The 57,143-nt window shown below is 64.7% G+C and carries 46 protein-coding genes, 2 tRNA genes and 1 pseudogene (1 of these 49 running past the window's edge); 28 read left to right on the forward strand and 21 right to left on the reverse strand.

All coding sequences use genetic code 11. The features are described from left to right. From DCO45_RS20215 to DCO45_RS20250, 8 genes and pseudogenes are all read left to right on the forward strand, one after another. A pseudogene (locus DCO45_RS20215) lies at positions 1-154 on the forward strand (electron transfer flavoprotein subunit alpha/FixB family protein); the annotation flags it as partial. Positions 155-590: 436 nt separating this feature from the next. Next, entirely contained in the window at positions 591-1,520 is a 930-nt protein-coding gene (locus tag DCO45_RS20220) for a branched-chain amino acid ABC transporter permease (RefSeq protein ID WP_021027913.1), read from the forward strand. Positions 1,521-1,530: 10 nt separating this feature from the next. Continuing rightward, positions 1,531-2,607, forward strand: a complete 1,077-nt coding sequence (locus DCO45_RS20225) for an ABC transporter ATP-binding protein (protein WP_021027914.1) — start codon at positions 1,531-1,533, stop codon at positions 2,605-2,607. A gap of 15 nt (positions 2,608-2,622) precedes the next feature. Next, the gene (locus tag DCO45_RS20230) at positions 2,623-3,402 is read left to right on the forward strand and encodes an ABC transporter ATP-binding protein (RefSeq protein ID WP_116927503.1); all 780 of its coding nucleotides are present in this window, start codon (positions 2,623-2,625) and stop codon (positions 3,400-3,402) included. 2 nt (positions 3,403-3,404) lie between these two features. Beyond that, complete coding sequence (locus DCO45_RS20235; protein ID WP_116927504.1) at positions 3,405-4,136, forward strand: ABC transporter ATP-binding protein; 732 nt, start codon at positions 3,405-3,407, stop codon at positions 4,134-4,136. Positions 4,137-4,586: 450 nt separating this feature from the next. Continuing rightward, entirely contained in the window at positions 4,587-5,234 is a 648-nt protein-coding gene (locus DCO45_RS20240; protein WP_116927505.1) for a DUF47 domain-containing protein, read from the forward strand. 31 nt (positions 5,235-5,265) lie between these two features. Beyond that, positions 5,266-6,276: an inorganic phosphate transporter gene (locus DCO45_RS20245; RefSeq protein WP_116927506.1), complete on the forward strand. Its 1,011-nt coding sequence runs from the start codon at positions 5,266-5,268 to the stop codon at positions 6,274-6,276. A 72-nt stretch (positions 6,277-6,348) separates the two neighbouring features. Then, positions 6,349-7,284 carry an alpha/beta hydrolase gene (locus tag DCO45_RS20250; RefSeq protein WP_116927559.1) on the forward strand — a complete coding sequence of 312 codons (936 nt, stop codon included), beginning with the start codon at positions 6,349-6,351 and terminating at the stop codon, positions 7,282-7,284. A gap of 18 nt (positions 7,285-7,302) precedes the next feature. Here the strand turns inward: DCO45_RS20250 and DCO45_RS20255 are convergent, their stop codons facing one another. Together DCO45_RS20255 and DCO45_RS20260 are read right to left on the reverse strand one after the other, a co-directional pair. Then, positions 7,303-7,782 carry a TM2 domain-containing protein gene (locus DCO45_RS20255; protein ID WP_232539424.1) on the reverse strand — a complete coding sequence of 160 codons (480 nt, stop codon included), beginning with the start codon at positions 7,780-7,782 and terminating at the stop codon, positions 7,303-7,305. Positions 7,783-7,797: 15 nt separating this feature from the next. Next, the gene (locus DCO45_RS20260; protein WP_116927507.1) at positions 7,798-8,325 is read right to left on the reverse strand and encodes a GNAT family N-acetyltransferase; all 528 of its coding nucleotides are present in this window, start codon (positions 8,323-8,325) and stop codon (positions 7,798-7,800) included. A gap of 107 nt (positions 8,326-8,432) precedes the next feature. Between DCO45_RS20260 and rpsP the strand changes: the two genes are divergently transcribed. The 6 genes from rpsP (at position 8,433) to DCO45_RS20290 (ending at position 12,555) form a co-directional block, all read left to right on the forward strand. Beyond that, a complete protein-coding gene (gene rpsP, locus DCO45_RS20265) occupies positions 8,433-8,684 on the forward strand; it encodes a 30S ribosomal protein S16 (RefSeq protein ID WP_116927508.1) in 252 nt (83 codons plus the stop codon). A gap of 103 nt (positions 8,685-8,787) precedes the next feature. After that, positions 8,788-9,360 (forward strand): ribosome maturation factor RimM, encoded by a 573-nt coding sequence (rimM, locus tag DCO45_RS20270; RefSeq protein ID WP_116927509.1) that lies wholly within the window; start codon positions 8,788-8,790, stop codon positions 9,358-9,360. A 39-nt stretch (positions 9,361-9,399) separates the two neighbouring features. After that, positions 9,400-10,176, forward strand: coding sequence for a tRNA (guanosine(37)-N1)-methyltransferase TrmD (gene trmD / locus DCO45_RS20275; protein ID WP_116927510.1), 777 nt, complete (start codon positions 9,400-9,402; stop codon positions 10,174-10,176). A 133-nt stretch (positions 10,177-10,309) separates the two neighbouring features. Continuing rightward, positions 10,310-10,693 (forward strand): 50S ribosomal protein L19, encoded by a 384-nt coding sequence (rplS, locus tag DCO45_RS20280; RefSeq protein ID WP_027011119.1) that lies wholly within the window; start codon positions 10,310-10,312, stop codon positions 10,691-10,693. Between the two features lie 93 nt (positions 10,694-10,786). Beyond that, positions 10,787-11,530, forward strand: a complete 744-nt coding sequence (locus DCO45_RS20285; protein ID WP_116927511.1) for a CoA pyrophosphatase — start codon at positions 10,787-10,789, stop codon at positions 11,528-11,530. Positions 11,531-11,577: 47 nt separating this feature from the next. Then, positions 11,578-12,555 (forward strand): CobD/CbiB family protein, encoded by a 978-nt coding sequence (locus tag DCO45_RS20290; RefSeq protein WP_116927512.1) that lies wholly within the window; start codon positions 11,578-11,580, stop codon positions 12,553-12,555. 4 nt (positions 12,556-12,559) lie between these two features. Here DCO45_RS20290 and DCO45_RS20295 read toward each other — a convergent pair whose 3' ends face one another. Continuing rightward, positions 12,560-13,726 carry an MFS transporter gene (locus DCO45_RS20295; RefSeq protein ID WP_116927513.1) on the reverse strand — a complete coding sequence of 389 codons (1,167 nt, stop codon included), beginning with the start codon at positions 13,724-13,726 and terminating at the stop codon, positions 12,560-12,562. Positions 13,727-13,900: 174 nt separating this feature from the next. On the opposite strand from DCO45_RS20295, the gene DCO45_RS20300 reads away from it, so the two are divergent. Further along, on the forward strand, positions 13,901-14,866 hold the full coding sequence (locus tag DCO45_RS20300) for a LysR family transcriptional regulator (protein ID WP_116927514.1): 966 nt from the start codon (positions 13,901-13,903) through the stop codon (positions 14,864-14,866). Between the two features lie 17 nt (positions 14,867-14,883). Here the strand turns inward: DCO45_RS20300 and rsgA are convergent, their stop codons facing one another. From rsgA to DCO45_RS20315, 3 genes are read right to left on the reverse strand one after another with little or no spacing between them, the layout of a single operon-like run. Then, positions 14,884-15,867, reverse strand: coding sequence for a ribosome small subunit-dependent GTPase A (gene rsgA / locus DCO45_RS20305; protein ID WP_021027930.1), 984 nt, complete (start codon positions 15,865-15,867; stop codon positions 14,884-14,886). 5 nt (positions 15,868-15,872) lie between these two features. Then, entirely contained in the window at positions 15,873-16,217 is a 345-nt protein-coding gene (locus DCO45_RS20310; protein ID WP_021027931.1) for a 4a-hydroxytetrahydrobiopterin dehydratase, read from the reverse strand. Next, on the reverse strand, positions 16,210-17,523 hold the full coding sequence (locus DCO45_RS20315; protein ID WP_116927561.1) for a M48 family metallopeptidase: 1,314 nt from the start codon (positions 17,521-17,523) through the stop codon (positions 16,210-16,212). Before DCO45_RS20315 ends, DCO45_RS20310 begins: the two co-directional genes overlap by 8 nt. A gap of 36 nt (positions 17,524-17,559) precedes the next feature. On the opposite strand from DCO45_RS20315, the gene orn reads away from it, so the two are divergent. Continuing rightward, positions 17,560-18,174, forward strand: coding sequence for an oligoribonuclease (gene orn, locus DCO45_RS20320; RefSeq protein WP_116927515.1), 615 nt, complete (start codon positions 17,560-17,562; stop codon positions 18,172-18,174). Here orn and DCO45_RS20325 read toward each other — a convergent pair. Then, a complete protein-coding gene (locus tag DCO45_RS20325; protein ID WP_116927516.1) occupies positions 18,167-18,922 on the reverse strand; it encodes a hypothetical protein in 756 nt (251 codons plus the stop codon). The genes orn and DCO45_RS20325 overlap by 8 nt on opposite strands. A 376-nt stretch (positions 18,923-19,298) precedes the next feature. On the opposite strand from DCO45_RS20325, the gene DCO45_RS20330 reads away from it, so the two are divergent. After that, positions 19,299-21,371, forward strand: coding sequence for a DEAD/DEAH box helicase (locus DCO45_RS20330; protein ID WP_116927562.1), 2,073 nt, complete (start codon positions 19,299-19,301; stop codon positions 21,369-21,371). 111 nt (positions 21,372-21,482) lie between these two features. Here the strand turns inward: DCO45_RS20330 and DCO45_RS20335 are convergent, their stop codons facing one another. The 7 genes from DCO45_RS20335 to DCO45_RS20365 all read right to left on the reverse strand — a co-directional run bounded on the left by DCO45_RS20335 (position 21,483) and on the right by DCO45_RS20365 (position 26,715). After that, complete coding sequence (locus tag DCO45_RS20335; RefSeq protein WP_116927517.1) at positions 21,483-22,721, reverse strand: multidrug effflux MFS transporter; 1,239 nt, start codon at positions 22,719-22,721, stop codon at positions 21,483-21,485. Between the two features lie 172 nt (positions 22,722-22,893). After that, the gene (locus DCO45_RS20340) at positions 22,894-23,436 is read right to left on the reverse strand and encodes an ATP/GTP-binding protein (protein WP_243419432.1); all 543 of its coding nucleotides are present in this window, start codon (positions 23,434-23,436) and stop codon (positions 22,894-22,896) included. 20 nt (positions 23,437-23,456) lie between these two features. Further along, positions 23,457-24,356 (reverse strand): hypothetical protein, encoded by a 900-nt coding sequence (locus DCO45_RS20345; protein WP_116927518.1) that lies wholly within the window; start codon positions 24,354-24,356, stop codon positions 23,457-23,459. A 321-nt stretch (positions 24,357-24,677) separates the two neighbouring features. Continuing rightward, positions 24,678-25,166: a copper chaperone PCu(A)C gene (locus DCO45_RS20350; protein ID WP_116927519.1), complete on the reverse strand. Its 489-nt coding sequence runs from the start codon at positions 25,164-25,166 to the stop codon at positions 24,678-24,680. Positions 25,167-25,323: 157 nt separating this feature from the next. Continuing rightward, positions 25,324-25,399: transfer RNA gene (locus DCO45_RS20355), tRNA-Lys, on the reverse strand. Positions 25,400-25,466: 67 nt separating this feature from the next. Next, a tRNA-Lys gene (locus DCO45_RS20360) sits at positions 25,467-25,542 on the reverse strand. A 195-nt stretch (positions 25,543-25,737) separates the two neighbouring features. Continuing rightward, complete coding sequence (locus tag DCO45_RS20365) at positions 25,738-26,715, reverse strand: GMP reductase (RefSeq protein ID WP_021027940.1); 978 nt, start codon at positions 26,713-26,715, stop codon at positions 25,738-25,740. A 294-nt stretch (positions 26,716-27,009) separates the two neighbouring features. Between DCO45_RS20365 and DCO45_RS20370 the strand changes: the two genes are divergently transcribed. Next, positions 27,010-29,460, forward strand: a complete 2,451-nt coding sequence (locus DCO45_RS20370; protein ID WP_116927520.1) for a UvrD-helicase domain-containing protein — start codon at positions 27,010-27,012, stop codon at positions 29,458-29,460. Between the two features lie 296 nt (positions 29,461-29,756). After that, positions 29,757-30,890, forward strand: coding sequence for an FUSC family protein (locus DCO45_RS20375; RefSeq protein WP_243419433.1), 1,134 nt, complete (start codon positions 29,757-29,759; stop codon positions 30,888-30,890). A gap of 51 nt (positions 30,891-30,941) precedes the next feature. On the opposite strand, the gene DCO45_RS20380 is transcribed toward DCO45_RS20375, so the two are convergent. The 3 genes from DCO45_RS20380 to DCO45_RS20390 form a co-directional block, all read right to left on the reverse strand. Then, positions 30,942-31,739, reverse strand: a complete 798-nt coding sequence (locus tag DCO45_RS20380) for a BPSS1780 family membrane protein (RefSeq protein WP_116927521.1) — start codon at positions 31,737-31,739, stop codon at positions 30,942-30,944. 139 nt (positions 31,740-31,878) lie between these two features. Next, the gene (locus tag DCO45_RS20385; RefSeq protein WP_116927522.1) at positions 31,879-32,835 is read right to left on the reverse strand and encodes a homoserine kinase; all 957 of its coding nucleotides are present in this window, start codon (positions 32,833-32,835) and stop codon (positions 31,879-31,881) included. Positions 32,836-32,962: 127 nt separating this feature from the next. Continuing rightward, positions 32,963-33,328: a hypothetical protein gene (locus tag DCO45_RS20390; protein ID WP_116927523.1), complete on the reverse strand. Its 366-nt coding sequence runs from the start codon at positions 33,326-33,328 to the stop codon at positions 32,963-32,965. Positions 33,329-33,380: 52 nt separating this feature from the next. Here DCO45_RS20390 and polA point away from each other — a divergent pair, with 52 nt between their 5' ends. Continuing rightward, positions 33,381-36,185 carry a DNA polymerase I gene (gene polA, locus DCO45_RS20395; RefSeq protein ID WP_116927524.1) on the forward strand — a complete coding sequence of 935 codons (2,805 nt, stop codon included), beginning with the start codon at positions 33,381-33,383 and terminating at the stop codon, positions 36,183-36,185. A gap of 238 nt (positions 36,186-36,423) precedes the next feature. Next, positions 36,424-37,374, forward strand: a complete 951-nt coding sequence (locus DCO45_RS20400) for a ZIP family metal transporter (protein ID WP_116927525.1) — start codon at positions 36,424-36,426, stop codon at positions 37,372-37,374. Between the two features lie 18 nt (positions 37,375-37,392). Here the strand turns inward: DCO45_RS20400 and DCO45_RS20405 are convergent, their stop codons facing one another. Together DCO45_RS20405 and DCO45_RS20410 are read right to left on the reverse strand one after the other, a co-directional pair. Continuing rightward, on the reverse strand, positions 37,393-38,184 hold the full coding sequence (locus DCO45_RS20405) for a LytTR family DNA-binding domain-containing protein (RefSeq protein ID WP_116927526.1): 792 nt from the start codon (positions 38,182-38,184) through the stop codon (positions 37,393-37,395). A 64-nt stretch (positions 38,185-38,248) separates the two neighbouring features. Beyond that, complete coding sequence (locus DCO45_RS20410; protein ID WP_116927527.1) at positions 38,249-39,283, reverse strand: histidine kinase; 1,035 nt, start codon at positions 39,281-39,283, stop codon at positions 38,249-38,251. 122 nt (positions 39,284-39,405) lie between these two features. Here DCO45_RS20410 and argH point away from each other — a divergent pair, with 122 nt between their 5' ends. The 4 genes from argH to pbpC all read left to right on the forward strand — a co-directional run bounded on the left by argH (position 39,406) and on the right by pbpC (position 50,299). Further along, complete coding sequence (gene argH, locus DCO45_RS20415) at positions 39,406-40,863, forward strand: argininosuccinate lyase (RefSeq protein ID WP_116927565.1); 1,458 nt, start codon at positions 39,406-39,408, stop codon at positions 40,861-40,863. 41 nt (positions 40,864-40,904) lie between these two features. Next, the gene (locus DCO45_RS20420) at positions 40,905-41,891 is read left to right on the forward strand and encodes a Bug family tripartite tricarboxylate transporter substrate binding protein (protein ID WP_116927528.1); all 987 of its coding nucleotides are present in this window, start codon (positions 40,905-40,907) and stop codon (positions 41,889-41,891) included. Positions 41,892-42,065: 174 nt separating this feature from the next. After that, complete coding sequence (locus DCO45_RS20425; protein ID WP_243419434.1) at positions 42,066-48,035, forward strand: MG2 domain-containing protein; 5,970 nt, start codon at positions 42,066-42,068, stop codon at positions 48,033-48,035. Further along, a complete protein-coding gene (pbpC, locus tag DCO45_RS20430; protein ID WP_116927529.1) occupies positions 48,032-50,299 on the forward strand; it encodes a penicillin-binding protein 1C in 2,268 nt (755 codons plus the stop codon). The genes DCO45_RS20425 and pbpC overlap by 4 nt, the downstream gene beginning before the upstream one ends. Positions 50,300-50,348: 49 nt before the next feature. On the opposite strand, the gene DCO45_RS20435 is transcribed toward pbpC, so the two are convergent. Together DCO45_RS20435 and DCO45_RS20440 are read right to left on the reverse strand one after the other, a co-directional pair. Beyond that, on the reverse strand, positions 50,349-50,669 hold the full coding sequence (locus DCO45_RS20435) for a heavy metal-binding domain-containing protein (RefSeq protein WP_116927530.1): 321 nt from the start codon (positions 50,667-50,669) through the stop codon (positions 50,349-50,351). Between the two features lie 18 nt (positions 50,670-50,687). Further along, positions 50,688-51,962, reverse strand: coding sequence for a lytic murein transglycosylase (locus DCO45_RS20440; protein WP_243419435.1), 1,275 nt, complete (start codon positions 51,960-51,962; stop codon positions 50,688-50,690). Between the two features lie 197 nt (positions 51,963-52,159). Here DCO45_RS20440 and xdhA point away from each other — a divergent pair, with 197 nt between their 5' ends. The 3 genes from xdhA to DCO45_RS20455 all read left to right on the forward strand — a co-directional run. After that, the gene (gene xdhA, locus DCO45_RS20445; RefSeq protein WP_116927531.1) at positions 52,160-53,761 is read left to right on the forward strand and encodes a xanthine dehydrogenase small subunit; all 1,602 of its coding nucleotides are present in this window, start codon (positions 52,160-52,162) and stop codon (positions 53,759-53,761) included. A gap of 1 nt (position 53,762) precedes the next feature. After that, positions 53,763-56,186 (forward strand): xanthine dehydrogenase molybdopterin binding subunit, encoded by a 2,424-nt coding sequence (gene xdhB / locus DCO45_RS20450; RefSeq protein ID WP_116927532.1) that lies wholly within the window; start codon positions 53,763-53,765, stop codon positions 56,184-56,186. A 97-nt stretch (positions 56,187-56,283) separates the two neighbouring features. Continuing rightward, positions 56,284-57,143 carry the 5' portion of an NCS2 family permease gene (locus tag DCO45_RS20455; RefSeq protein WP_116927533.1) on the forward strand. The gene runs 442 nt beyond the window's last position, so 860 of the gene's 1,302 nt are visible here — the first part of the coding sequence; it begins with the start codon at positions 56,284-56,286; the stop codon falls past the right edge of the window.

Raw genomic sequence — 57,143 nt, forward strand, 5'->3', positions numbered from 1 at the left:
CTCGGGCGCGATCCAGCATCTGGCCGGCATGAAGGACTCCAAGGTGATCGTGGCGATCAACAAGGACGAAGAAGCGCCGATCTTCAGCGTGGCCGACTACGGCCTGGTGGCCGACCTGTTTGAGGCTGTGCCCGAGATGGCGGGCAAGCTCTAAACGCGGATCGACCTCTTCCTAGAACGCGGCCCAGGCCGCGTTTTTTTATGCCTGTTCGCCAGCCTGTGTATTTGGTTGTTTATGCAACTTAAAGCCGATATAGGTATTTACACCAGTGTCCCAGCCGCGAGACGCAGCCACTTATTTGATTATTGTGTTTGCGGCATCAATTGTAAAAAGTGTGTGGCGATTCGTTGAATCGATACCTAGTAAATTCCCTAGGTGGTCGCTGCGGTCTCACCTGTATTCATGCAGTTTGCGCATGGGTCACTAGGGAAAGCGCTAGCGGGCTAGTCGCCGAAAAACTGAGGGCGCGTCTATAGAATTGTTTCGATCCGCATAAAACTGTTATCGCGGTTAGAGGCGGCTGCATCGCGGGAGACCCCCGTTTCATGCAGTTTTCGCTGTTGTGGTTCCAAGCTGAAGGGTTGGTTGTATGGATATTTTGCTGCAGCAGATCATTAATGGTCTGGTATTGGGCAGCATGTACGCTTTGATAGCCTTGGGCTACACCATGGTGTACGGCATTATTCAATTGATTAACTTCGCGCACGGCGAAGTGCTGATGATCGGGGTGCTGACCAGCTGGAGCATCATCGGCGTGATGCAGGAGGCCATGCCGGGAACGCCGGGCTGGGTCATCTTGCTGATAGCGACGCTCATTGCCTGTGTGGTGGCGGCGGTGCTCAATTTCACCATCGAGAAGCTGGCCTACCGGCCGCTGCGCAACAGCCCGCGCCTGGCGCCGCTGATCACCGCGATCGGCATGTCTATCCTGCTGCAGACGCTGGCGATGATCATCTGGAAGCCCAACTACAAGCCCTATCCAACCTTGCTGCCGATGGAGCCCTTTGACCTGGCCGGTGCGGTGATCACGCCGACCCAGATCCTGGTGCTGGGCGTGACGGCCGTGGTGCTGGCGGTATTGATGTACCTGGTGAACTACACTCGCCTGGGCCGCGCGATGCGGGCCACGGCAGAGAACCCCCGCGTGGCGGCGCTGATGGGCATCAAGCCCGACATGGTGATCTCGGCCACCTTTGTGATCGGTGCGGTGCTGGCGGCGATCGCCGGCGTGCTCTGGGCCTCGAACTACGGCACGGCGCAGCACACCATGGGCTTTTTGCCTGGCCTCAAGGCCTTTATTGCGGCGGTGTTTGGCGGTATCGGCAACCTGGCCGGCGCCGTGGTGGGTGCGATGATCCTGGGCCTGGTCGAAGCCATTGGCGCGGGCTACATCGGCCAGCTCACCGGAGGCGTGCTGGGCAGCCAGTATGTCGATATCTTCTCGTTCATCGTGCTGATCATCGTGCTGACGCTGCGCCCCTCGGGTCTGCTGGGTGAGCGGGTGGCCGATCGGGCTTAAGGGGAACAGCATGAAGAACAACAAAGCACAGTTCATTGTGGGCGCGATTGCGCTGCTGGTATTGCCGCTGATCCTGCAGTCCTTTGGCAACGCCTGGGTGCGCATTGCCGACCTGGCACTGCTCTATGTCCTGCTGGCCCTGGGCCTGAACATCGTCGTGGGCTTTGCCGGCCTGCTGGACCTGGGCTATGTGGCCTTCTACGCGGTGGGCGCCTATATGCTGGGCCTGATGGCCTCGCCCCACCTGGCCGAGACCTTTGAAGGCTTCAAGGCCATGTTCCCCAATGGCCTGCACACCTCCATCTGGCTGGTGATACCGCTGGCCGCGTTGCTGGCGGCGATAGCGGGGATGATCTTGGGCTTTCCGGTGCTCAAGCTGCGCGGGGACTACCTGGCCATCGTGACCCTGGGTTTTGGCGAGATCATCCGCATCTTCATGCTGAACCTGGACCAGCCCGTCAACATCACCAATGGGCCCAAGGGCCTGGGCCAGATCGACTCGATCAAGATCTTTGGCTTTGACTTTGCCAAGCCGCTGGAGATCGGCAGCTACACGGTCTCGTCGGTCACCTTGTACTACTACCTGTTCCTGCTGCTGGTCGTGGCCAGTGTGGTGATCTGCTACCGCCTGCAGGACTCGCGCATCGGCCGCGCCTGGATGGCCATCCGCGAGGACGAGATTGCCGCCAAGGCCATGGGCATCAACACCCGCAACCTCAAGCTGATGGCCTTTGGCATGGGTGCCACGTTCGGTGGCGTGTCCGGCGCGATGTTTGCCGGCTTCCAGGGTTTTGTCTCGCCCGAGTCCTTCAGCCTGATGGAGTCGATCATGATCGTCGCCATGGTGGTGCTCGGCGGCCTGGGCCATATCCCCGGTGTGATTCTGGGTGCCGTGCTGCTGTCGGCGCTGCCTGAGGTGCTGCGCTATGTGGCCGGCCCGCTGCAGCAGATGACCGATGGCCGTCTGGATGCCTCCATCCTGCGCCAGCTCTTGATTGCGGTGGCGATGATCGTGGTGATGCTGCTGCGCCCACGCGGCCTGTGGCCGGCACCCGAGCATGGCAAGAGCGCGATCCAGAAAGACTGAGCAGGAGAGACGAGCATGACGAACACACAAGCTCCTACACTCAAGGTGGCAGGTATTTCCAAGCGCTTTGGCGGCTTGCAGGCCCTCTCGGATGTGGGTCTGACCATCGAGCGCGGCCAGGTCTATGGCCTGATCGGCCCCAACGGTGCGGGCAAGACCACGTTCTTCAATGTGATCACCGGCCTGTACACGCCCGACAGCGGCAGCTTTGAGCTCGCTGGCAAGCCCTACGAGCCCAAGGCCGTGCACCTGGTGGCCAAGGCCGGCATTGCGCGCACGTTCCAGAACATCCGTCTGTTCTCCGACATGACGGCGCTGGAGAACGTGATGGTGGGCCGCCATGTGCGCAGCCATTCGGGCCTCCTGGGCGCGATCTTTCGCACACCGGGCTTCAAGGCCGAGGAGCGGGCCATTGCCGAGCGTGCCCGCGAGCTGCTCGCCTATGTGGGCATTGAGCGCTATGCCGATTACAAGGCGCGCACCTTGTCTTACGGCGACCAGCGCCGCCTGGAGATTGCGCGCGCGCTGGCCACCGACCCGCAACTGATTGCGCTCGACGAGCCCGCCGCCGGCATGAATGCGACCGAGAAGGTGCAGCTGCGCGAGCTGATCGACCGCATCCGCAACGACAACCGCACGATCTTGCTGATCGAGCATGATGTGAAGCTGGTGATGGGACTGTGCGACCGGGTGACCGTGCTCGACTACGGCAAGCGGCTGGCCGAGGGGTCGCCCGCCGAGGTGCAGAAAGACGAAAAAGTGATTGAGGCCTATCTGGGCACCGGAGGACACTGAGCATGGTTGACAAGACATCCAACCCCGTACTGCTGAAGGTGCGAGGGCTGAAAGTGGCCTATGGGGGCATTCAGGCCGTCAAGGGCGTCGATTTCGAGGTGCATGAGGGCGAGCTGGTATCGCTGATCGGCTCCAACGGTGCGGGCAAGACCACGACGATGAAGGCGGTGACGGCCACGCAGGCCATCAATGACGGGCAGATCGAGTTTCTGGGCGAGAACCTCAAGGGCCGGGGCGCCTGGGACCTGGTGGCCAAGGGCCTGGTGATGGTGCCAGAAGGGCGGGGCGTCTTCACGCGCCAGACCATCACCGACAACCTGATGCTGGGCGCCTACCTGCGCAAGGACAAGGCCGGCATCCAGGCCGATATCGAGAAGATGTTTAACATCTTCCCGCGCCTGCGCGAACGCAAGGACCAGCTGGCGGGCACCATGTCCGGCGGCGAGCAGCAGATGCTGGCGATGGCGCGCGCGCTGATGGCGCAGCCCAAGCTGCTGCTGCTCGATGAGCCATCGATGGGCCTGTCGCCGATCATGGTGGACAAGATCTTCGAGGTGGTGCGCAATGTCTATGCGATGGGCGTGACCATCGTGCTGGTGGAACAGAACGCCAGCCGCGCGCTGGCCATTGCCGACCGGGGCTATGTAATGGAGTCGGGCATCATCACGATGACCGGCCCGGGCCAGCAGCTGCTGGCCGACCCCAAGGTGCGCGCCGCCTATCTGGGTGAATAGCGGCAGCGCGCATGCACTCCCCAAGCACTGCCCGGCAGTGCTTTTTTTATTGCTGCCGGTTGGCGCAGGCATTTGGCCATCGCCCCGCAAAAACACGGTGGGAGCCGATGGCGGCAAGCGCAAGGTAGCGCGCTTTGGGAGACAGCGCCAGCGCTGCCGTTCTCCCTCTGTACCAGGCGCGGCGGGCAGGGCGCGGGCTGCGCTGTTTTCGGCGTCGCGGCCTCAAATGCGACAAAGAAATGACAATTGCATTTAAAATTGGTGAATTTTGCAGTGCAGCAATGCGCCGTGAATGACAGATTTTGCGCACTGCAAACCGCTGACACCGCTGGCAATTCAAGGAGTTGCAGGGTGGCGGCAGGGCCAGGGAGCCGGGGCTGACAAGCCAGATTCCGGCCGGGTGTGCGCAGGTTTTTCCCTTTTTTGCATTGAAACCGAATAGGTGCACCCATGCTCTTTGGCAAACTCTTGCCGCGCGAAGGCAATTTCTTCGAACTGTTCAACCAGCACGCCGACCGCATCGTTGAAGCGGCCCACGCGTTCTCCCAACTGGTGGCCAATTACAACGACCCCCATCTGCGCGAAAAATACAACCAGGACGTGGACAATGCCGAGCGCGCTGCCGACCGCGTGACCCACGAGGTCAACCGCACCTTGCACAAGACCTTCATCACCCCCATCGACCGTGAACAGATCCACTCGCTGATCAACACCATGGACGATGTGGCCGACCTGATCCAGGACTCGGCCGAGACCATGGCGCTCTACGATGTGCGCCACATGACCGAAGAAATCACCCGCCTGACGGACCTGAGCGTCAAGTGCTGCGAGCGCGTGCGTGATGCCGTCAAGATGCTCGACCGCATTGCCGATCCCTCGACCACCGAAGCGGCCATCAAGACCTGCGAAGAGATCGACCGCCTCGAGAGCGATGCCGACCGCGTGATGCGCTCGGCGATGAGCAAGCTGTTCCGCCAGGAGCCCGATGTGCGCGAGGTGATCAAGCTCAAGGCCATCTACGAGCTGCTCGAGACCATCACCGACAAGTGCGAGGATGTGGCCAACCACATCGAAGGCATCATCCTGGAAAACTCCTGATCCGTTGCAGCAAGCAGGAGACTGAACTTCCATGGAACCGATGCAAACAGCCCTGTGGGTGATTGTCGTGCTGGTGGCGCTGGCCATCTTGTTCGACTTCATGAACGGGTTTCATGACGCGGCCAATTCGATTGCGACCGTTGTCTCTACTGGCGTGCTCAAGCCCACCCAAGCGGTGGTGTTTGCGGCATTTTTCAACTTTGTCGCGATCTTTGTCTTCCACCTGAGCGTGGCGGCGACCATCGGCAAAGGCATTGTTCACCCGGGCATTGTCGACACCCATGTGATCTTTGGCGCCCTCGTGGGCGCCATCGCCTGGAACCTGATCACCTGGTACTACGGCATCCCGTCGAGCTCCTCGCATGCGCTGATCGGCGGCATCGTGGGCGCGGTGATTGCGAAGGCGGGCTCGGGCGCGCTGGTCGCCAGCGGCATCTGGAAGACGGTGGCCTTCATCTTTGTCTCTCCGGTGCTGGGCTTTTTGCTCGGCTCGATCATGATGGTGATCGTGGCCTGGCTGTTCCGCCGCACCACGCCGGGCCGGGTCGACAAGTGGTTCCGCCGTCTGCAGCTGGTCTCTGCCGGTGCCTACAGCCTGGGCCACGGCGGCAATGATGCGCAAAAGACCATCGGCATCATCTGGCTGCTGCTGCTGTCCACCGGCTACGCATCGCCCAACGATGCCGATCCTCCTGCCTGGGCCATCATCTCGTGCTATGCGGCCATTGGACTGGGCACGATGTTTGGTGGCTGGCGCATTGTCAAGACCATGGGCCAGAAGATCACCAAGCTCAAGCCCGTCGGCGGCTTCTGCGCCGAAACCGGTGGCGCGATGACCTTGTTCATCGCCACTGCGCTGGGTATCCCCGTTTCGACCACGCACACCATCACCGGCGCCATCGTCGGCGTGGGCTCGACCCAGCGCATGAGCGCAGTGCGCTGGGGTGTGGCCGGCAATATCGTCTGGGCCTGGGTGCTGACCATCCCGGCCAGCGCCTTTGTGGCGGCCTTTGCCTACTGGGTGAGCCTGCAGCTCTATTGATGGTCGCAGTGCGATAGCCAAAAGGCGGCTGGCGGATATGATCTGCCAGCCGTTTTGATTTTTGGCCAAGGCATGACCGACCCCGCACTGACCCCTTCGATCTTTTCGCTGCATCCGCTGGCCTGGGTTGCGGCTGCACTGGCCGTATTGATGCTGGTGGTACTGGCGCTGGCCTGGTGGGCGGCAGGCTGGCTTTCGCAGCCCTACCGCCAGCAGATCGCTGAGCCCCCGGCGGCGCTGGGTGCCAACGCCGTCGAGATCGCCACGGCGCAAGGCATGGTGCGGGGCTGGTATGCAGCGGGCACGCCCGGGCAGGGTGCCGTGCTGCTGCTGCACGGTGTGCGCGCTGACCGGCGTGCGATGCTGCCCCGGGCGCTGGCGCTGCATGCGCGCGGCCATGGGGTGCTGCTGATCGATTTGCCGGCCCATGGCCAAAGCGATGGGGAGATACTGTCCTTCGGGCCCCGGGAGGGCCTGGGCATTGCCGCTGCGCTGGCCTGGTTGCAGGCGCAGCAGCCGACGGAGAGGGTGGCAGTGATCGGCGCATCGCTCGGCGGCGCCGGGCTATTGATGGCGGAGCTGGCGCGGCTGCCCGATGCGGTGGTGCTCGAAGCCGTGTTCCCGAGCATGGTGGCCGCCGTGGACAACCGGGTGCGTGCGGTGCTGGGCTCCTTGACCCCGTTGGCGCCGATTGCCACGCCGTTGTTGCTCTGGCAGATGCCGCTGCGCCTGGGCCTGGATCCCCACCAGCTGCGGCCTATCGACCGCCTGGCCGGTTGGACCCGGCCAGTGATGGTACTGGGCGGCACGCAAGACCGCTACACCCCGCCCGCTGAAACCCGGCAGATGGCGGAGGCCGCAAGCCAGGCGCAGCAGTCGCCGCAACCGCTATGGCTGGTGCCGGGCGCGGCGCATGTGGATCTGCACCAGTTTGCGCCGCAGGCCTATGAGGCGCAGGTGTTTGGCTTTCTCCGCACGCATCTGCAGGTGAATGAGCAATCGCGCTGACCTTGCACAGTTATCCCTTTACTGCGAAATCTTGCGCGCTTCCTCGATCTGGTACTGGAAGTAATGCTCAAAGCTGTAGGCCAGGCTGGCCATCAGGATCGTGGTGCCGATCAAGAGCGAGGCCACGATGCCGAAGATCGTCATCCAGCGGGTGCGGCCGGGCAGCGCGTCCTCGGGCAGGCCGGGGTTGTGGCGGGCGTTCCACTTCTCGGGCGCCATCAACCCGTAGACGATGGCCGTCAGTGCGCAGGCCGCAATGGTAAAGCCCAGCAGCGGCACCAGAACCCAGCTGACCTGGTCGTCAATGCCATGGCTGGCAATGCGCTCCATGCCATACAGGCCCAGCGCTGTGGGGATGGGCAGCATCCAGCCGACCATGTCACCCAGGCCATGCAGGTAGAAGCGGTGCAGGCCCAAAGGCCCGCCCAGAAAGGCCAGCCAGGTGGCGAGGGTCTTGCTCTTGCTGCGCGGCATCGCGTGGGTGATGGGGTGGCTCATAGGGTGGGGGGGTGTTTAGGTGGTGGGGGCGCTGTTGTCGCCATCGCCCAGGGTTTTTTCCATCATCACGATATCCAACCAGCGGCCAAATTTCCAGCCCACCGAGCGCATCACGCCCACCTGGGTAAAACCGGCTGCGCGGTGCACACCGACCGAGCCGGCGTTGTTGGAGTCCCCGATCACGGCGATGAGCTTGCGCACGCCAGCTGCCTCGCAGTGGTCGATCAAGGCGTTCATCAAGAGGCGCCCCAGGCCCCGGCCATGTTGCCCATCGGCCACATAGATCGAGTCCTCGGCCGAGAAGCGGTAGGCCGGCCGGGCCTTGAACCAGTTCGCATAGGCAAAGCCCAGGATCTGGCCGTCGGCGTCCTCGGCGACCAGGTAGGGCAGCTGGCGCGACAATACCTCGTCACGGCGCCGGGACATTTCTGCTTCGCTGGGGGCTTCGGTCTCGAAGCTGCCCGTGCCATGCAGCACATGGTGGGCATAAATGCGGGTGATGGCGGGGAGATCCTGAGGGATGCTGGCACGAACACTTGGCATGGTTGAAATAAGTTTGTATAATTTGCGGCTTTACTGCGTGTCGCTGGCCGGGTGGCTAGTTGCGTGTCTCAAACGTGGTAAGAAAACTAACCACCCGAAGGATTATTATGGTCGTTATTCGACTCTCCCGCGGCGGCTCGAAGGCCCGTCCGTTCTACAACATCGTCGTTGCTGACAAGCGCGTGCGCCGTGACGGCTCGTTCATCGAGCGCGTGGGTTTCTACAACCCACTGGCCAAGGAAGGCGTTGAAGGCCTGCGCGTTGCTCTGGACCGCGTGGCTTACTGGAAGAGCGTTGGTGCTCAGGCTTCCACCACCGTGGACCGTCTGGTCAAGCAAGCTGCTGCCAAGGCTGCTTAATTTGCCTCTCTCATCACGGGTGGTGCTTCGGTACCATTCGTGCATGCGGGCCGCTGCTGCGATGAGCACTGCGGCCCGTTTTTTATTGCCCTGTTGAACTGCCATGCCCGCTACCGAGTTGTTGTTAAGCCCTGCCACCTTGCCCGATGACGCCATTGAAGTGGCGCGCATTGCCGATGCCTGGGGCGTCAAGGGCTGGTTCAAGGTGATTGCCCTCAGCCCCGACCCGCAGGCGCTGCTCAAATCCAAGCTGTGGTTCATCCAGCCGCCCGAGAAGGGCGCACGCCACTTCCAGGGCGTTGCTCAGCTCGAGATGCGCCAAGCGCGTTTCCATGGCGATGGCATGGTGGGCTGGGCCCAGGGCGTGGACGACCGCGACCAGGCCGAAAAACTCAAAGGTGCGCGGGTGTTCATCTCGCGCGCCGATTTCCCCAAGACCGATGACGGCGAGTACTACTGGGTGGACCTGCTGGGTCTGGCCGTGGTCAACCGTGAAGGCGTGGCGCTGGGCACCGTGAGCGACCTGATGGCCTCGGGCCCCCAGACCGTGCTGGTGCTGAACTACGAAGAAGACGGCAAGACGCAGGAGCGCCTGATTCCGTTTGTCGGCGCCTTTGTCGACGAGGTCTCGCTGCCCACCAAGCGCATCACGGTCGACTGGCAGCCGGACTACTGATCGTGCCGGACACGCAGGCCGCCAGCGGGGAGAATTTCTATGCGCTTTGACATCATCACCTTGTTCCCCGAGCTGTTCGGCCCCTTTGTCGAGGTGGGCGTGACGCGCCGTGCCTACAGCAGCGGCCAGGTGGCGGTGCAGTGCTGGAACCCGCGCGATTACGCCCCAGGCAACTACCGCCGCGTCGATGACCGCCCCTTTGGCGGCGGCCCCGGCATGGTGATGATGGCCCAGCCGCTGGCCGACTGCCTGGCCGCCATCCGCGAAGCGCGTGCCGAGGCGCAGCCCGCGCCGCTGGTGCTGTTCTCGCCGATTGGCGAGCGTATCGACCATGCCCAGGTGCAGCGCTGGTCCGATTCGCAGGGTGCCATCTTGCTGTGCGGCCGCTACGAGGGCGTGGACCAGCGCTTTATTGACCGCCATGTCGATGTGCAGCTGAGCCTGGGCGATTTTGTGCTCTCGGGCGGCGAGATTGCCGCGATGGCCTTGCTTGACGCCGTGGCCCGCCTGCAACCCGGTGTGCTGCATGACGAGGGCAGCCACCAGTTCGACAGCTTCAACCCCGCGCTCGACGGTCTGTTGGATTGCCCCCACTACACCCGGCCCGAGGTCTGGGATGGCGAGCCAGTGCCCGCCGCCCTGCTGTCGGGCCACCATGCCAATATCGAGCGCTGGCGCCGCGAGCAAAGCCTGCGCAACACGGCCATCTACCGCCCTGAGCTGCTGGACCAGGCACGCAGCCGCAAGCAGCTCAGCCGCAAGGATGAGCAGCTGCTGGCCAGTGCCGATTTGGTAAATTTGGCAAAACCGCTATAATTGCCGGTTTTACGATCCTCTACACGGCCGCTTTTTTCAATGGTGAGAGAAGCAACACGCCGCAGATGCCCAGCACACCGTGCCGGGCGCGGCTGCCAAATTCATGGCGCGCGTATGATCGTTGGATGAAACCATGAACCTGATCCAGATTCTCGAGCAAGAAGAAATTGCTCGCCTGAACAAGACCATTCCTGAATTTGCCCCTGGCGACACCGTTATCGTGAGCGTGAACGTTGTTGAAGGTACGCGCAAGCGCGTGCAGGCTTACGAAGGCGTGGTGATTGCCAAGCGCAATCGCGGTCTGAACAGCGGCTTCACTGTGCGCAAGATCTCCAGCGGCGAAGGCGTGGAACGTACGTTCCAAACCTACAGCCCTATGATCGCCGGTATCGAAGTCAAGCGCCGCGGCGATGTGCGCCGTGCCAAGCTGTACTACCTGCGTGAACGCAGCGGCAAGTCGGCTCGTATCAAGGAAAAGCTGCCAGCACGCAAGGCAGCACCTGTGGCAGCTGCGTAATCACGCTGCGACAGAGCCCAGTGCTGAAAGCCGCTACAGTGCAAGCTGTGGCGGCTTTTTTACATGGGCCACCGTGCTTGCTGCCTGTTGTCTATGTCTAACGCCTCCTCCCTCTCGCCTTCATCACCGCCCGCCGCCGCTGCGCGGGTGTCGTCCATCATGGACCCGCGCCGCGCGCCGGTCGTGCAGATCGACTCGGCCCTGCCGGCGGTCGCTCCGCGCCTGTTGCGGGCCGATTCGCTGCGCCAGGCTTTTGTCGCCCATCCCCATGGCGGTGAGCCGGAAATCTTCCGCGAGCGCAGCTGGACGGACCGGCCCCCGGCCAAGGCCGCCGTGCTGGTAGCACTGGTGCAGCGCCAGGAGATGCATGTGCTGCTGACCCAGCGCAGCGCCGGCCTGACGAACCATTCGGGGCAGATTGCCTTTCCTGGCGGCCGCCAGGACCCGGAGGACCGTGATATCAACGACACCGCGCTGCGCGAGGCCTGGGAAGAGGTGGGACTGGCGCGCGAGCGGGTTGAAATCATTGGCCGCCTGCCCGAGTACGCGACCGGCTCGGGCTTTGAGGTGACGCCCATCGTCGGGCTGGTGCAGCCACCGCTTAGCCTGCAGGCCAACCCGGGCGAGGTGGACGAGGTGTTCGAGGTGCCGCTGTCCTTCTTGATGAACCCTGCGCACCACCGCTGGCAGCAGCTCGATACACCCGAGTTCAGCCGGCGCTGGCTGTCGATGCCCTATGACGATCCCGCATCGGGCCAGCAGCGCTTTATCTGGGGGGCAACGGCCAGCATGCTGCGCAATTTGTACCGGTTTTTGGCCTTTCCACCCGCTTCCTAGTTTGTAACGGCTTGTGTGATACATCACAGCCGGTATGATCACTGTCCATGAGTTTTTTCGCCACGCTGATGGCCCTGCTGCTGGAGCAGGCCAAATCCCTGTCTCGCGACAACCCGGTTTATGCCGGTGTGCGGGCCTGGGTGCAATGGCTCAGCCGCAACCTCGATGCCGGCGAGCAGCGCCACGGCTGGCTGGCCTGGAGCGTGGCGGTACTGCTGCCCACGGCCCTGGCCATGGGCATGCACTGGCTGCTGGTGGCCCTGGTGGGCTGGCCCCTAGCGATGGCCTGGCATGTGCTGGTGCTGTATGTGACCTTGGGCTTTCGCCAGTTCAGCCACCATTTCACGCGCATCCGCCATGCGCTGGAGTCCGGCGATGAGGACCAGGCGCGCCAGTACCTGGCCGACTGGCAGCAGGTCAACGCCGATGATCTGCCGCGCCGCGAGATCGTGCGCCATGTGATCGAGTACTCGGTGCTGGCCGCGCACCGCCATGTGTTTGGCGTGCTGGCCTGCTACTCCATCGGCTCGGCACTGGGCCTGGGGCCTGCCGGCGCGGTGTTTTTCCGCATGGCTGAATACGCCTCGCGCTTTGCGCGCCCATCGGTGCAGCCCGCGGTCATGGTGCAAGGCGCTTTCGAGACGGTTGCGGCCAAGGCCTGGACCATCGTGGACTGGCTGCCTTCCCGGCTCACGGCGCTGAGCTTTGCCGTGGTGGGCAATTTTGAAGAGGCCATCGACGGCTGGCGCTTTCAGACCCAGCATTTCCCCAATGACAACGATGGCGTGATCCTGGCCGCGACCGCCGGTGCCATCGACATCCGCCTGGGCGGGGTGGCCTTGCGCGCCCGCAGCGTCGATATCGATGCCGCCGCGCCCCTGCAGATCCAGGGCGATGGCGCCACCACCCCCGGCCGTGACCCGGAAGTGGCCCACCTGCGCAGCGTGGTGGGCCTGGTGTGGCGCTCCGTCGTGGTCTGGATGCTGCTCTTGGCGCTTCTCACCTTGGCGCGCCTGCTGGGGTAATAGCTCAGGCCGTCTGCAGTGCAGCGGCAGGGCTGCGGCGCTGGCCCATTGCCACCAGCACCAGGCCGATGGCCGACAGCGCTGCAGCGCCCCAGATGATCGACAGCAGGCCTGCGCCGGCAATCAGGCTGCCGCCCACCCAGGCACCCAGCGCATTGCCCAGATTGAAGGCCGCAATGTTCAGGCTGGAGGCCAGCGTCGCACCCTGGCTGCCCACGCCTTGCATCACCCGCATCTGCATGGGGGCGACGGTGGCAAAGGCGACAACACCCAGCACGGTCACATAGGCCATGGCCACGGCAGCCGAGATGCCAAAGGCCCAGCGGCCCGCCAACAACACGGCCACCAGGGCGCCCAGGGTGATCCATAGCGCGCGCACCACGCCCCGGTCGGCCAGCTTGCCGCCGGCAATATTGCCCACGGCCGAGCCGGCGCCAAACAGCAGCAGGCTCAGCGCCACGCCGGTGTTGCCCATCTGGGTGATCTGCGAGAGCAGCGGCTCCACATAGGTGTAGAGCGCAAACACACCACCAAAGCCGAAGACTGTCATGCCCAGGCCCAGCCACAGGGGCGTGCTCGCCAGGATGGACAGCTCATCGCGCAGCGCAACAGGCGCCGCCTGCTGGAGCTTGCTGGGCACAAAGGCGGCCAGAATGCCCAGCGCGACCACGCCGATCACGGCCACGGCGGCAAAGGCCATGCGCCAGCCAAAATGCTGGCCGATCCAGGTGCCGGCCGGCACGCCCAGCAAGGTGGCCAGCGTCAGGCCCGAGAACATCAGCGCAATGGCCGAGGCCTGCTTGTCCTTGGCGACCAGGCCGGTGGCCACGACGGCCCCCACGCCAAAGAAGGTGCCATGGGTGAGCGAGGTGAGCATGCGCGCGCCCATCAGCCAGCCATAGCTGGGGGCCATGGCCGCAGCGATGTTGCCCGCGATAAAGATCAGCATCAGGCCCAGCAGCAGCCATTTGCGCGGCCAGTGGCGCGTGGCCAGGGTGAGCACGGGCGCGCCGATGGCCACGCCAAAGGCGTAGCCGGAAATCAGGGTGCCGGCCGTGGGGATGCTGATGCCCAGGTCCTGGCTGACCTGGGTGAGCAGGCCCATGATGATGAATTCGGTGGTGCCGATGCCAAAGGCACCGGCGGCGAGTGCCAGCAATGAGACAGGCATGGGAGGATTCCTTGTGTGTTGGGGCGAAGGCCGGATGGCCGTCACTGAGGAATGCGATTGTGAAGCGCGGCCTGATTCTTGTGTAGCCGGAACAGTGGAAAGGTATTTGTTCCCAAACGGAATAAATAAAGGCAGAATTTGCCACCACCATCTGGCGCTATGACGCTTTTGACCATGCGCAACCCTGCTTTTCCCGCCAGCCCGACCTTCGAGACCAACCGCTCCGGCGAGCTGGAGGTGTTTGTGCAGGTGGCCGAACACGGCAGCTTCTCGGCAGCGGCCCGCCACCTGGGTGTGTCGCCGTCGGCCACCAGCAAGATCGTCGCGCGCATGGAGGCACGCCTGGGCGCGCAGCTGCTGCTGCGCAGCACGCGCCGCGTGCAGCTGACGCCCGAGGGCCGCCAGCTCTACGAGCGTGGCCAGCGCGTGCTGGCCGATCTGCAGGAGGCCGAAGCGGCTGCATCTTTGCGCAGCACGCCCAAGGGCGTCGTGCGCATCAACTCCAGCTCATCGACCGGGCAGGCCATCCTGGTGCCGCTGGTGGGCCGGCTGATGCAGCAGTACCCCGGCCTGGTGCTGGACCTGAGCTTTACCGACGAGGTGGTGGACCTGATGGAGGCACGGGCCGATATCGCGATCCGCTGGGGCAAGCTGCCCGCCTCGGACATGGTGGCCCGCCTCTTGGGCCATACCCGCCAGGTCATTGTGGCAGCACCCGCGTATCTGGATGCCCATGGTGTGCCCACGCACCCCGATATGCTGGGCGGCCATGTGCGCATTGGCTGGAACTACCAGCGCACGGTGCCGCACTGGCCGTTCCGGCTGGCGGGCCAGGATGTGGAGGTCGCCATTGGCGAGCTGCTGCGCGTCAACGATGGCGATGTGATGCGTAACCTGGCTGTCGAAGGCGTGGGCCTGGCGCGGCTGTCGCTGTTCCACGCCTGGCACGATATCGCTGCGGGCCGGTTGCAGGTGGTGCTGGAGGCCTTCAACACCGGTGTGCTGGAACCCATCCATGCGGTCTACCTCGGCAAGCCCGAGCGCCTGCCGTCGCGCACCCGGGCAGTGCTTGACTTTCTAAAGGCCCATGTGGACCTGGGCCATGCCGAGACCTTGCCCAAGCAGTGGTGCCGGGGCTGAGGTCTGTCGTAACAGGCTCAGTAAGCGCTCAGATTGAGCTCGTCAAACAGCTCGCTGTAGATGCGGTAGCGGTTGTCGCTGATCGGCAGCTCGGCATGGCCGTTTTGCACCGCATGGATGACGCCACAGCCGGGCTCGTGCAAATGCGTGCAGTTGTAGAACTTGCACTCCTTGGCATGGGCGCCGATGTCGGGCATGCAGGCGGCCAGTTGTGTGGGCGCGATGTGGTAGAGGCCAAACTCCTGGAAACCGGGCGAGTCGATCAGCGCGGTCTTGCGCGCCTCGTCCACCCAGTACAGGGTCGTGCTGGTGGTCGTGTGCTTGCCGGTGTTCAGCGCCTGCGAGATCTCGTTGGTCGCCACATTGGCGCCCGGTATCAGCAGGTTGATGAGCGTGCTCTTGCCCACGCCCGAGGGGCCGAGCACCAAGGTGGTCTTGCCTTCGAGCAGGCCGTAGATGGCATCACGGTCTTCCTCGTCGGCGCCTTCCAGCGCAAAGGGCAGCACCATGTAGTGCGGCGGGTCCTCGGCCTGGTCGCGCATCGTGCGGTAGGGCTCCAGCCGCTCCCAGGCGCGCAAAAAGGGCTCTTCCAGGTCCATCTTGTTGAGCGCAATGATGGGCGTGATGTGCGCCGCTTCTGCCGCAATCAGCGCGCGTGCCAGCTGCACCTCGCTGAAGACCGGCTCGGCCGCGATCAGGATCAGCAGCTGGTCCAGGTTGGCGGCAAAGGTCTTGGTGCGGATGTCGTCCTGGCGGTAGAAGACATTGCGCCGCTCCAGCACTTTCTCTATTGTGCCTTCCTCGCCCTGGCCGGGCGGCGGGGCCAGCCAGCGCACCTGGTCGCCGACCACGGCCTGGCTCTTCTTGCCCCGGGGGTGGCAGATGCGGCGCACGCCGTCCGGGGTTTCGACCACACAGTGGCGGCCATAGCTGGCCACGACCAGGCCCGTCTGCGTACCCGTCTGGCTGGGCGCGCTGGCGCGTCTTGCAGGTTTTGCCATGTCTCTCAGGCCAGCTGCAGCATGGCTTCGATGCGGCGCGCACATTCGAAGTCGGTGACCGACAGCCCATGCACATCATGGGTGTTGAAGCGCACCACGCAGCGGTTGTAGTGCACCGACAGGTCTGGATGGTGGTCCTGCGTATGGGCCACCAGCGCGACCCCATTCACAAAGGCCATGGTCTCGTAGTAGTTGGCAAAGCGGAAGGTCTTCTCGATGGCCACCTCGGCGCCATCACCGCTCAGCACCCAACCGGTCAGTGGGCTCAGCTGGGTCACCACCTCGGAGGCGGACAGCGCGCGGCGGCTTTGGGTGGACCAGTCTTGTTGGGGCAGGTGGGATTCAGTCATGGGCCAATTGTTGCATGTGGCGGATACGCTCTACGGCGGGCGGGTGCGAATAGTAATAGCGCACATAGACCGGGTCGGGCGTCAGGGTCGAGGCATTGTCCTCGTAGAGCTTGAGCAGGGCCGACTGCAAATCGGCCGCGCGCGTCTGCTGGACGGCATAGGCATCGGCCTCGAACTCGTGCTTGCGCGACGAGTGCGCCATCAGCGGCGAGACAAAGCTGCTGAACACCGGCACGGCCAGCATGAACAGCAGCAGCGCCAGTGCATCGTTGGGGCTGGCGCCGGGCACGCCCGGGATGTTCAGGTTGGGCGTCACGCCCAGGCCGGTGTAGAACCAGCCCTGCTGCGACAGCCAGCCCAGCAGCGCAAAGCCCAGCAAAGTCAGGCCAAACAGGCCCAGCATGCGCTTGAGGATGTGCCTGTGCTTGAAGTGGCCCAGCTCATGGGCGAGCACCGCTTCGACCTCGTCGCCATTGAGCTTGTGCAGCAAGGTATCGAAAAACACCACGCGCTTGCTGGCACCAAAGCCGGTGAAATAGGCATTGGCATGCGCACTGCGGCGGCTGCCATCCATCACAAACAGGCCCTTGGCCGCAAAGCCGCAGCGCTGCATCAGCGCCTGCACGCGGGCCTTGAGGCTCTCGTCCTCCAGTGGCTGAAACTTGTTGAACAGCGGCGCGATGAAAGCCGGGTAGATGACCATCAGCAGCAGGTTGAAGCCCACCCAGAAGGCCCAGGCCCAGAGCCACCACCACTGGCCGGCCGATCCCATCAGCCACAGGATGACGGCCAGCATGGGCAGGCCCACCAGCGCGCCCATGACCGTGCCTTTGACCAGGTCGGCCAGCCACAGGCCGGGCGTCATCTTGTTGAAGCCAAAACGCTGCTCCAGCACAAAGGTCTGGTAGTAGCTGGCCGGCAGATCGATGAGGCCGCTGATCAGCGCAAAGGCGGCGACCAGGGCCAGCTGCTGCCACATGCCGCCACCCAGCGCTTCCAGCAGACTGGCGTTGAGCAGATCCAGGCCCCCCAGCAGGGTCCAGCCCAGCAGCGCAGCCGTGCCGATGGCCAGCCCCAGCAGCCCAAAGCGGGTCTTGGCGATCGTGTAGTCAGCCGCCTTGTGGTGCGCTGCCAGGCTGATGCGGTCGGCAAAGAGGGCAGGGACCGCATCGCGGTGGGCGGCCACATGGCGCATCTGGCGGCTGGCCAGCCAGAGTTTGGTCAGCACACTGGCAGCCAGTGCGATCGCGAATAGCAGGGTGAACAGCAGCGATAGAGTCACAAGTGGGGGTGTTGGTTGGCGAATACCGGACAGTGTAGGGCATAGGCGACAATCGCCCCCATGCAAAACAAGAACACCCTGGATACGCCGCTGGCACCCGTGCCCGAGCTGGCCAAGTCCGATCTGAACCTGGTCTGGCTCGACTGTGAAATGACCGGTTTGAACCCGCAAGAGCACCGCGTGATCGAGATCGCGCTGGTGGTCACCAATGCCGATCTGAGCGTGCGCGTCGAAGGGCCGGTGATTGCGATCCACCAAAGCGATGAGGAGCTGGCCAAGATGGATGCCTGGAACCGCGGCACCCATGGCCGCAGCGGCCTGACAGAGCGGGTCAAGGCCTCGCAGATCGACGAGGCCGCTGCGCAGGCCGAGGTGCTGCGCTTCATGAAACGCTACGTGCCCAAGGCCAAGGTGCCCATGTGCGGCAACAGCATTGGCCAGGACCGCCGTTTTCTGGCGCGCTACATGCCCGATCTGGAGGCCTACTTCCACTACCGCAATGTCGATGTGAGCACGCTCAAGGAGCTGGCACGGCGCTGGCGCCCCGAGCTGGTCACCGGCTTCAAGAAGGCGCAAAAGCACACCGCGCTGGCCGATGTGCATGAGTCGATCGACGAATTACGGTACTACCGGACGCATTTTCTGCAGCTGGCGCCCGTAGCCGCGGCTACTTGATGTCGAAGCGGTTGACCTGGCTGGTCTCCGTCACCAAGGTGTCGGTTTTTCCGGCTTTGCGGGTGCTGGCGCTCTCCTTGAGCGTGAGCCCGCGATAAGGGCCCGCTGATGCCACCCAGGTGGTGGCCTGCGTCTCTCGGGTCTCGTCTGGTTTGCCTTCCTGGCTGACCGCAACCGTGCTGAGGAAGCGGCAGGCCTCCACCGTACCGAGCGCCGTGGTGATGGTTTCTCTGCCTTCGTAGGTTCGGGTCTCGGCCAGCGTGGTCACGGTCTTTGTTTCTCCGGCAGAGGTCGAGAGGCTATCCGTTTGTACGATGGTTTGGGAGGTGGTCTGGCCGGGCGCCATCGCCATCAGCGACTGGCGGGGCGGGGCCAGGCTTTGGCGGCTGGTGGCGCCAATATTGAAGGCGTTGTAGCCGTGGTAGAGCAGCGCACCGCCCTCGATGCTGTAGTGCAGGCTGGCGCGCCCGTTGTCTGGCGCGGGACTGATGTAAATATGGTTGATGCCGTTCTCTACCGCCTGGCTGGTCACCCACTGGTAGACAAGGTTGGTCGAGGCCGGCGCACCATTCAAGCGGCTGCTCTGGCTGGTGTAGATCTGCGTGTCCTGGCGGTAAAAGCCGGCGTTGAAGCAGTCGCTGGAGTCCTTGGCTGCTTCTGGACTGTCGCTGCCGCCGCCGCAAGCGGCCAGCAGGGCGGCGCTGAGAAAGCCAGTCATGGTGGTGCAGGTGCGTGAATAGCGGGTCATGCGGTCTCCTTTTATGATGTCGGGCCCATCCTAGGACAAGCATGTCCCCGGTCAACCCCCGTGACCCGGGTCCTTGCGTTTCCCCAAGGCTCTGCGCTGGCTCGTGGCGCATGGGACACAGAAGTCCTTCCATTGATGCGGGAAAACCCGAAATGTGCGATAATTTGCGCTTCCCCGCCAAACAGGCGGTTGATACGCACATCTCCCTTCATTCTCTGGGCGTCCAGGCCATGCGATTCGCAGCATGGCCGATTTGAACAAGCCCGCGGCAATTTGTACGGCCGTTACCGTTTGATGGTTGATGTATTTAAAACCATGAACGGTACGGAACTGCGTCGCGAAACGCGCAGGAGCCGACCTATTGCTATTGTTCAAAATGACGCAAGACCTCCATCTGCAGGGCGAAGCCGCGCCTGCGCAAAACACTGTTGACGCTACCCAAGATATCGTCAATACCTCTCCCCTGTCGGCCCTGGCCGAAGACGCTTTGCAAGAAGACAGCACCGCGCTGGTGGCTGAGGCCGAAGCCGAAGTGCTGCCTGAAGAGCCCAATGGCTTCGTCGAGCTGGGCCTGGCGCCCGAGCTGGTGCAGGCCGTCAAGGACCTGGGCTACACCCAACCGACCGCTGTGCAATTGCGCGCCATCCCGCTGGCGATGATCAACGACGGTGAAGCGTCGCAGCACTTTGCTGACCTGATGGTCTCCAGCCAGACCGGCTCGGGCAAGACCGCCGCCTTCCTGCTGCCGGTGCTGCACACCTTGATCCAGCAGCAAGGCCAGGCCGAAGCCGCTGAGCGCGCCGAGCACGAGCGTCTGGTGGCCGAAGCCCTGGCCCGTGGCGAACAAGCCCCCAAGCGCGCCAAGCGCAAGAACCCGCTGAGCCCGCGCAATTTCAAGGCTGCCCAACCGGGTGCCCTGATTCTGTGCCCCACCCGTGAGCTGGCCCAGCAAGTGGCCCATGACGCGATCGAGCTGGTGCGCCATTGCCGTGGTCTGCGCGTGGCCAATATCGTCGGCGGCATGCCCTACCAGCTGCAAATCGCCAAGCTGCAAAATGCCGATCTGGTCGTGGCAACGCCTGGCCGTCTGCTCGACCTGCAGCGCTCGATGCAGATCAAGCTCGACAAGGTGCAGTTCCTGGTCGTCGACGAAGCCGACCGCATGCTCGACCTGGGCTTCTCGGACGACCTGGCCGAAGTCAACCAACTGACGGTGCAGCGCAAGCAAACCATGATGTTCAGCGCGACCTTCGCGCCGCGCATCCAGCAGTTGGCCATGCGCGTGATGCATGACAACGGCGCCAGTGTGCAGAAGATCACCATCGATTCGCCCCAGGAAAAGCATGCCAACATCAAGCAGGTGCTGTTCTGGGCCGACAACTCCCAGCACAAGCGCAAGCTGCTGGACCACTGGCTGCGTGATGCCTCGATCAACCAGGCCATCGTCTTTGCATCCACCCAGGTGGAATGTGATGGCCTGGCCAACGACCTGCAGCAAGAAGGCTTCTCTGCGGTGGCACTGCACGGCGCGCTGAGCCAGGGCCTGCGTAACCGCCGCCTGATGGCGCTGCGCAATGGCCAGGTACAGATCCTGGTAGCCACCGATGTGGCTGCGCGCGGTATCGACGTGCCCACCATCACCCACGTCTTCAACTACGGCCTGCCGATGAAGGCCGAAGACTACACCCACCGCATTGGCCGTACCGGCCGTGCTGGCCGCTCGGGTCTGGCGATCACTTTCGCCGAGTTCCGCGACCGCCGCCGTGTGTTCGATATCGAGGCCTACACCAAGCAGCAGTTCAAGCCGGAAGTGATTCCAGGCATGGAGCCGCAGCAACGCTTCCCCGCCCGCAGCGAAGGCGGCCCTCGCGGCGCAGGTCGCGGTGGTGACCGTGGCCGTCCAGGTGCTGGCCGTGGTGGCGAGCGCCGTGGCGGTGGCGGCTTTGGTGCCGACCGTGGTTTTGGTGGCCGCCGTGATGGCGAAGGCTATGGCCGCAAGCCAGGTTTTGGCGAAAGCGCTGGCTTCGGTGGTGGCCCACGTGGTGGCGACAGCCGTCCCCGTTTCGAGCAGCGCGATGACCGCGCGCCGCGCTTTGAGCCGCGTGCTGACCGTGGTGGCGACCGCTTCCAGGACCGTGCCCCGGACCGTTTCCAGGAGCGCGGCGCCGATCGCGTCCAGGACCGTGGTGCAGACCGCTTCCAGGACCGCGCACCCCGCCCCGAAGGCCGCAGCTTTGACCGTGCGCCTGAGCGCCGTGCCGACCGCTTTGGTGGCGACAGCCGTGGTGCTGACAGCCGGGGCCCGCGCAGTGCAGCCCCACGCCACGCCGGTGGTGGTGACTTTGCCCAGCGCCGTCCAGGCGGTGACAGCCGCTTTGGTGGCGAGCGCGGTGGCCGTCCCTACAGCCCCGCTGGTGGTGACCGCAAGCGCACCGAGCGCAGCCGCTAAGCAGCGCATCGCACGATGAACAAGAGCTTCCCACGGGAAGCTCTTTTTTTATGCCTGGTTCAGGCCGCTGGGTGGATGACGGCGCCTGCGAAGCGCCGTTGGAGGCATTGCTCAGACCGCGTTATGGCGGCCGATATCGGGCCAGCGGTGGTGAAAATAGATCCAGCTGAGCAGGCCGGTCAGCATCAAACCCATCGATGCGATGGCGAGCGCCACCGTCGAATGCATGACCAGCGGGGCAAGCACGCCCGCGACGATGCCATTGGCCACCGAGGTGACAACCGCCTGCAGCGAAGAGGCCAGGCCCCGGCGCTCAGGGTGCAGGTCCAGCACCAGCAGGGTGACCACCGGGGTCATCAAGGCCCAGCCAAATGAATAGATGCCCAGTGGCAGCAAGGCCCAGGCCGGGTGCGGCGGCAGCACCAGGTTCAGCGCCAGGTAGATGCAGGAGGTCAGGAACATGATCAGAAAGCCATGCCGTACCTGGCGCTTGGGCGGAATCTTGCCCGCCAGCCGGCCGCTGACCCAGGCGCCCAGCATGATGCCGCCAATGGTGCAGATGAAGAACCAGAAGAACTGGGTGGGCCGCATGTGCATGTGGGTGCCCAGGAAGGTGGGGGCCGACAGGATATAGATGAACATGCCGTTGAAGGGCACGCCGCTGGCGGCGGCCAGCAGCAAAAAGCGCGGGCTGCTGCACAGCTGCCAGTAGCCGCGCATCAGGTTGCGCACATCAAAGGCCTGGCGCTTCTCGGGCGGCAGGCTCTCGGGCAGCAGGCGCCAGTTGTAGGCCCACAGCAGCGCGCCAATGGCGGTGAGCAGCCAGAAGATCGATTGCCAGCTGGCGTAGGCGATAAAGACGCCGCCAATCATCGGCGCGACCGCCGGCGCGATGCCAAAGTAGATGGTGATCTGGCTCATCACCCGCTGGGCCTGGGCGGGGGGGAACAGGTCGCGCACCACCGCGCGCGAGACCACAATGCCCGCGCCCGTGGTGCAGCCTTGCAGTGCGCGGAACACGATCAGTTGCTCGGGCGTCTGGGCCAGTGCGCAGCCGGCCGATGTCAGCGCAAAGGTGGCCAGCCCCCACAGCACGACGGGGCGGCGGCCAAAGCTGTCCGACAGCGCGCCGTGGAACAGGTTCATGAACGCAAAGCCAAACAGATAGGCCGACAGCGTCTGCTGCATCTGCAGCGGCGAAGCCTGGAGCGAGGCGGCAATCCCGTCAAAGGCGGGCAGGTAGGTGTCGATCGAGAAGGGCCCCAGCATGCCCAGCAGGGCCAGCATGACCGCCAGAATCCATTGCGGTGTGGGCTGGGCGGATGCGTCTGCGGGGCGTGGTGGGTTCATGGCCTGCGCGCCACCGGCCGTGGGCAGGGAGCGTCGTCAAAAAAAGGGGAAAGAGCGTGGGCTGCTGCAGCCTGGGGTCTGCCCGGTGCGCTAGCAGCAGGCGCCGAGCTTACCTCAAGCGCCAGCGCGCTGCAGTCGCTGCGGTATGGGCGGCAGCGCAGTGTGGAGCGGTCTAGCGGGGCTGTACTTCGTCGGGCAGCATCGCGGCGATGATGTCCAGGGTGTCGAGCATTTGCGAGGGGTTGCGCGGGTCGGCGCTGAGCACGGGCACGGCGCATTCGGCATGGGCCGAGAGGCGCACCGTGAACATCTCCTGCTGCGCGGCCGATGCAGGCCGGGCAATCAGCACCACGACAGCCTGGATATTGGGCGCCGCATGGCACTGCTGGATCAGATCGATGGTTTGCTCCATCGCCTGGGGCTCATGGATATCGACCATCACGATGGCACCAAAGGCCAGCGACAGCGCCCATTCGCGCACAAAGTCGTAGCGCTCCTGGCCGGGGCAGCCGTAGACCTGCAAGGTATCCTCATCGTCGAGCTTGATTTCGCCAAAATCCAGGCCCACCGTGGTGGTCTCTTTGGCGTGAGCCTGCTTGTCCAGGTTGGGGACATCGCACTCGATGGCCAGACTGCCGCAGAGGCTGCGGATCGCCGTGGTCTTGCCGATGCCCATGGGGCCCAGCAGCACGATGCGTTTGATGGGGTGGTACATGCGGTCCTCCCGTCAGGTGGTCAATGCGGGTCGCTGGCCCGGTTCTGGTGGATCCAGCGGCTCAGTTGTCGGAAAAGGCCCAGCTTGGCCGCTGCCGGGCCGGGCTCGGCGGTGTGGGTTGCCGGGGGTGCAAGGGTGGCCAGGGCCACCGGTTCAGCAGCTGCCGGTGCTGCCGTCTCTACCAGCACGCCTTTGCCGCGCAAGACCTGCAGCACGCGCAGGATCTCGCCGCGCTCGAGCTGGGTGCGTTCGGCCAGTTCGTCCAGACCGCGGTCACCGGAGATCATCGCGGCCAGCAGCTGCCGGTGCGCCTGGCCTGCCATGCTGCCGGTCAGCTGGGTCCAGCGCTTGATGCGAAAACGCGTGCCCGGAGCGGGCAGGTTGCCCAGGGCGGCAGCGGGGGCTGTGGCAGTTGTGGCGGGCGCCTCCAGCACGGGCTCGGGTGCAGGCTCGGCCACCACCAGCGTGGGCTGGTTCAGGTCGGTGGCCTTGAGGAAGGCGGCATCGGCATTCTTGACCTGCACATCATGCGACAGGGTCATGCTGTGCTGGCGGCGGGTCTTGAGGGTCTCACGCAGCCGTTTGCCATGCGCTTGCACGCTGATATGTTCGAGCAGCTGGGTCAGGCGCCCCACGCTGTAGTCGGGCGGCAGTTGGGCATCGATCTGGTCAGGCCACTGCGCGCGCGCAGCCTGGGCCTGGTCATCGGTGGCGATCAGCAGCACGAAGGAGCTGTTGGAGCGGTTCTGGATGGCGTCGGGCGCGCTGTGGGCGTCGATCACCCACAACTCAGTGGCGGTCTTGGCGGTCTGAGAAGGCTGTTTGTCGCGCCAGTGCTTGGCTGCGACTTCAAACAAATAGCTAAAGCGCAGTTGATGGGCTTCACTCAAATGGGCGGCATGCAGGATCAACTCGGACATAACAACTCTCCCTGGCACATTCACCTTCAAGCGTTGCGGAAACAGCAGCTCGTGCAAGACATGCCTTGCATGGACGCCGTTCCATTTTCAAAGCTTGTAATAATATGTCAATATCTCGGATATATTAATAATGAACAATTGATGGAGCACAACTATAGTACGCTCTCTGAGCCAGATTATTCGCGGGCATGCTTGAAAAGTGTAACTAGCTTTCTTGGCAGCTATGTGGCGAAGCCCCGGGTACACCCTTGAGTTGTATACAAAGGCTTATTTAGTGCTCAAATAAACAACAGGCCTGATCAGGCCTGCTGCTGTAATCCATCAGTGCTGGTGCTGGTGGCCGCCTGATGCCGGTGGGTGCGCGCTGGCTGCCGGAGCCAGGGCTCGCACCGGGGCGCTGACGGCAATGCTCTCCTTGGCGCCGTCGGCGTGCAGCACTTCGAGCGTCAGGTCGACGTTTTCGCCAGCGGTCAGCGGTTTTTTCAGGCCCATCAGCATGATGTGGTAGCCGCCCGGCTTGAGGCTTACGGTCTGGCCGCTGGGCAGGCTGACGCTGGGCACAGCCCGCATCTTCATCACGTTGTCTTCCATGCGCATCTCGTGCACTTCGGCGCTGCTGGCCGCGTCGGTCTTCACGCCCACGAGCTGGGCATTGTCATGCGCCGAGCGCAGCTCCATGAACACGCCCGAGGCCTGTTGCTGCGCGACCGTGGCGCGTGCCCAGGGATTGCTGACCGTGACATGGGCAAAAGCGCTGGAGGCGGTTGCAAACGCAAAGGCGGCGAGCAAGGAGGGGAACAGGGGACGCATGGTAGGGGCTGAGGAGAAATAGCGATGGGATAGGACGGATTCCTGCATTCTACAAGCGCAGGGTGATCACGCACCGCACGCGCTGGTGCGTTGCTTGAGGGACGGGCGGGCGAGGAAATAAAAAACGGCCTAGGCGATAAGCCTAGGCCGTTGAACTTGGTGGGCCCTGAGTGATTCGAACACTCGACCAACGGATTAAGAGTCCGCTGCTCTACCAACTGAGCTAAGAGCCCGAAACTGTCGCACCTTGGAAATGCTTTGTTTCGTTGGCCTGCGCGGTCAATCGCAAGCCTAAAAATGTGGTGGGCCCTGAGTGATTCGAACACTCGACCAACGGATTAAGAGTCCGCTGCTCTACCAACTGAGCTAAGAGCCCACATTTTTTGCTGTCAGCAGTGCGCTGCAGCAAGCCTTGTATTATGCACTAATTTTTAAGCCTGCTCGGAAAAATACCGATATCAACTCCGGTTTTTTCAGGCAGGCCCGTTGCCGCAGAGGCAAAAATGGCCCGCAAGCTGCCGGGCCGTGCCCGTTCGAGCCAGTCCGGGCCTGGCTCGCGCGAGGAAGGCGCTTACATCAGCAGATGTTCGCCGGCGTTGTCGCCGCCCAAGATCACATAGTTCACCTTGCGGATGTCCATCAGGTGCTTGCCGCCTGCGTAGCTGATCGAGGACTGCACGTCCTGCTCCATCTCGATCAGCGTGTCCTGCAGCTTGCCCTTGATGGGCTCGAGGATGCGCTTGCCTTCGACGTGCTTGTACTCGCCCTTGTTGAAGTCGCTGGCCGAGCCGTAGTACTCCTTGAACAGCTCGCCGTCGAGCTCAACGGTCTTGCCGGGTGATTCTTCATGGCCAGCGAACAGCGAGCCGATCATCACCATGGTGGCGCCAAAGCGGATGCTCTTGGCGATGTCGCCATGGCTGCGGATGCCGCCGTCGGCAATGATGGGCTTCGTCGCCACGCGTGCGCACCATTTGAGCGCCGACAGCTGCCAGCCGCCCGTGCCAAAACCGGTCTTGAGCTTGGTGATGCAGACCTTGCCCGGGCCCACGCCCACCTTGGTGGCATCGGCGCCCCAGTTTTCCAGGTCGATCACGGCCTCGGGCGTGGCCACGTTGCCGGCAATCACAAAGGCCTCGGGCAGCTTTGCCTTCAGGTAGCCGATCATGTTCTTCACGCTGTCGGCATGGCCATGGGCGATGTCGATGGTGATGTATTCGGGGCAGATGTCGTCGGCGACAAAGCGGTCGACCACGTCGTAGTCCGCTTGCTTGACGCCCAGCGAGATCGAGGCGAACAGGCCTTGCGACTGCATGGCCTTGGTGAAGGCCACATTGTCGATGTCAAAGCGGTGCATCACATAGAAGTAGCCGTGTTGCGCCAAAAACTTGCAGATCTTCTCGTCCAGCACGGTCTTCATGTTGGCAGGCACCACCGGCAGGCGGAAGGTGCGGTTGCCCAGGACAACGCTGGCGTCACATTCGGAGCGGCTCTCCACGCGGCACTTGCGGGGCAGCAAAAGAATGTTGTCGTAGTCGAAGATTTCCATTTGATTCCAAGCTCCATAAAAGGTCGCAGCGAACTATTTCGCAGCGATGGGGCGCTTGGCTTGGAGACCGGTCGGAGCAGGGCGCTTCGCGTCGGAAGCCCCCTTTTTGCGCTGTTGCGGGCACAAAAAAACCGGGTCACAAGAAACTTGGGCCCGGTGACTGATTCTAGCAGCATGCACCGGCTTTGCAAAAGCCTTGCCGGCCGCTGCAGTATGCGCAGGCGGTGAGCAAGACCACCAAGCGCTTGCCGGGCGGGTGCCTCGCCGGCCTGCCGATCTCCCTACAATGCTGGCATGGATTCGAATGATTTGTTTGCGCTGCCGCCCGATGCCGGTGGTTCTGGCCATTTGCCACTGCTCAATGGCCTCAACGACGAGCAGCTCGCCGCTGCCACCTTGGAGGGCGGCCATGCGCTGATTCTGGCCGGCGCCGGCTCGGGCAAGACCCGGGTGCTGACCACGCGCATCGCCTGGCTGCTGCAGACGGGCCGTGCCACGCCCGGCGGCATTCTGGCGGTGACCTTTACGAACAAGGCCGCCAAGGAGATGCTCACCCGCCTGTCGGCGATGCTGCCCATCAATGTGCGCGGCATGTGGATCGGCACCTTCCACGGGCTGTGCAACCGCATGCTGCGCGCGCATTACAAATCGGCCAACCTGCCCCAGACCTTCCAGATCCTGGACACGCAAGACCAGCTCTCGGCCATCAAGCGCCTGTGCAAGCAGTTCCAGGTCGATGAGGAGGCGCTCCCACCCAAGCAGCTGCAGTACTTCATCAGCGGCTGCAAGGAAGAGGGGCTGCGCCCGTCGGATGTGCAGGCCCGCGACATGGCCGAGCGCAAGAAGGTCGAGCTCTACCAGCTCTACGAAGAGCAATGTCTGCGCGAAGGCGTGGTCGATTTTGGCGAGCTGATGCTGCGCTCCTACGAGCTGCTGCGCGACAACCTGCCGATCCGCCAGCACTACCAGCACCGTTTTCGCCATATGCTGGTCGACGAGTTCCAGGACACCAACCGCCTGCAGTACCTCTGGCTCAAGCAGCTGGCCGGCGACATGGTGGGCGGCAAGTTCCAGTCCCACAGCAGCGTGATTGCCGTGGGCGACGACGACCAGAGCATCTATGCCTTCCGCGGAGCGCGCGTGGGCAATATGCAGGATTTTGTGCGTGAGTTCGAGGTGCGCCAGCAGATCAAGCTCGAGCAGAACTACCGCAGCTACAGCAACATCCTCGACAGCGCCAATGCGCTGATCAGCCACAACAGCAACCGCCTGGGTAAGAACCTGCGCACCGACCAGGGCCCGGGCGAGCCGGTGCGGGTGTCCGAGAGCGCCACCGACATGGCCGAGGCGCAGTGGATGGTCGAGGAGATCAAGTCGCTGATCAAGAGCGATGGCTTTGCGCGCAGCGAGATTGCCGTGCTCTACCGAAGCAATGCCCAAAGCCGGATTCTGGAAACCAGCCTATTCAATGCCGGTGTGCCCTACCGCGTGTATGGCGGCCTGCGCTTTTTCGAGCGTGCGGAAATCAAGCATGCGCTGGCCTATCTGCGCCTGCTCGAGAACCCGCATGACGACACCAGCTTCATGCGGGTGGCGAACTTTCCGCCACGCGGCATTGGTGCGCGCACCACCGAGCAACTGCAGGAAGGCGCGCAGGCCGCTGGTTGCTCCTTGTACGACGCGGTCACCGCCGTCGCCGGCAAGGCGGGCACCAAGCTGCAGTCCTTTGTCGCGATGATCGATGTGCTGCGCGAGGAAACCCAGGGCAAGACCTTGCGCGAGACCATCGAGCGCATGCTGGTGGTGAGCGGCCTGATCGAGCACTACCAGAGCGAAAAGGAAGGCGCCGACCGCATCGACAACCTGGGCGAGTTGGTGACCGCCGCCGAGAGCTTTGTCACGCAGGAAGGCTTTGGCAAGGATGCCATAGCGATACCGCTTGATGAGCAGCAGGCCATGGGCGTGCCAGGCAGTGGCCAAAGCCCCGTGAGCCAAGGGCTGGACCCGGATGCCCCGCTGCTCGATACCCCGCTGCCCGATGCCGCCAATCCGGCGATGGTGAACCCCGACACCGGCGAGACCTTGTCGCCGCTCGTGGCATTCCTCACGCATGCCGCACTGGAGGCCGGTGACAACCAGGCCCAGGCGGGCCAGGATGCCGTGCAGATGATGACCGTGCATGCCAGCAAGGGCCTGGAGTTTGATGTGGTCTTTATCGGCGGGCTCGAAGAGGGCCTGTTCCCGCACGAGAATGCGATGACCGACACCGGCGGGCTCGAAGAAGAGCGCCGCCTGATGTATGTGGCCATCACCCGGGCGCGCAAGCGCCTGTACCTGAGCACCTCGCAGACGCGCATGCTCCACGGCACGACGCGCTACAACGTGAGGAGCCGCTTTCTCGATGAGCTGCCCGAAGGCGCGCTCAAATGGCTCACGCCCAAGCATTCGGGCTTTGGCAGTGGCATGGGCAGCCTGGCTTACGGCGGGGGAGGCGGCGGCCGCTCATCGGGCGGTGGTTACGGCGATGCCGCGCCCAGCATGTGGGGCAAAACCCCCGTGCCAGCGCAAAAGGCCGAGCCCGCGCATGGCATCAAAAAGGGCGCCCATGTGTTCCACAACAAGTTTGGCGAAGGCAAGGTGCTGGCGGTGGAAGGCACGGGTGACGATGCGCGCGCCCAGGTGAATTTTCCGCGCCATGGCACCAAGTGGCTGGCGCTGTCGGTGGCCAAGCTGACGGTGGTGTAAACCTCCATTGCAAGCCTGGCAGGTGGCTTTTGGATAGTGGGTACCAACCTCAGACTTGCCATTAATAGTTGCATAGGATACTATATCGCTTACTCATCGGCATGCGCAGCCTTGCCGCGTCCCGGTCCGGCATCCCTGCCAGGACCTGCGCGAGCCATCCTTGTACGCGCACAGGGATGGCGCCCATGCTGCTTTTTTAGCGGGTGAGTCTCCACTTTCCTATCCCAGCCAGACTGCCTGGCCGCTGCGCCGGCCGGTTTGCGCGTTGGTCAGGCGCTGGGTAGACGAGGATGTCTATGACCCCAGTCCGCAAGATCGATATGTCCACCCCCGCCATTGGCCGCCACCAGGCGCTGCGCCACCTGCTGTCGCTGCGCCAGCTGCGTGACAGCGTCCGCCTGCAACCGCTTCCCTCCCTGCACATTGCGCTGGTCGCGGCCATGCAGGCAGCACTTGCAGTGCTGCTGGCCCTGGTGGTGGCGCGCCTGTCGCCCTGGCCACAGCTGGTGGGGCCCTTGGGGCTAGGTGCGTTGGCCGCCTTGTTTGGTCGTTTTGCCGCACCCGGTCGGCGCATGCGCATCGTTGGTATTTGCGCGGTCATGCTGTGCGCGGCGGTGTTTGTGCCATCGCTTGCCTCCTGGGCCGGGATGCCCGCCCAGGGCATGGTCTCGGTGCTGGCGCTGGTGGCGGGAGCGGCCACCTTGGCCGTCAGCCACTGGCGCCTGGGTGGGCCGGGCGCGGTGATTGTGGTGTTCGCAGCTGGTGCGTCACTGGCGCCAGTGCACAGCGGGCAGCAGCTGCTGGAGCGGACCTTGGGCACCTTGGCCGGTGGCCTGCTGGCCGCGCTGGTCTGCTGGGCCACCGATGGCCTGCGCCATAACGCGGTGCAGCGCGTGCAGCTGCCTGCGCAGCCGCAGCAGCCCTGGCCCGCCGAGCTGGCCGCTGCCGGCCGCATTGTGCTCGGTGCCGGTCTGGCCGCCTGGGTGGCCCAGGCCGCTGGCTGGCAGCATCCGGCCTGGGCGGCGATTGGTGCCACCGCGGTGATGCAGGGCAGCCATCTGCACATCACGATGAATCGGGCGCTGCAGCGCATGGTGGGCACGATGCTGGGCGCGCTGGTCGCTGGTCTGATTCTGGCGTTGGATCCATCGTTTTGGTGGATTGCCGCTGCCATCGTCGCGCTGCAGTTCATCACCGAGGTGAGCATTGGCTACAACTACGCCTTGGGCCAGATCACCGTCACGCCGATGGCCTTGCTGATGACGCACCTGGCTTCTTCGCCCCAGGCCCCCTTGGCCATGCCGCTGGAGCGGGTGCTCGACACGGTACTGGGCGCGGCGCTGGGCATTGTGTTTGCGCTGGCGCTGTCCAGCCTGGAAGACCGCACGAACCTGCACCGCCTGCACCACGGCGAAGGCTCCCAGCGATGAAAAAAGCCCGGGCTGTGGGGCACAGGCCGGGCTGGGATATGCGGGTGGGATTCAGAGTGCGATGCTGTCGGTCTGCTCCGGCGCTTCAAAGCAGTCGCGAAAGCTAAACACCACCGAGGTCAGAAACATGGCGGCCAGCATCAGCGAGCCGGCAATGGCAATGGCGGCGGCGGCCCAGGCGCCCAGCAAAGTGCCCAGCAAGGCTGACAGCAGCGCCATCGCGATGCCAAAGCCGATGCCTACAGCCATCCAGGCCAGGCCAAACATCGTGAAGGCGCCGATATTGCGGCTGCAGGCGATCAGGCTGAAGAACACGGCCTTGATGGCAGGCACGCGGTGCCAGTAAATGAGGCCAGGCGCATGCCAGAACAGCAGCGACAGCGGGATGTACAGCAGCATCGTGGCGAACATGGCCTGCTGGAAAGCGGGCTGCTCGACGATCTCACGCGTGATCTCGCCGCCCATCAGGTTCAGGCGCGCGAACTGGCCGCCATCAAACAGCGCAGAAAACCCCAACACCAGCAGGAACGACAGCGCATAAAAGACGCCCAGCACGACAAAAGCGTTGCGCCGCTCCTTGTCGACACGCAGCGCAGCCAGCACCACCGGCAAGGTCGGGCGCGTGCCCTGCGTGCTCAACGCGGCGCCAATCATCATGCACAGCGTGGAAACCGGCAGCAGCGCCAGCGCGATAAAGGTGCCGGCAATCGGGATGGCGCCGATCAGGGACATCACCATCATCGACAGAAAGAACAGCGAGGTCAGGGCCAGGGCCTGTGTCTTGAAGGTTTTGAAGCCGTCTTGCACCCAGGCAACACCCTGGCGGGCAGTGGCGATACGAAGTTTCATGCACCAGCGCGCTGCAGCGTGGGCTGCAGCGATAAAAAATCAAAGGGGATGGCGCACTGTAACCCATGCGCCCAAGGGGCAGGCGCCTATATGGGCATGGTGCGCGCGGGCGCGCCCTGCGTGGCTTTGAGCAGGTCGCTTATTTCAGCTGGTAAGGCGTGGCCAGGCGCTCGCGCAGCACCCGCTCGAAATGGGTCGGGTCGTGCGGCTTGAGCAGCGAGGCTTCGCGCGGCAGGTAGAAGTCCCACAGGCGCGAGATCCAAAAACGCAGCGCGCCTGCGCGCAGCATGGCGTTGAGCAGTTCGCGCTCGCAGGCCTGCAGCGGGCGCACGGCCTGGTAGGCGGCCAGCAGCGCATCAGCACGTGTCAGGTCGATGGCGCCGGTGGCCAGGTCGATGCACCAGTCGTTGATGACGACGGCGATGTCGAACAGCCAGGTGTCGACGCCGGCGAAATAGAAATCAAAGATGCCGGTCAAGGTCTCGCCCTCGAACATGGCGTTGTCGCGGAACAGGTCGGCATGCACCGGGCCGCGCGGCAGCGCGGTATAGGCCGAGCTTTGCGCCACATGGTTCTGGTAGGCCAGCTCGCTGCGCAGCAGCTCGGCGGTCGCGCTGTCCAGGTAGGGCAGCACGACGGGCACGGTCTCGTTCCACCAGGGCAGGCCACGCAGATTGGGCTGCTGGCGCGGGTAGTCGAGGGCGGCCTGGTGCATTTTGGCCAGCATCTCGCCCAGCGACTGGCAATGCGCCGCTTGCGGCGCCAGCTGGCTCTTGCCGGGCAGCTTGCCAACGATGGCCGCGGGCTTGCCCTCAACCTGCAGCAGGATGTCGCCGGTCTTGCCATCGGCCTGGGGCTCGGGCACGGGTACGCCGGCCTTGGCCAGGTGCTTCATCAGGTACAGATAAAACGGCAGCTGGTCGGCGCGCAGGCGCTCAAACAGGGTCAAGACATACTCGCCCTGGCTGGTGGTCAGAAAGTAGTTGGTGTTTTCAATACCGCCTTCAATACCGCGCAACGAGACGAAATCGCCCAGCGGGACGCGCTTGAGCAAGGCCTTGGCAGCCTTGTCGGATACTTCGGTGAAAACAGCCATGGATGTATATCGTCACTACAAAAACAAGGCCAGCCTCTGTGGCTGGCCTGGCCCGCAAAGCGGCGGGTGCAAAGGGGCGATTATCGCAAGCCTGCGCGGCGCTGGGCTATTCGCTCTGGTATCGCGCTCAGAAATTGCCGATGTTCCAGACGCGCTTCTTGCTTGGGGTGTCGCCAAAACCGTCAGGGCGGGCGCGGGCACCGTCGGTGGGCTTGACCTCGTAGGCGGGCATATTGCCCACCTTGGGCTGCACATGGATGCTCTGGGTCTGGCCACCAATGCGCACCTCGTCGATGCGGCTGCCCGCGTCTTCCACCCGGATGTACTCGGCCTTCTGGTTGTACTTGTCGTTGGCGGGCGCCGCGTCGGCAGGCTGTGCAGCGGGTTGCGCCGCAGGCGCCGGGGCAGGAACTGCGGGTTGCTGGGCCAGCGCAGGGGCTGCCAGCACCAGTGCCAGGGCCTGGGCGATGAAAGAAGTGGTAATTGCGCGCATGGCCCAATTGTAAGTTGTCACCCGGTGTTTGCGTACCGGGCACAATGTCAATATGCGTAATCCTCCTACTTTAGTGCTGGTGGACGGTTCCAGCTATCTGTACCGTGCCTACCATGCCATGCCCGATCTTCGGGCGGTTCCCGGCGATCCAGCCAGCCCGGCCACCGGCGCCATCCGCGGCATGGTCAACATGATGCAGGCGTTGCGTAAAGACATACAGGCCGACTACGCGGTCTGTGTTTTCGATGCCAGTGGCCCGACCTTCCGCGACACGCTCTACACCGAGTACAAGGCTACGCGCTCGCCGATGCCCGATGATCTGCGCTCGCAGATCGCCCCGATCCACGAGGTGGTGCAGCTGCTGGGCTGGAAGATTCTGGCCGTGCCCGGTGTCGAGGCCGATGACGTGATCGCCACCTTGGCGCAGATGGCCTCGCAGCAAGGCATCCAGGTGATCGTCTCCAGCGGCGACAAGGATTTGAGCCAGCTGGTCAATGAGCATGTGACCATCATCGACACGATGAATGGCAAGCGCCGCGATGTCGCAGGCGTCACCGCCGAGTTTGGCGTGCCGCCCACGCAGATGGTCGACTACCAGGCCCTGGTAGGCGATACGGTCGACAACGTGCCCGGCGTCAGCAAGGTGGGCCCCAAGACCGCTGCCAAATGGCTGGAGGAGCACGGCTCGCTCGACCAGTTGATCGCCAAGGCCGACACGATCAAGGGCGTTGCCGGTCAGAACCTGCGCGATGCCATCGCCAGCGGCCAGTTGGCGCTTAGCCGCCAACTGGTGACGATGAAGACCGATTGCGCGCTGGACGACTATATCCAGGGCCTGCCTGCGTTCGATGGCATCACCTTGGGCGAGCCCGATGCCGTGGCCTTGGTGCCGTTCTACGAGCAATATGGCTTCAAGGGCCTGGCGCGTGCGCTGGGCTCTGCCGCTGCCCCGGCGTCGGCCAAGGCGGCGGGCGACAGTGCTTCCGGCCAGGCGGGCCTGTTTGACAGCGCCGATGCCGCCGTGACCGAGGTGGCCATCGAGGCCCAGCAGCGCGATGTGGTCTACCACACCATCCTGACCGAGGCCGATCTGGATGCCTGGCTGCGCAAGCTGCAGGCAGCCGAGCTGACCGCGCTGGATACCGAAACCGATTCGCTCGACGAAATGCAGGCCCGCATTGTCGGCATCTCGTTCAGCGTGCAGGTGGGTGAGGCCGCCTACGTGCCGCTGCGCCATGAAGGCCTGGATGTGCCCGAGCAGTTGCCCATCGACCTGGTGCTGGCCAAGCTCAAGCCCTGGCTGGAAGACGCCAGCAAAAAGAAGCTGGGCCAGCATGTCAAATACGACCAGCATGTGCTGGCCAACCATGGCATCCGCGTGCAGGGCTATGCGCATGACACCATGCTGCAGTCCTATGTGCTCGAAGCCGACCGCCCCCACAACCTGGGCAGCCTGGCGCTGCGCCACACGGGCCGCACCGGCATCAGCTACGAAGACCTCTGCGGCAAGGGCAAGGGCCAGATCCCATTTGCCCAGGTGCCGGTGGACAAGGCCGCAGCCTACAGCTGCGAAGACTCGGACCAGACCCTGGATGTACACCGCGTGCTGTGGCCGCGCATCGAGGCCAATGCCGGCCTCGCGCACATCTACGCGCTGGAGATGCAGACCAGCGAGGCGCTGTTCCGCATCGAGCGCAATGGCGTGCGCATCGATGCGCCCGAGCTGGCGCGTCAGAGCAATGACCTGGGCCGGCGCATTCTGGCGCTGGAGGCCGAGGCCTATGAGATCGCCGGCCAGCAGTTCAACCTGAGCAGCCCCAAGCAGCTGGGCGAGATCTTTTTTGACAAGCTGGGCCTGCCGGTGGTGAAGAAAACCGCCACCGGCGCGCGCAGCACCGACGAAGAAGTGCTGGAAAAGCTGGCCGAGGACTACCCGCTGCCGGCCAAGATCCTGGAGCACCGCTCGCTGTCCAAGCTCAAGGGCACCTATACCGACAAGCTCGCGCAGATGGCGCTGCCCAGCGATGGCCGCGTGCACACGCACTATGCGCAGGCGGTGGCCGTCACCGGACGCCTGTCCAGCAACGACCCCAACCTGCAGAACATCCCCGTGCGCACGGCCGAAGGCCGGCGCATTCGCGAAGCCTTTGTTGCGCCCGAGGGCAAGCTGATTGCCAGCGCCGACTACTCGCAGATCGAGCTGCGCATCATGGCGCATCTGTCGGGTGACGAGGCCTTGCTCAACGCCTTCCGCGATGGGCTGGATGTGCACCGCGCCACCGCCGCCGAGGTGTTTGGTGTGGCGCTGGACCAGGTCAGCAGCGAGCAGCGCCGCTATGCCAAGGTCATCAACTTTGGCCTGATCTACGGCATGAGCAGTTTTGGCCTGGCCAAGAACCTGGGCATTGAGACCAAGGCCGCTGCCGCCTATATCGACAAGTATTTCCAGCGCTACCCCGGCGTCAAGCGCTACATGGACCAGACCGTCGAGCTGGCCCATGCGCAGGGCTATGTCGAGACCGTGTTCGGCCGGCGCCTGGTGCTGCCCGAGATCAATGGCGGCAATGGCCCGCGCAAGAAAGCGGCCGAGCGCGCTGCGATCAATGCCCCCATGCAGGGCACGGCGGCCGATTTGATCAAGAAGGCCATGGTCGCTGTGCAGGCCAAGCTCGATGCAGACAAGCCCGAGGTGCTGGTCATCATGCAGGTGCACGATGAACTGGTGTTCGAGCTGCCCGCTGCCGAGCAGGAATGGCTGCGCACGGAGATCCCGGCCATCATGGCCAGCGTGGCCGACCTGAAGGTGCCGTTGATCGCCGAGATCGGCTTTGGCCCGAACTGGGAAAAAGCGCACTGACCCTGATGCCTGTAGCGCTGCCTGATGCGGGCAGTCGCTCAGGTGCCAGACCCACCGCCCCAAGCCCTGTCACTCGCACAGGATTTGGGGCGGTTAATGCAACTGCGTTGCAACAAAGTGCTACCATGCGCGGCATGTTGGAGGGGGCACGGGTGCCCGGGGGCTGCGCGGGTGAGCGATGGGCCGGCCCGGGTTGGCGGCGTTTTTGCCAAGCCCGGCCCCGCTGAAGGATGGTTTCATGACTTTGATCGCAATCGTGCTGGCGACCCTTGCTGCCGGTTTGGGCAGCGTGTGGGTGGCCGCAGCGCTGATGCGCACGGGCATTGGCAGCCAGGGCAGCCGCTTTGGTGCCCAGCACCTGCTGAGCCTGGCCGCAGGCGCCTTGCTCGCTACCGCCTTTGTGCATTTGCTGCCCGAGGCTTTCGAGAGCCAGATCAACCCCAAGGCGCTGTTTGTGGTGCTGCTGCTGGGGCTGGTGTTTTTCTTTTTGCTGGACAAGGCGGAGCTCTGGCACCACGGCCATGAGCACCGCCATGCGCTGCCCGAAGAGCGCGGCCATGCCCATGGCGAGCATGCGGACGGCGAGCACGCCGATGGCCAGCATGGCCATGCACACCACCACCACGGCCACACGCACAACAACAGCGCGGGCGGCTGGTCGCTGCTGACCGGCGACAGCGTGCACTGCTTTGGCGATGGCATTCTGATTGCCTCGGCCTTCATGGCCGATATGTGGCTGGGCATTGTGGCGGCCATCTCGGTGCTGGCCCATGAGGTGCCCCACCACATGGGTGACCTGGTCGTGCTGTCGGGCAACGGCAGCCGCAGCCAGAGCAAGGTGGCGCTGCTCAAGCTATCGCTCGCGGGCGCGGTGACGGCGCTGGGCGGCGTCGTCGGCTATTTCCTGGTCAGCTCACTGGCGGACTTTCTACCGTACTTTCTGGCCATTGCGTCGAGCAGCTTTATCTATGTGGCCCTCGCCGATCTGATCCCGCAGCTGCAGCGCCAGCTGACGGCCAAGCAGACGGTGCAGCAGGTGGTCTGGCTGGCCATCGGCATGGTGGTGGTGAGCGCGGTCAGCACCTGGGCGCATGGCGACCATGACCACCATGGGCATGGCCCGGCCGCGCAGCATGAGGCCCATGGCGCGAATGACGCGCATGGGGACCACGACGGGCACAAACACTGAGGCATAAGAGGGCGGGTATCAGGCGCCTGCGCGCAGGCCGCTGCCCTTGTTGGCCAGCAAGGCCCGCACCACCGGCAGCTGGCGCCGCGAGACCAGCAGCACATCCTCGATGCCAAACAGGCGCAGCTGCCAGCCGTCGCTGTCGTCCCCACCCCAGGCTTTTTCCAGGCAGCGTATTGCAGAAGGCGCGACCAGCGCATTGCGGTGCACGCGCAAATAGCGCTTGGCAAAGCGCGTCTCCAGATCATTGAGGCTGCCCGACCACAGGTAGGCATGGGTGGCGGTGCGCACGGTCACATATTTCAGCTCGGATTTGAAATACAGCACATCGGCCAGGCGCACCCGTTCGGTGCGGCCCCGGTCGGTGATCAGCAAGGTGTCGGTCTCGGCATCCGGCTCGGTCTGGGCCGGCGCCTGGCGCAGCGCATGGGCCTGGGCGACCAGGGCCACCTTGTGCAGCGCAGCGGCCAGGCGCTCGCGCCGCACCGGCTTGGTCAGGTAGTCGGCGGCATTGACCTCGAAGGCGCTCAGCGCATGCTCCGGGTGGGCGGTGACAAAGACCACGGCGGGGGCTGTGGGCTGCTGCTGCAGCTGGCGCGCCAGGTCCATGCCGCTGTGGCCCGGCATATGGATGTCCAGCAGCAGCACATCAAAGGGCAGGCTCTGCGCCGAGGCGCTGGCCAGCGCCTGCAGTGCCTCTGCGGCGTTGGCGGCCTCGTGCACGGCGCTGGGCGCTGGTGTTATCTCGACCAGCAGGCGCCGCAGCCGGCTTCGGGCCAGCGCTTCATCATCCACAATCAATACTCGCATGGCCGCTATGCTAGCGGAGCCCGGTGCCGCCTGCCAACACCGGCCGTCGTGTATTTGCCCCCGCTCAGGCGGGGATGCTGATGCGCACCATGTAGATGCCGTCCTTGCTCGTCGCCTTGAAGTCGTATTCGAGGTCGTAGAGCAGGCGCAGGCGCTTTTTCACATTCAGGATGGCCGTGCCGGTGCCGGCGCGCCGCTCGGGCTGGGGGGCGCTAAAAGGGCGTGGCGTGGTGTTGATGATCTGGATCTGCACCATATTGCCCCGCCGGCGCGTGGCAATGCTGATGCGGCCATGGCCATGGCTGGGCTCGATGCCGTGCTTGACGGCGTTCTCCACCAGCGGCTGCAAAAACAGCGGCGGCACGGTGGCGTCATCGGCGCGCGAGTCCAGGTTCCAGCGCACGGCCATGCGGTCGTCAAAGCGGATTTGCTCGATCGACAGGTAGCGGCGCGCCAGCATCACCTCCTCGGCCAGGGTCGAGGCCTCGCGCTTTTCGGTCAGCGCATGGCGGAACAGGTCGCTCAGGTCTTCGAGCATGGCCTCGGCTTTTTGCGGGTGGTCCTGCACCAGCGCAATGGCGCTGTTGAGCGCATTGAAGAGGAAGTGCGGGCGGATGCGCGCCTGCAGCTCGGCCAGGCGCGCGGTGGTGGCCGCCGGCGTGCGGGCCTGGGCGCGCCACTGCAGGCCCACCACCACCATCGCTGCCAAGAAGCCCCCGGCCGCTGCGCTGGCCAGCCAGGCCGTTTGCGCCGACAAGGTGGTCCACTGGTAGAGCATGGCTGCCAAGAGGCCGCAGACCACGCCCAGCGCGGCGCCCGCCAGGTACTGCACGCGCGTGCTGCAGCGCTGCAGCAGCTTTTTTTGCTGGCAGGCCAGCACCAGCCACAGCAGGCTGGCGGGCAGAACCACGGCGGTAAGCAGGGCGAGTTGAAAGAACCAGTCAGCCAGGCCGCTGGCACCAAAGGCGGCGGCAATGGCCACCACGGTCTCGACCAGGGCCACGGTGCGGCCGATCACGCTGGCGGTGCAGGCATCAAACACATAGGCGGTGCCGACGATGGCTTCGCGCGGTGCTGGATTAGTTGATGTTGCTGGCATGGTCCTGCAGGGTCGATAAAATCCTGGTTTTTCGCCCAGGGCTTTGGCGGGCCTCAGGCACAGCACCGCGGTCTGTGTTTCCGCAGCGCAACTGGCAGCTTAACCCGAATATTGCGACCTTCATGTCTACACCACAAGCTTCGTCTCCTTCGCACAACCAGCTCGATTCCAAGTCCGAAGCCTGGTCGGCGCTGTTCTCCGAACCCATGAGCGATCTGGTCAAGCGCTACACCTCCAGTGTGTTTTTCGACAAGCGCCTGTGGCAGGCAGACATCCAGGGCAGCCTGGCCCACGCGCAGATGCTCTGCGCCCAGAAGATCATCGGCGAGCAGGACCTGGCCTCCATCGAGCAGGGCATGGCGCAGATCACCTCGGAGATCGAAGCGGGCAGCTTTGAGTGGAAGCTGGACCTCGAAGACGTGCACCTGAACATCGAGGCGCGCCTGACCCAGCTGGTGGGCGACGCGGGCAAGCGCCTGCACACGGGCCGCAGCCGCAATGACCAAGTCGCCACCGACGTGCGCCTGTGGCTGCGCGGTGAGATCGACCTGATCGAAGGCCTGCTGGGCGAGCTGCAGCTGTCACTGGTCGAAGTGGCCGAGAAGAATGTCGACGTGATCCTGCCGGGCTTTACCCACCTGCAGGTGGCCCAGCCGGTGAGCTTTGCCCACCATCTGCTGGCCTATGTGGAAATGTTCAAGCGCGATGCCGAGCGCATGCTGGATGTGCGCAAGCGCGTCAATGTGCTGCCGCTGGGCAGCGCCGCGCTGGCCGGCACCACCTACCCTCTGGACCGCGAGCGCGTGGCCCAGACGCTGGGCATGGAAGGCGTGTCCCAGAACTCGCTGGACGGCGTCAGCGACCGCGATTTCGCGATTGAGTTCACCGCAGCTGCCTCGCTGTGCATGGTGCACATCAGCCGCCTGTCGGAAGAGCTGATCATCTGGATGAGCCAGAACTTTGGCTTTGTGCGCATTGCCGACCGCTTCACCACCGGCTCGTCGATCATGCCGCAAAAGAAGAACCCTGATGTGCCCGAGCTGGCACGCGGCAAGACCGGCCGCGTGGTCGGCCACCTGATGGGCCTGATCACCTTGATGAAGGGCCAGCCGCTGGCCTACAACAAGGACAACCAGGAAGACAAGGAGCCGCTGTTCGACACCGTGGACACCCTGAAGGACACCTTGCGCATCTTCGCCGAGATGATCGGCGGCCAGGTCAACCCAGCGACTGGCGCCAAGGAAGGCGGCATCACCGTGAACGCCGACAATATGCGCGCCGCTGCGCTCAAGGGCTATGCCACCGCCACTGATCTGGCCGATTACCTGGTCAAGAAGGGCCTGCCTTTCCGCGATGCCCACGAGACCGTGGCCCATGCCGTCAAGCTGGCCTCGCAAAAGGGCGTGGACCTGACCGAGCTGCCACTGGCCGAGCTGCAGGCCTTCAACCCCAACATCGAAGCCAATGTGTTCGAGGCGCTGAGCCTCGAAGGCTCGCTGAACGCCCGCAACACGCTGGGGGGCACCGCGCCCGTGCAGGTGCGTGCCCAGCTGGCCAAGCACCGCACGCGCCTGGCATAAGCCTTGCTTGATTGGCTTGTCCTTCTTCTTGAAAGCTACGCATGTCCTTGAGCCGCCGCCTTGTCTCCCTGCAACTGCTGGCCGCTGCTGCGGCCGGGTGGCTGGCTGGCCCCAGCTGGGCAGCGGGCTACAACAAGGGCAAGCCGGTGCGGCTGCTGGTGGGCTTTCCACCGGGCGGCGGCACCGATGTGATCGCACGCCTGCTGGCCGAGAAGATGAAGGACAGCCTGGGCACCTCGGTCGTGGTCGAGAACAAGCCCGGCGCCGGCGGCCAGATTGCGGCCCAGATTCTCAAGGCCTCGCCAGCCGATGGCGCCAGCTTTTTCGTCACCCACGACCACACGATCTCCATCCTGCCCCAGGTCATCAAGAACCCGGGGTTTGACCCGCATGCGGACTTTGTGCCGGTGGCGGGCTTTGCCAGCTTTGTCAATGCGATTGCGGTCTCCGACGGCCTGGGCGTGCGCAGCTTCGAGGCCTATCTGCAGTGGCTCAAAAAGCAGGGCGGCAAGAGTGCAGTGGGTATTCCGGCGCCGGCATCGACGCCGGAGTTTCTGGTGCGGGTGCTGAACCAGCGCTTCAAGACCGACCTGGTGTCCGTGCCCTACCGGGGCAGCGCGCCGATGCTGGCCGACATGATGGGCAACCAGATCCCTGCGGGCATCGGCTCGGTGCAGGATTTCATCGAAAGCCACAAGGCCGGCAAGATCCGCGTGCTGGCCGTGCTGGGCGGCAAGCGCCAGCAGGCCTTGCCCGATGTGCCGACCTTGAGCGAACTGGGCCTGCCGGGCCTGGAAGACATGCCCTACTACGGCATATACGCCGCCGCCGGCACGCCCCCCGAGATGGTGCAGGCCGTATCGCAGGCGGTTGCCAAGGCCGTGGCCGCCCCCGATGTGCATGAGCAGCTGGTGGGCATGGGGCTGAGCGTGGGCTATATGACACCCGAGCAGCTGCTGGCCCGCGAGCGCGCCTATTCGGCCGTCTGGGCCCGCATCATCCGCGACAGCGGCTTCCAGCCCCAGTGACCTTGGCTTGCGCAGCTCGCACCATGGCATCCATCGGCAGAGCCCCGGCAAGCCATTGGCCTAATCCATAGCGTCATCTTGTTGCCAAATGAAACACCTGGCTGCCCTGGGCGGCCAGCCAACACTGGCGCAGGCTAATTTTGGTACGCTCTCACCATCCTAGGGGAGAGCTCCGTGAATACAACATTACAACGCTGGCTGGCGGGCGCCGGCTGGGCCGCGCTGGGCCTGTCCGCCCATGCCACAAGCATCACATCGGTGTCACCGCAGGGCGAGGTGGCCCGGGTACGGCAAATAGTGGTCAAGTTCGATGCGGCGGTGGTGCCGATGGGCGATCTGCGTGCGGCAGCGCCCGTCAAACTCGACTGCGACAACAAACAGGCCCAGAGCCAGGGGACGGGACGCTGGACGGGCCCGCGCGAATGGGTGTTTGACCTGGCCGATGACCTGCCGCCCGGTGTGCGTTGCACGGTCGAAAAGGTCGCCAACCTCAAGGATGTTGCCGGCGAGCCGGTCAAGGGCGCGGCCCAGTACCGCTTTGCCACCGGAGGGCCGTCGGTGACGCGCGTGGTGCCCAGCAGCTACCAGCCGCTCGACAGCCGCCAGTTCTTTGGCCTGCAGTTCAATGCCGATGTCGTGACCAGCTCGGTGCAGGACAACACCTGGTGCACGGTCAAGGGCATTGGGGAGCGCATTCCAGTGCGCATCCTCTCCGCCTCGGAGTCCGATGACTTCATGCAAAGCCAGTTTGGCCGCGATAGCTTGCAGCAGCGGCCACGCCGCCATGTCGCCTTGCAATGCCAGCGGGCCTTGCCCGAGGGCGCCCAGATGAGCCTGGTGGTGGGCGCGGGGGTGAGCACCGACAACGGCGTCAAGCAGACGCGTGAGCGCCGCTTCGACTACCAGGTGCGCCCGCCGTTCACGGCCGAGTTCAGCTGCGAGCGCGCCAATGCGCAGGCCGGCTGCCTGCCGATCCGCCCGCTCAACCTGCTTTTCAGCGCTTCGGTGGACCGCAAGCTCGCCGAAGGCATCTTCCTGGAGACCTCCAAAGGCCGGGTCAAGGCGAGCTTTCCCGATGACGGCGAAGAGGGCGAGGTCAACCGCCTGCAGTTTGCGCCGCCCTTTGGCGAGAAGGAGACGATGCGTATCGTGCTGCCCCAGGGCTTCAAGGACGAATCGGACCGGCCGCTGGCCAATGCCAACCTGTTCCCGCTGCAGGTGCAAAGCGGGCTGATGCCGCCGCTGGCCAAGTTTGCCGCCTCGCCGTTTGGCGTGGTCGAGCGCTTTGCCGAAGGCGACAAGGGCCCGGCGATGTTCCCGGTAACCCTGCGCAATGTGGAGCAGGACCTGCAGATCCAGGGCCTGTCGATCGAGGACAAGGGCACTGTCTCGACCCTGCAGCTGCAAAGCGATGCCGACATCATCCGCTGGTACCGCAAACTGCAGCGCTATGACAACTGGCAGGTCAGCCGCAAGCAGGCGGCGCAGGACAGCAAGATCCCGCTGCCCAATGTGCTGCCCGATGGCGACAAGAACAATGTCGAGACCCGCATGCTCTCGCTGCTCGAAGGCCAGGCCACCAGCAAGAAGCTGGCGCTGCCCAAGACAGACAGCAAGGACCCGCGCCCCTTCGAGGTCGTTGGTATTCCGCTGGAGACCGGCTTCCATGTGGTCGAAATCGCCTCGCCAATGCTGGGTGACGCGCTGCTCAATACCGACTACGACAGCGCCCGCCGCGTGATGTTTGTGCGCAGCTCGGCACTGGTGACCAACCTGGGCGTGCACTTCAAGCTGGGCCGTGAAAACGCGATGGCCTGGGTGACCAGCCTGGACAAGGGCAAGCCGGTGGCCAATGCGCAGGTGCGCATCTCCAGCTGCGACGGCAAGACGCTGGTGCAGGGCATGACCGACAAGGACGGCGTGGCCCGCTTTGACAAGCTCGACACCCAGGCGCAGGTGCGCTGCGAGGCCGGCTCCAACAGCGACACCAGCGCTGCCTACTTTGTGAGCGCGCGCGCCACGGTCGACGGCAAGCAGGACATGGCCTTTGTCTGGAGCGACTGGCAGCGCGGCATCGAGAGCTGGCGCTTCAACCTCGAGACCGACAGCAGCCCGGTGCAGGATGTGATCGCCCACACGGTGCTGGACCGCAGCCTGCTGCGCGCTGGCGAGACGGTGTCGATGAAGCACCTGATCCGCAGCCAGACCATGGGCGGCCTGGGGCTGCCCGGCAAGGAGCAGTTGCCCAACCAGGTGGTCATCACCCATGTGGGCAGCAATGATGAGTTTGAGCTGCCCATCAGCTGGGAGCGTCCGGGCCAGGGCCTGTCGGCCGTGTCCGAGTTCAAGATTCCCAAAGCCGCCAAGCTGGGCACCTACCGCATCACGCTCAAGGGCGGCAAGGGCAAATGGGGCTCGATGGAGATGCAGACCGGCTCGTTCCGGGTGGAAGAGTACCGCCTGCCGGTGTTCAAGGGCAGCGTGACGCCGGACCAGCCTGCACCCATCGTGCAGCCGGGCAAGCTCGGCGCCCAGGTGCAGCTGTCCTACCTCTCGGGCGGCGCAGCGGCCAAGGAGGCGGTCAAGGTCTCGGCCGCGATCCAGTCGCATGCGGTGAGCTTTGAGGACTATGACACGTTCTCGTTTGGCCGGCCTTATCTGAGCCGCAAGCTGCCCGGCGCGGGCAACGATGGCGAGGACTACAGCAATGACCGCCGCGTGATTGCCGACAAGCTGGCGCTGACCCTGGATGCCAATGGCGTGGGCAAGGCCGAGATCGAGCAGGTGCCCAGCTCGGTGGCGCCGCAGGATCTGCTGCTGGAGGCGAGTTTTTCCGACCCCAATGGCGAGGTGCAGACCATCAGCCACCACAGCGTGATCTGGCCTGCATCGGTGGTTGCTGGCATCAAGGCCGAGAACTGGGCCTCCACCGACAAGAAGCTGAGCTTCCAGGCGCTGTCGCTGACGCCGTCGGGCAAGCCCGTCTCGGGCGTCAAGCTGCAGGTGCGGGCGGTGGCGCGCATCGTCACCTCCACGCGCAAGCGCATGGTCGGGGGCTTTTACAGCTACGAGAACCATGAGAGCTACAAGGACCTGGGCGTCGTCTGCAGTGGCAAGAGTGATGCCAAGGGCCTGCTCGACTGCAGCACCCAGCTGAGCGAAGGCGGCGAGACCGAGCTGATCGCCGAGGCGACGGATGACAAGAGCCGCAGCTCCAAGGCTGCGACCTCGGTCTGGGTGACCAAGCAGGGCGAGCTCTGGTTTGGCGGTGAAGACACCGACCGCATGGACCTGCTGCCAGAGAAGAAATCCTACAAGGTGGGGGACACTGCGCGCTTTCAGGTGCGCATGCCCTTCCGCGAAGCGACGGCGCTGGTGACGGTGGAGCGCGAAGGCGTGCTCTCCAGCCAGGTGGTCACCCTGCGCGGCGATGACCCCACGGTCAACCTGAAGGTGCAAGAGGGCTGGGGCCCGAATGTCTACGTCAGCGTGATGGCGCTGCGTGGCCGCCTGCGCGAAGTGCCTTGGTACAGCTTCTTCACCTGGGGCTTCAAGTCGCCGCGTGAATGGTGGACCTCGTTCTGGTACGAGGGCAAGGAATATGTGGCGCCCACCGCCCTGGTGGACCTGTCCAAGCCCGCCTACCGCCTGGGCGCGGCCGAGATCCGTGTCGGCATTGCCGACCGCCAGCTGGCCGTGACCGTCAAGAGCGACAAGGAAAGCTACCGCATCCGCAATACCGCCAAGGTCACGATCGAAGCCAAGCTGCCCAATGGCAAGCCAGCTGCGGGCGCGGCCGTGTCGGTGGCGGCTGTGGACCAGGCCTTGCTCGAACTCAAGAGCAATGACACCTGGGCACTGCTCGAAGCCATGTACCAAAAGCGATCCTGGGGCGTGGAGACCTCCACCGCCCAGATGGAAATCATTGGCCGGCGCCACTATGGCCGCAAGGCCGTGGCAGCGGGCGGTGGTGGTGGCAATGGCCAGACCCGCGAGCTGCTCGACACCCTGCTGCTGTGGCAGCCCAATGTGGTGCTGGATGCGAATGGCCGCGCCGAGGTCGATGTGCCGCTCAACGACGCACTGACCAGCTTCAAGATCGTGGCCGTGGCCGAGAGCGGTCTGGAGCTGTTTGGCACCGGCACCACCCAGATCCGCACCACGCAGGAGCTGCAGATCATCAGCGGCCTGCCGCCTTTGGTGCGCGATGGTGACCGCTATGACGCCCAGGTCACCTTGCGCAATACCACCAGCAAGCCCATGCAGGTGCTGGTCACCCCCAAGGCCACCTTGCTGCAGCTCGAGCCGCAGACAGTGGACGTGGCCGCGAACGAGGCCCGCACCGTGAGCTGGAGCGTGACGGCGCCTGCCGACATGTCGCAAAGCCGCCAGGGCGAGCTGCTCTGGGAGATCAGCGCCAAGGACAAGCAGGGCGATGCCGCCGATGCGCTCAAGGTCAGCCAGCGCGTGGTGCCCGCTGTGGCGGTGGAGACCCTGCAGGCCACCCTGGTGCAGCTCGACGGCAGCCTGGAGATGCCCGTCAGCGCACCGGCCGATGCCTTGCCCGGCCGTGGCGGTTTGAAGCTGTCGCTGGTGCCGCGCCTGGCAGAAGGCTTGCCCGGTGTGCGTGACTGGTGGCGTGCCTACCCGTATGCCTGCCTGGAGCAGACCACCAGCAAATCCATCGGCATGCAGGATGCTGCGCTGTGGAAGAGCACGATGGAACGCCTGCCCACCTACCTCGATGGCGACGGCCTGGCCAACTACTTCCCGCCGCAAGCGGGCAGCAGCAACACCGGCAGCGATGCGCTGACCGCCCACCTGCTGCAGGCCGCTTTCGAGATGAAGCGCATCGACCCCGCCTTTGCGATCCCAGCCGCGCCGCTGGGCCGCATGCAGGAAGCGCTGTCCCGCTTCATCGATGGCCGCATCGAGCGCAAGTTCTGGAGCCCGCGCTCCGACCTGGAAGTGCGCAAGCTCGCTGCCATCAATGCGTTGGCGCTGTATGGCAAGGCCCAGCCGCGCATGCTGACCAGCATCCAGATTGCGCCCAACGACTGGCCCACCCAGACCGTGGTGGACTGGCTGTCGATCCTCGGCCATATGAAGGATGTGCCCAACCGCAGCAAGCTGCTCGAAGAGGCCAACCAGATCCTGCGTGCGCGCCTGAGCTACCAGGGCACCAAGGTGCTGTTCGCCAATGAGAACAACGACTACTGGTGGTGGCTGATGCAAAACGGCGATACCACCCTGGCGCGCTTCCTGCTGGTGGTGATGGACGACCCGGCCTGGAAGGACGACATGCCACGCCTGGCCAGCAGCTTCATCAGCCGCCAAAAGAGCGGTGCCTGGACGACGACCACGGCCAACCTCTGGGGCGCGCTGGCGCTGGAGCGCTTCTCGCGCACTTATGAGTCCACACCCGTGACCGGCACGACCGAGGCCAGCATGGCCGGCAAGTCCGGTACGGTGGACTGGAGTCGCGTAACCAAGGCGCAGGACGCGATTGAGCTGCTGGCGCAGGGCGGCAAGCGCACGCCCGGCCCGACCGAGCAGGTCGCGCAGTGGCTCAACAACACCATTGACCTGCCGTGGGCCGCTGGCAACCAGAGCTTGAAGGTACAGCAAAAAGGCACCGGCAAGCCCTGGTTGACCGTGCAGTCGCAGGCGGCCGTGCCGCTCAAGCAGCCGCTGTCGGCCGGCTACACCATCAGCAAGACCGTGGTGGCCGTCGAGCAGGCCAACAAGAACCTGCCCGCCGGCCAGTACACCCGGGGCGATGTGCTGCGCGTGACCCTGGAGGTCAACGCCAGCGCCAACATGACCTGGGTGGCGATCACCGATCCGATCCCGGGCGGCGCCACCATCCTGGGCAGCGGCCTGGGCCGGGACTCGGCACTGTCCACGGCGGGCGAGAAATCGACCGGCTGGGGCTGGAAGGCCTTTGAGGAGCGGTCCTTTGAGAGCTACCGCGCCTACTACGGCTACCTGCCCCAGGGCAAGCTCAGCCTGCAGTACAGCTACCGCGTCAACAACACCGGTGAGTTTGCGCTGCCATCGACCCGCGTCGAGGCGCTGTATGCGCCCGAAATGTTCGGCATGGCGCCCAACCCCAAGGTGACGGTTGTGCCCGTGGCGCCATGAGGCTGCGCGCTATAGCCCGCTGGCGGCTGCTGGCCCTGGCCTGCCTGGTGCATGCACCACTGGCCCAGGCCGTGCCCAGCTTTGGCGAGGTGCGCCAGGACTTCAGTTCGTCGGAGACGCGGGTGCTGTCGCGCGAAGGCGAACTGCTGCAGAGGGTGCGCACCGACAGCACGGTGCGCCGGGGCGATTGGGTGGCACTGGGCGATGTGTCGGCTGCGCTGCGCACCGCCATGCTGTTGAGCGAGGACAAGCGCTTTTACGAGCACAGTGGCGTGGACTGGGCTGCCGTCACATCGGCTGCCTGGGGCAACCTCTGGAACCAGCGCACACGCGGGGCCAGCACCATCAGCATGCAGCTGGCCGGCCTGCTTGACGGCGACTGGCGGCGCAGCAATGGTGGCCGCTCGGTGGTGCAAAAGGTCGGCCAGACGGTCGCTGCCCAGGTGCTGGATAGGCGATGGCAGAAAACCCAGATCCTGGAGGCCTACCTGAACCTGGTGCCTTTCAGGGGCGAGCTGGTGGGCATTGATGCGCTATCGCGCACCTTGTTTGACAAGGCTCCCCATGGCTTGGATGACCGCGAGGCGGCGGTGGCCGCCGCGCTGGTGCGCGCGCCCAATGCGCGGCCCAGCCAGGTGGGCCAGCGCGCCTGCGGGGTGCTCAAGGAGATGCGGCGCGATCCCAAGCTCGACTGCGAAGCGATCGTGTTCTTCACCGAGATCGCGCTGAAAAAGCGTGCCTTTGATGCCAGCGAAGGGATTGCGCCGCACTTCAGCCGCATTGCGCTGCGCGAGGCACGGCAAGGCGCGGATGGCAAAACCCAGCAGGCGGCCATGGCCAGCCTGCGCACCACCTTGAGCGCGCCGCTGCAGCGCTATGCGGTCGATATGCTGGGCCAGCACCTGCAGGCCTTGCAGGGCAGCAATGTGCAGGACGGCGCGGTGCTGGTGCTGGACAATGCCAGCGGCGAGGTGCTGGCCTGGGTCGGGTCCTCTGGCGCACTGAGCCAGGCACATGCTGTGGATGCGGTGCTGGCGCCGCGCCAGCCGGGCTCGACCTTGAAGCCCTTTCTCTATGGCCAGGCGATTGCCGAGCACAAGCTGACGGCTGCGTCCTTGATCGAGGACTCGCCCGCGCGCATTCCCACGGCCAGCGGCCTCTATATTCCGCAGAACTACGACCGTAGCTTCAAAGGCTGGGTGTCGGTGCGCACGGCGCTGGGCGCCTCGCTCAATGTGCCGGCGGTGCGCACCCTGGTGATGGTGGGCGTCGACGATTTCTTTGACCAGCTGGTGCGCCTGGGCATGCCGATGCGCGAGAGCGGCAGCTATTTTGGCTACAGCCTGGCGCTGGGCAGCCCCGATATTCCGCTGGTGCAGCTGACCAATGCCTACCGCGCGCTGGCCAACGGCGGGCGCTACAGCCCGGTGGCCTATACGCGTGGCGGCAAGCCGCAGTTCCGCCAGGCCATGGATGCGGGCGCCGCCTATGTGGTGGGCGATATGCTGGCCGACGGCAATGCCCGCGTGCGCACCTTTGGCCTCGATAGCGTGCTGGGCACGCGCAGCTGGGCGGCGGTGAAAACCGGCACCAGCAAGGACATGCGCGACAACTGGGCCGTCGGCTGGTCAGACCGCTACACGGTGGGCGTCTGGGTCGGCAATGCCAGTGGTGAAGCCATGCATTCGGTCAGCGGCACCAGCGGCGCGGCACCCGTCTGGGCCAGCATCATGGCCTTTTTGCACCAGGGCCAGCCCAGCCGCGCGCCCAAGGCGCCGGCCGGTTTGCAGGCGCAATGGGTGGATTTTGGCCCCGCGCCTGCTGGGCAATCGGGCGCCGGTTTTGCGCTGGAGGCGCGGCGTGAGGAGTGGTTCCTGGCCGGCACCGCGCAGCCGCGCTTTGCGCTCGATGGCCAGGCGACCGGGGTCGATGAGATGGTCGGCGGCCGCAGCGTTGCCGGGCGATCGGCTGACGGCAACGGTGCAGCAGCCCCGCCTGCAGTGCGCATTCTGGCCCCGGCCAACGGCACGATTGTCGCGGTGGACCCGGACATTCCACCCGAGCGCCAGCGCCTGCAGTTTGTCGCCGATTCGGCCGCTGCCCGCTGGCGCATCGATGGCAAGGATGTTGCGCGCGGCGCGCGCTGGGCCTGGCTGCCCTGGCCGGGCCGCCACCAGGTGGAGCTGGTCAATGCACAGGGCGAGGTGCTGGACAGCATCCGCCTGGAAGTGCGCGGCGCGGGCGTCAAACAGGCCAAGCGCTAACGATATGCGGCAGCCACCAAGGGGGCTGCTGCAGCGATGACAGCCGCTCTTAACCGACCACCACGGCCGTGCCGCTGGCCGAGACCATCAGCATGCCGTTGTCCTTGCCCAGCACTTCGTAGTCGAGGTCGATGCCGACGACGGCATTGGCGCCCAGCGCCTTGGCGCGCTCCTGCAGCTCATTGAGTGCAATGTCTCTTGCCTTTTGCAGCTCTTTTTCGTAGGTGCCCGAGCGGCCGCCGACGATATCGCGGATGCCGGCAAACCAGTCCTTGAAAAAGTTGGCGCCCAAAATGGCTTCGCCGTTGACGATGCCGCAGTAGCGGCTGATGCGCTTGCCTTCAATGCTGGGGGTGGTGGTGACAATCATGGTGTGGCTCCAGCGGTATCAGTTGACGAGCGCGCGCAGCAGCTTTTGGCCGGCGCGGCCATCGGCCTCCATGCCCAGGCGGTTTTGCTCGGCCTTGATGGCTTCGCGTGTCTTGGCGCCAATCATTCCATCGGGTTCGCCAATCGCATAACCCCGGGTCAGCAGCGCCTGCTGCAGCTCCTTGTTCTGCGCGCGCGACAGGCCCAGGTCGTCGGTGGGCCAGGGGGTGACAAAGCTGATCTGGCGCTGCTGGGTGTCGGCCACCAGGTTGGACAGCTGCGCAATGGCCAGGCCATAGTTTTCCGAGGCGTTGTAGCTGTAGAGCGCATCAAAATTGCGCCCCACCAGGAAGGCGGGGCCGCCGGCGGCCGGGATCATCAGGCCGGCCGATGGCAGCGAATCGGGCAGTGGATCGCCATTGGCCAGGGTGACGCCGGACGAGCGCCAGAAGTCCAGCGGCTTCTTGTTCTTGCGGCCGGCATCGGCGGTGCTGAAACCACTGGGCAGCTTGACCTCAAAGCCCCAGGGCTGACCCGGGCGGTAGCCCGCGTTCTTCAGGAACATGGCGGTCGAGGCCAGCGCATCGGGCACGCTGTCGACGATGTCGCGGCGGCCATCGCCGTCAAAGTCCACGGCGCTGCGGAAAAAGGTGGAGGGCATGAACTGGGTCTGGCCAAAGGCGCCCGCCCAGGAGCCCACCAGCTTGGACTCGGCAATATGGCCTTCTTGCAGAATGCGCAGCGCGCTGGCGAACTCGCCCCGGAAATAGGCCTGGCGGCGGCCAAAGCAGGACAGGGTGCCCAGCGACTGCACCAGCGAGCGCCCGCCCAGGTTCTGGCCGAAGTTGCTCTCCACACCCCAGACGCCGATGACGATCTGCGGGGCAACGCCGGTGCTCTGTTCGATCTGGTCCAGGGTGTCCTTCCACTTGGCATAGGCGGCGCGGCCCTCGGCCACGCGCTGCTCGTCGACCAGCACGGCGATGTAGTCCCAGACGGGCATCGTGAACTCGGGCTGGCGGTTGAGCAGAGGCAGCACCGTGGCATCGGGCTGGAGCTGGGCGGTGTACTGGCTGAAGGTGGCCGGCGTGATTGCGGCAAAGGCCTTGCTGCTGCGCAGCTCGCTCAGACAGGACTGGAACTCGGCCTGGCTCAGATTCGGCGGCTCTTGCGGCGCGCTGGTCTGGGCAAATACGGCGCAGGCGGCAAGGCCCAGGCTGACGGCGGTGGCGAGCTGGCGCATCGCAGGGTGGGGGCGGCGGAACATCATCCAGGCAATATACCTGCTTGCCATGGCCGCAGCCCTGGTAAACCCGCAAGGCGCGACCATTGCTTACGTTTTTGCGGGTCAGAAAGATACGGGTTAACCCAAAAATATACGCGCTGCACCATAGCGCCTATCGCTGGCTTGTTATGCCTGGCGCTGCGCGGCACACTACGCTTGTACACAGTTTTGCAGACCGGCGCGGCAATGCGCGACCGAGCCCCACCATGAGCCCCATGACCGCCCCACAAGCCATCCGTTTCTACCACCAAGGCCGTATCACTGAAGTTGAAGGCCTGGCCCCCACGCGCAGTGTGCTGGACTGGCTGCGCGAGGACGCGCGCTGCACCGGCACCAAGGAGGGCTGCAATGAAGGCGATTGCGGCGCCTGCACGGTGATGCTCGCTGAGCTGGCCGAACCGGGCGATCCGCAGGCCGTGCAAGGCCTCAAGCTGCAGACCGTCAATGCCTGCATCCAGCTGCTGCCCAGCCTGCATGGCAAGGCGCTCTTTACGGTGGAAGACATGAAGACCAGCTGCCGCCCCAAAGATGCCGGAAAGGCTTGCGGCGATCTGCACCCGGTGCAGCAGGCCATGGTGGACTGCCATGGCTCGCAATGCGGCTTTTGCACGCCCGGTTTTGTCATGTCGCTGTGGTCCGTGTATGAGCGGCAGCAGGCCAGCCAGGGCGCGGCGCCCACGCGCCAGCAGCTGGCCGACGCGCTGAGCGGCAACCTCTGCCGCTGCACCGGCTACCGGCCGATTCTGGATGCTGGCCAGCAGATGCTGGACCTGCCCGCCCGCCAGCTGGATGCGGCGCCCGTGGTGACGGCCCTGCAGGCGCTGCGCAGCGATGCTGACTGGAGCTATGCCTACAGCCCCAGCGGCGGCCAGCCCCAGCATTTCCACGCGCCGGCCAGCGTTGAGAGCCTGGCCCAGCTGCGCGCCGCGCTGCCCGATGCCCGCCTGATCGGCGGCACCACCGATGTGGCCTTGTGGATCAACAAGCAGTTCCGGCCGCTGGGCGATTTGATTGCCGTGGGGCGCGTGGCGGAGCTGCGCCGCATCGAAGAGCGCGATGGCATGCTCTGCATTGGTGCGGGTGCTTCGCTGGAATCGGCCTGGGCCGCACTAGCCCAGCGTTTTCCCTCGCTCACCGAGGTCTGGCTGCGCTTTGCATCGCCCCCTGTGCGCCATGCCGGCACCATGGGCGGCAATGTGGCCAATGGCTCGCCGATTGGCGATGCCCCGCCGGTGCTGATGGCGCTGGATGCCGAGATCGAGCTGCGCCTGGGCGAGCGCCTGCGGCGTATGCCGCTGACCGATTTTTATGTGGACTACATGAAGAACCAGCTGGAGCCCGGCGAGTGGGTGCAGGGCCTGCGCGTGCCGCTGGCGGTGCAGGCGCGCCAGGTGCGGGCCTACAAGATCAGCAAGCGCTTTGACTGCGATATCTCGGCACTGTGCGCGGGCTTTTCGCTGCAGCTGGATGCCCAGGGCCAGGTGGAGACCGTGCGCCTGGCCTTTGGCGGCATGGCGGCCACAGTGCGGCGCGCCGCCAAGGCAGAAGCTGCGCTGCTGGGCCAGGCCTGGACGGTGCAGGCCGTGCAGCGCGCCCAAGCCGCGCTGGCCGAGGATTTTCAACCAATGACCGACATGCGGGCGAGCGCCGCTTACCGCCTCAAGGTGGCGCAGAACCTGCTGCAGCGCCTGTGGCTGGAGACCCGGGCCGATGCCCCCTTGCCAGCCGATGCCACTACCGTCTGGGCCGCGATGCCGCATTGGGTCAGCAGCGCCCAGGCCCCGCAGGCCGCAGCCACCGGAGCCTGATATGAACACCTCGATCCCCAAGCATGTGTTGGCAGGCGCCGAAGCCTTTGCCGATTACCGCGACAACCAAAAGGCACGCATCGACGTGGCGCAGGAAGCGCGGGCGCGCCAGCAGGGCCACCAGGTCGGCATCAGCCGCAGCCATGAGTCTGCCGCCTGGCATGTGGCCGGTGAGGCCGCCTATATCGACGATATGCCTGAGCTGGCTGGCAGCCTGCATTGCGCGCTGGGCCTGTCGCCCATTGCCCATGGCCGCCTGCTCTCCATGGATGTGGACGCGCTGCGCGCCCAGCCCGGTGTGGTGGCGGTGCTGACGGCGGCCGATATTCCCGGCGTCAATGACTGCGGCTCCATCATCCATGACGACCCCATCCTCTGCGATGGCGAGATCCGTTACCTGGGCCAGCCGATGTTTGCGGTGCTGGCCCGCGACCGGCAAACCGCGCGGCGTGTGGCCGCGATGGCGCGCAAGCTGGTCACGGTAGAGGAGGCCGAGCCGGTGCTGACGCCGCAGCAGGCCCATGCACTGGGCCAGTATGTGATGCCACCGATGCAGCTGGTGCGCGAGACCGATGCCGGCGGCGCCCCCCAGGCCATCGCCCAGGCCCCGCACCGGCTGCAGGGAACCTGGGAGGTGGGCGGCCAGGAGCAGTTCTACCTCGAAGGCCAGATCAGCTACGCCATCCCCAAGGAGGGCGGCGCGATGCATGTGCTGTGCTCCACCCAGCATCCCAGCGAGATGCAGCACCTGGTCGCGCATGCGCTGGGTGTGCAGTCGCATGCGGTGCATGTGGAATGCCGGCGCATGGGCGGCGGCTTTGGCGGCAAGGAATCGCAATCGGCGCTGTTTGCCTGCGTGGCGGCGGTGGCGGCGCGCAAGCTGGGCCGGCCCGTCAAGCTGCGGCTGGACCGCGACGATGACTTCATGATCACCGGCCGGCGCCATTGCTTCTGGTACGAGTACGACATTGGCTATGACGATGCTGGCCGCATTCTGGGCGCCGAGGTGACCATGGTCTCGCGCGCCGGCCACTCGGCCGATCTGTCGGCGCCGGTGATGACCCGCGCGCTCTGCCATTTCGACAATGCCTACTGGCTGCCCAATGTGCGCATGCGCGGCTTCATGGGCAAGACCAATACCCAGAGCAATACCGCGTTTCGCGGCTTTGGCGGGCCGCAGGGCGCGATCGTGATGGAGAACATCATGGACTCGATCGCGCGGCAGCTGGGCAAGGATGCGCTCGATGTGCGCCGCGCCAATTTCTATGCCAAGGACAGCGGGCAGTGCACGCCCTATGGCCAGGAGGTGGACGACAACATCATCGACGAGCTGGTGGCGCAGCTGGAGGCGCGCAGCGACTACCGGGCGCGGCGCGCGCAGGTCGATGCCTTCAATGCCACGAGCCCCGTGCTCAAGCGTGGCCTGGCGCTGACACCGGTCAAGTTCGGCATCTCCTTCAACGTCAAGCACTTCAACCAGGCCGGCGCCCTGGTCCATGTCTACAACGATGGCTCCATCCTGGTCAATCATGGTGGCACCGAGATGGGCCAGGGCCTGAACACCAAGGTGGCCCAGGTGGTCGCGCATGAGCTGGGCGTGGCCTTTGAGCGGGTGCGGGTGACGGCTACCGACACGACCAAGGTGGCCAACACCTCGGCGACGGCGGCATCGACCGGTACCGACCTGAACGGCAAGGCCGCGCAGGATGCGGCGCGCCAGATCCGCGAACGCCTGGCGGCCTGCCTGGCGGCGCAGCACGGAGCCGACCCGGCATCGGTGCGCTTTGTCAATGACGAGGTGCATTGCGCGGGCCAGAGCCTGCGTTTTGAAGCCCTGGTCAAGCAGGCCTATCTGGAGCGGGTGCAGCTGTGGTCCGATGGCTTTTATGCGACGCCTGGCCTGTCCTGGGATGGGGCGGCAATGCGCGGCCGGCCCTTCTTCTACTTTGCCTACGGCGCGGCTGTGAGCGAAGTGGTGGTGGACACCTTGACCGGCGAGAGCAAGCTGCTGCGCGCCGATGTGATCCATGATGTGGGCCAGTCGCTGAACCCGGCCGTGGACATTGGCCAGGTCGAGGGCGCGTTTATCCAGGGCATGGGCTGGCTCACGATGGAGCAGCTGGTCTGGCACCCCAAGACCGGTGCCTTGATGACCCATGCCCCCAGCACCTACAAGATCCCGACCGCCAACGACTGCCCGCCCGTGCTGAACGTGCAGCTGTTTGACGGCGCCAACCCGCACGAGACCATCCACCGCAGCAAGGCGGTGGGCGAGCCGCCGCTGCTGCTGCCGTTCTCGGTGCTGTTTGCGATACGCGATGCGGTGGCTGCAACCGGCGCGCCCGGTTGCTGCCCACCGCTGCGCGCACCGGCCACGGCCGAGGCGGTGCTCGACGCCATCGCGGCCGTGCAGACAGGGCTTTGACGGCGCAGCCCGGCAGCCTGCGCGGGCAGCTGCGATACTCGCCGCCTTCGATACGAATCAGCTTCCCATTAACGATGCATAACCACGAGGAGCAGCCATGAGCGCGCTGGACAATTATTTCAAGCTGGGAGAGCACGGCACAACGGTGCGGACCGAGGTGCTCGCGGGGATCACTACCTTTTTGACGATGGCCTACATCATGTTCGTCAACCCCTCCATCCTGGGGGACGCGGGCATGCCCAAGGGCGCGGTGTTTGTCGCCACCTGCCTGATTGCGGCGCTGGGCTCGGTGCTGATGGGGCTGTATGCGAACTACCCGATTGCGGTGGCGCCCGGCATGGGGCTGAACGCCTACTTTGCCTATGTGGTGGTGCTGGGCATGGGCTACACCTGGCAGGCGGCGCTGGGGGCGGTCTTTGTCTCGGGGTGCCTGTTCTTGCTGGTGACCATCTTTCGCATACGCGACCAGATCATCAACGGCATACCGGCTTCGATCCGCGTGGCCATCACCGTCGGTATCGGGCTCTTTCTGGCGCTGATTGCGCTCAAGAGTGCCGGGGTGGTGGTCGAATCCAAGGCCACCTTGGTGACCTTGGGTGATCTGCATTCGCCATCGGTGATCCTGTTCACGCTGGGCTTTTTCCTGATCGTGGTGCTCGACCGCCTGCGCGTGCCCGGCGCCATCCTGATCGGCATTCTGGCCGTCACCGTGGCCTCTTTCATCTTTGGCGGCAACCAGTTCCAGGGCGTGTTCTCGGCACCGCCATCGATCGCGCCCACCTTCCTGCAGCTCGATATCAAGACCGCGCTGTCCAGCGGCTTTCTGAACGTGGTGCTGGTGTTTTTTCTGGTCGAGCTGTTTGATGCCACCGGCACCCTGATGGGCGTGGCCAAGCGCGCCGGCCTCCTGGTGCCCGGCAAGATGGAGCGCTTTCACCGCTCGCTGCTGGCCGACAG

It is taken from the genome of Comamonas sp. JNW (genome assembly GCF_003105075.1).
Lineage (GTDB): Bacteria > Pseudomonadota > Gammaproteobacteria > Burkholderiales > Burkholderiaceae_C > Comamonas > Comamonas squillarum.

Excerpts from the sequence above, each read along its gene's own strand:
- DCO45_RS20220 (WP_021027913.1), top strand. The coding sequence starts at position 591 with ATGGATATTTTGCTGCAGCAGATCATTAATGGTCTGGTATTGGGCAGC.
- DCO45_RS20225 (WP_021027914.1), top strand. The coding sequence starts at position 1,531 with ATGAAGAACAACAAAGCACAGTTCATTGTGGGCGCGATTGCGCTGCTG.
- DCO45_RS20230 (WP_116927503.1), top strand. The coding sequence starts at position 2,623 with ATGACGAACACACAAGCTCCTACACTCAAGGTGGCAGGTATTTCCAAG.
- DCO45_RS20235 (WP_116927504.1), top strand. The coding sequence starts at position 3,405 with ATGGTTGACAAGACATCCAACCCCGTACTGCTGAAGGTGCGAGGGCTG.
- DCO45_RS20240 (WP_116927505.1), top strand. The coding sequence starts at position 4,587 with ATGCTCTTTGGCAAACTCTTGCCGCGCGAAGGCAATTTCTTCGAACTG.
- DCO45_RS20245 (WP_116927506.1), top strand. The coding sequence starts at position 5,266 with ATGGAACCGATGCAAACAGCCCTGTGGGTGATTGTCGTGCTGGTGGCG.
- DCO45_RS20250 (WP_116927559.1), top strand. The coding sequence starts at position 6,349 with ATGACCGACCCCGCACTGACCCCTTCGATCTTTTCGCTGCATCCGCTG.
- DCO45_RS20255 (WP_232539424.1), bottom strand. The coding sequence starts at position 7,782 with ATGAGCCACCCCATCACCCACGCGATGCCGCGCAGCAAGAGCAAGACC.
- DCO45_RS20260 (WP_116927507.1), bottom strand. The coding sequence starts at position 8,325 with ATGCCAAGTGTTCGTGCCAGCATCCCTCAGGATCTCCCCGCCATCACC.
- rpsP (WP_116927508.1), top strand. The coding sequence starts at position 8,433 with ATGGTCGTTATTCGACTCTCCCGCGGCGGCTCGAAGGCCCGTCCGTTC.
- rimM (WP_116927509.1), top strand. The coding sequence starts at position 8,788 with ATGCCCGCTACCGAGTTGTTGTTAAGCCCTGCCACCTTGCCCGATGAC.
- trmD (WP_116927510.1), top strand. The coding sequence starts at position 9,400 with ATGCGCTTTGACATCATCACCTTGTTCCCCGAGCTGTTCGGCCCCTTT.
- rplS (WP_027011119.1), top strand. The coding sequence starts at position 10,310 with ATGAACCTGATCCAGATTCTCGAGCAAGAAGAAATTGCTCGCCTGAAC.
- DCO45_RS20285 (WP_116927511.1), top strand. The coding sequence starts at position 10,787 with ATGTCTAACGCCTCCTCCCTCTCGCCTTCATCACCGCCCGCCGCCGCT.
- DCO45_RS20290 (WP_116927512.1), top strand. The coding sequence starts at position 11,578 with ATGAGTTTTTTCGCCACGCTGATGGCCCTGCTGCTGGAGCAGGCCAAA.
- DCO45_RS20295 (WP_116927513.1), bottom strand. The coding sequence starts at position 13,726 with ATGCCTGTCTCATTGCTGGCACTCGCCGCCGGTGCCTTTGGCATCGGC.
- DCO45_RS20300 (WP_116927514.1), top strand. The coding sequence starts at position 13,901 with ATGCGCAACCCTGCTTTTCCCGCCAGCCCGACCTTCGAGACCAACCGC.
- rsgA (WP_021027930.1), bottom strand. The coding sequence starts at position 15,867 with ATGGCAAAACCTGCAAGACGCGCCAGCGCGCCCAGCCAGACGGGTACG.
- DCO45_RS20310 (WP_021027931.1), bottom strand. The coding sequence starts at position 16,217 with ATGACTGAATCCCACCTGCCCCAACAAGACTGGTCCACCCAAAGCCGC.
- orn (WP_116927515.1), top strand. The coding sequence starts at position 17,560 with ATGCAAAACAAGAACACCCTGGATACGCCGCTGGCACCCGTGCCCGAG.
- DCO45_RS20325 (WP_116927516.1), bottom strand. The coding sequence starts at position 18,922 with ATGACCCGCTATTCACGCACCTGCACCACCATGACTGGCTTTCTCAGC.
- DCO45_RS20330 (WP_116927562.1), top strand. The coding sequence starts at position 19,299 with ATGACGCAAGACCTCCATCTGCAGGGCGAAGCCGCGCCTGCGCAAAAC.
- DCO45_RS20335 (WP_116927517.1), bottom strand. The coding sequence starts at position 22,721 with ATGAACCCACCACGCCCCGCAGACGCATCCGCCCAGCCCACACCGCAA.
- DCO45_RS20340 (WP_243419432.1), bottom strand. The coding sequence starts at position 23,436 with ATGTACCACCCCATCAAACGCATCGTGCTGCTGGGCCCCATGGGCATC.
- DCO45_RS20345 (WP_116927518.1), bottom strand. The coding sequence starts at position 24,356 with ATGTCCGAGTTGATCCTGCATGCCGCCCATTTGAGTGAAGCCCATCAA.
- DCO45_RS20350 (WP_116927519.1), bottom strand. The coding sequence starts at position 25,166 with ATGCGTCCCCTGTTCCCCTCCTTGCTCGCCGCCTTTGCGTTTGCAACC.
- DCO45_RS20365 (WP_021027940.1), bottom strand. The coding sequence starts at position 26,715 with ATGGAAATCTTCGACTACGACAACATTCTTTTGCTGCCCCGCAAGTGC.
- DCO45_RS20370 (WP_116927520.1), top strand. The coding sequence starts at position 27,010 with ATGGATTCGAATGATTTGTTTGCGCTGCCGCCCGATGCCGGTGGTTCT.
- DCO45_RS20375 (WP_243419433.1), top strand. The coding sequence starts at position 29,757 with ATGACCCCAGTCCGCAAGATCGATATGTCCACCCCCGCCATTGGCCGC.
- DCO45_RS20380 (WP_116927521.1), bottom strand. The coding sequence starts at position 31,739 with ATGAAACTTCGTATCGCCACTGCCCGCCAGGGTGTTGCCTGGGTGCAA.
- DCO45_RS20385 (WP_116927522.1), bottom strand. The coding sequence starts at position 32,835 with ATGGCTGTTTTCACCGAAGTATCCGACAAGGCTGCCAAGGCCTTGCTC.
- DCO45_RS20390 (WP_116927523.1), bottom strand. The coding sequence starts at position 33,328 with ATGCGCGCAATTACCACTTCTTTCATCGCCCAGGCCCTGGCACTGGTG.
- polA (WP_116927524.1), top strand. The coding sequence starts at position 33,381 with ATGCGTAATCCTCCTACTTTAGTGCTGGTGGACGGTTCCAGCTATCTG.
- DCO45_RS20400 (WP_116927525.1), top strand. The coding sequence starts at position 36,424 with ATGACTTTGATCGCAATCGTGCTGGCGACCCTTGCTGCCGGTTTGGGC.
- DCO45_RS20405 (WP_116927526.1), bottom strand. The coding sequence starts at position 38,184 with ATGCGAGTATTGATTGTGGATGATGAAGCGCTGGCCCGAAGCCGGCTG.
- DCO45_RS20410 (WP_116927527.1), bottom strand. The coding sequence starts at position 39,283 with ATGCCAGCAACATCAACTAATCCAGCACCGCGCGAAGCCATCGTCGGC.
- argH (WP_116927565.1), top strand. The coding sequence starts at position 39,406 with ATGTCTACACCACAAGCTTCGTCTCCTTCGCACAACCAGCTCGATTCC.
- DCO45_RS20420 (WP_116927528.1), top strand. The coding sequence starts at position 40,905 with ATGTCCTTGAGCCGCCGCCTTGTCTCCCTGCAACTGCTGGCCGCTGCT.
- pbpC (WP_116927529.1), top strand. The coding sequence starts at position 48,032 with ATGAGGCTGCGCGCTATAGCCCGCTGGCGGCTGCTGGCCCTGGCCTGC.
- DCO45_RS20435 (WP_116927530.1), bottom strand. The coding sequence starts at position 50,669 with ATGATTGTCACCACCACCCCCAGCATTGAAGGCAAGCGCATCAGCCGC.
- DCO45_RS20440 (WP_243419435.1), bottom strand. The coding sequence starts at position 51,962 with ATGGCAAGCAGGTATATTGCCTGGATGATGTTCCGCCGCCCCCACCCT.
- xdhA (WP_116927531.1), top strand. The coding sequence starts at position 52,160 with ATGAGCCCCATGACCGCCCCACAAGCCATCCGTTTCTACCACCAAGGC.
- xdhB (WP_116927532.1), top strand. The coding sequence starts at position 53,763 with ATGAACACCTCGATCCCCAAGCATGTGTTGGCAGGCGCCGAAGCCTTT.